General features: G+C 63.6%; 48 protein-coding genes, 1 tRNA gene, 2 pseudogenes and 1 riboswitch (1 of these 52 only partly in view). Of the genes and pseudogenes, 28 read left to right on the forward strand and 23 right to left on the reverse strand.

What is annotated here, in order from left to right:
• Positions 1-314 precede the first annotated feature (314 nt).
• From ACAD63_RS16940 to ACAD63_RS16950, 3 genes are all read right to left on the reverse strand, one after another.
• The gene (locus ACAD63_RS16940; RefSeq protein WP_434033011.1) at positions 315-827 is read right to left on the reverse strand and encodes a hypothetical protein; all 513 of its coding nucleotides are present in this window, start codon (positions 825-827) and stop codon (positions 315-317) included.
• A gap of 7 nt (positions 828-834) precedes the next feature.
• Entirely contained in the window at positions 835-1,872 is a 1,038-nt protein-coding gene (locus ACAD63_RS16945; protein ID WP_434033012.1) for a YaaC family protein, read from the reverse strand.
• A 100-nt stretch (positions 1,873-1,972) separates the two neighbouring features.
• Positions 1,973-2,479 carry a hypothetical protein gene (locus ACAD63_RS16950; RefSeq protein WP_434033013.1) on the reverse strand — a complete coding sequence of 169 codons (507 nt, stop codon included), beginning with the start codon at positions 2,477-2,479 and terminating at the stop codon, positions 1,973-1,975.
• 123 nt (positions 2,480-2,602) lie between these two features.
• Here ACAD63_RS16950 and ACAD63_RS16955 point away from each other — a divergent pair, with 123 nt between their 5' ends.
• From ACAD63_RS16955 to ACAD63_RS16970, 4 genes are all read left to right on the forward strand, one after another.
• The gene (locus ACAD63_RS16955) at positions 2,603-2,905 is read left to right on the forward strand and encodes a hypothetical protein (RefSeq protein ID WP_434033014.1); all 303 of its coding nucleotides are present in this window, start codon (positions 2,603-2,605) and stop codon (positions 2,903-2,905) included.
• Positions 2,906-3,084: 179 nt separating this feature from the next.
• On the forward strand, positions 3,085-3,282 hold the full coding sequence (locus ACAD63_RS16960) for a hypothetical protein (RefSeq protein ID WP_434033015.1): 198 nt from the start codon (positions 3,085-3,087) through the stop codon (positions 3,280-3,282).
• A gap of 194 nt (positions 3,283-3,476) precedes the next feature.
• On the forward strand, positions 3,477-3,722 hold the full coding sequence (locus ACAD63_RS16965) for a hypothetical protein (protein WP_434033016.1): 246 nt from the start codon (positions 3,477-3,479) through the stop codon (positions 3,720-3,722).
• Between the two features lie 712 nt (positions 3,723-4,434).
• Positions 4,435-4,803: an HNH endonuclease gene (locus ACAD63_RS16970; RefSeq protein WP_434033017.1), complete on the forward strand. Its 369-nt coding sequence runs from the start codon at positions 4,435-4,437 to the stop codon at positions 4,801-4,803.
• Positions 4,804-6,319: 1,516 nt separating this feature from the next.
• Here the strand turns inward: ACAD63_RS16970 and ACAD63_RS16975 are convergent.
• The 4 genes from ACAD63_RS16975 to ACAD63_RS16990 form a co-directional block, all read right to left on the reverse strand.
• Complete coding sequence (locus ACAD63_RS16975) at positions 6,320-6,505, reverse strand: type II toxin-antitoxin system CcdA family antitoxin (RefSeq protein WP_434033018.1); 186 nt, start codon at positions 6,503-6,505, stop codon at positions 6,320-6,322.
• Between the two features lie 65 nt (positions 6,506-6,570).
• Positions 6,571-6,906, reverse strand: coding sequence for a hypothetical protein (locus ACAD63_RS16980; RefSeq protein ID WP_434033019.1), 336 nt, complete (start codon positions 6,904-6,906; stop codon positions 6,571-6,573).
• Between the two features lie 472 nt (positions 6,907-7,378).
• Positions 7,379-7,528 carry a hypothetical protein gene (locus tag ACAD63_RS16985; RefSeq protein WP_434033020.1) on the reverse strand — a complete coding sequence of 50 codons (150 nt, stop codon included), beginning with the start codon at positions 7,526-7,528 and terminating at the stop codon, positions 7,379-7,381.
• Positions 7,529-7,805: 277 nt separating this feature from the next.
• Entirely contained in the window at positions 7,806-8,408 is a 603-nt protein-coding gene (locus tag ACAD63_RS16990) for a hypothetical protein (protein ID WP_434033021.1), read from the reverse strand.
• Positions 8,409-8,882: 474 nt separating this feature from the next.
• On the opposite strand from ACAD63_RS16990, the gene ACAD63_RS16995 reads away from it, so the two are divergent.
• The 3 genes and pseudogenes from ACAD63_RS16995 to ACAD63_RS17005 all read left to right on the forward strand — a co-directional run bounded on the left by ACAD63_RS16995 (position 8,883) and on the right by ACAD63_RS17005 (position 10,965).
• Entirely contained in the window at positions 8,883-9,116 is a 234-nt protein-coding gene (locus tag ACAD63_RS16995; RefSeq protein WP_434033022.1) for a helix-turn-helix domain-containing protein, read from the forward strand.
• 383 nt (positions 9,117-9,499) lie between these two features.
• Positions 9,500-9,679 (forward strand): H-NS family nucleoid-associated regulatory protein, encoded by a 180-nt coding sequence (locus tag ACAD63_RS17000; protein WP_434034005.1) that lies wholly within the window; start codon positions 9,500-9,502, stop codon positions 9,677-9,679.
• Positions 9,680-9,903: 224 nt separating this feature from the next.
• Positions 9,904-10,965, forward strand: a pseudogene (locus tag ACAD63_RS17005) (IS256 family transposase).
• 20 nt (positions 10,966-10,985) lie between these two features.
• On the opposite strand, the gene ACAD63_RS17010 reads toward ACAD63_RS17005, so the two are convergent.
• From ACAD63_RS17010 to ACAD63_RS17035, 6 genes are all read right to left on the reverse strand, one after another.
• Positions 10,986-12,602: an ATP-binding protein gene (locus ACAD63_RS17010; RefSeq protein WP_434033023.1), complete on the reverse strand. Its 1,617-nt coding sequence runs from the start codon at positions 12,600-12,602 to the stop codon at positions 10,986-10,988.
• A complete protein-coding gene (locus ACAD63_RS17015; RefSeq protein ID WP_434033024.1) occupies positions 12,603-12,992 on the reverse strand; it encodes an ATP-binding protein in 390 nt (129 codons plus the stop codon).
• A gap of 714 nt (positions 12,993-13,706) precedes the next feature.
• Positions 13,707-14,153: a group II truncated hemoglobin gene (locus ACAD63_RS17020; protein WP_434033025.1), complete on the reverse strand. Its 447-nt coding sequence runs from the start codon at positions 14,151-14,153 to the stop codon at positions 13,707-13,709.
• Between the two features lie 24 nt (positions 14,154-14,177).
• Entirely contained in the window at positions 14,178-16,799 is a 2,622-nt protein-coding gene (locus ACAD63_RS17025) for an ABC transporter permease (RefSeq protein ID WP_135704871.1), read from the reverse strand.
• Positions 16,800-16,924: 125 nt separating this feature from the next.
• The gene (locus tag ACAD63_RS17030) at positions 16,925-17,533 is read right to left on the reverse strand and encodes a DUF4126 domain-containing protein (RefSeq protein ID WP_133094138.1); all 609 of its coding nucleotides are present in this window, start codon (positions 17,531-17,533) and stop codon (positions 16,925-16,927) included.
• 125 nt (positions 17,534-17,658) lie between these two features.
• Positions 17,659-18,756 carry a substrate-binding domain-containing protein gene (locus tag ACAD63_RS17035; RefSeq protein ID WP_434033026.1) on the reverse strand — a complete coding sequence of 366 codons (1,098 nt, stop codon included), beginning with the start codon at positions 18,754-18,756 and terminating at the stop codon, positions 17,659-17,661.
• Positions 18,757-18,898: 142 nt separating this feature from the next.
• Between ACAD63_RS17035 and ACAD63_RS17040 the strand changes: the two genes are divergently transcribed.
• Entirely contained in the window at positions 18,899-19,744 is an 846-nt protein-coding gene (locus ACAD63_RS17040) for a substrate-binding domain-containing protein (protein ID WP_135704869.1), read from the forward strand.
• A gap of 20 nt (positions 19,745-19,764) precedes the next feature.
• Here ACAD63_RS17040 and ACAD63_RS17045 read toward each other — a convergent pair whose 3' ends face one another.
• Positions 19,765-20,712: a LysR substrate-binding domain-containing protein gene (locus tag ACAD63_RS17045; protein WP_063241445.1), complete on the reverse strand. Its 948-nt coding sequence runs from the start codon at positions 20,710-20,712 to the stop codon at positions 19,765-19,767.
• A 220-nt stretch (positions 20,713-20,932) separates the two neighbouring features.
• Between ACAD63_RS17045 and xdhA the strand changes: the two genes are divergently transcribed.
• The 7 genes from xdhA to ACAD63_RS17080 all read left to right on the forward strand — a co-directional run bounded on the left by xdhA (position 20,933) and on the right by ACAD63_RS17080 (position 30,741).
• Entirely contained in the window at positions 20,933-22,435 is a 1,503-nt protein-coding gene (gene xdhA, locus ACAD63_RS17050; protein ID WP_434033027.1) for a xanthine dehydrogenase small subunit, read from the forward strand.
• 19 nt (positions 22,436-22,454) lie between these two features.
• Positions 22,455-24,809 carry a xanthine dehydrogenase molybdopterin binding subunit gene (gene xdhB / locus ACAD63_RS17055; RefSeq protein ID WP_434033028.1) on the forward strand — a complete coding sequence of 785 codons (2,355 nt, stop codon included), beginning with the start codon at positions 22,455-22,457 and terminating at the stop codon, positions 24,807-24,809.
• A gap of 155 nt (positions 24,810-24,964) precedes the next feature.
• Positions 24,965-25,954, forward strand: a complete 990-nt coding sequence (gene xdhC / locus ACAD63_RS17060; protein ID WP_135704866.1) for a xanthine dehydrogenase accessory protein XdhC — start codon at positions 24,965-24,967, stop codon at positions 25,952-25,954.
• Positions 25,955-26,005: 51 nt separating this feature from the next.
• The gene (locus ACAD63_RS17065) at positions 26,006-27,061 is read left to right on the forward strand and encodes an adenosine deaminase (protein WP_135704865.1); all 1,056 of its coding nucleotides are present in this window, start codon (positions 26,006-26,008) and stop codon (positions 27,059-27,061) included.
• Positions 27,062-27,136: 75 nt separating this feature from the next.
• Entirely contained in the window at positions 27,137-28,456 is a 1,320-nt protein-coding gene (gene guaD / locus ACAD63_RS17070) for a guanine deaminase (RefSeq protein WP_434033029.1), read from the forward strand.
• Positions 28,457-28,691: 235 nt separating this feature from the next.
• Positions 28,692-29,852, forward strand: coding sequence for a fatty acid desaturase (locus tag ACAD63_RS17075; protein WP_232353231.1), 1,161 nt, complete (start codon positions 28,692-28,694; stop codon positions 29,850-29,852).
• 55 nt (positions 29,853-29,907) lie between these two features.
• Positions 29,908-30,032: riboswitch (yybP-ykoY riboswitch) on the forward strand.
• Between the two features lie 133 nt (positions 30,033-30,165).
• Positions 30,166-30,741: a TMEM165/GDT1 family protein gene (locus tag ACAD63_RS17080; RefSeq protein ID WP_133094130.1), complete on the forward strand. Its 576-nt coding sequence runs from the start codon at positions 30,166-30,168 to the stop codon at positions 30,739-30,741.
• Between the two features lie 270 nt (positions 30,742-31,011).
• Here the strand turns inward: ACAD63_RS17080 and ACAD63_RS17085 are convergent, their stop codons facing one another.
• The gene (locus tag ACAD63_RS17085) at positions 31,012-32,217 is read right to left on the reverse strand and encodes a urate hydroxylase PuuD (RefSeq protein WP_135704863.1); all 1,206 of its coding nucleotides are present in this window, start codon (positions 32,215-32,217) and stop codon (positions 31,012-31,014) included.
• A gap of 31 nt (positions 32,218-32,248) precedes the next feature.
• Positions 32,249-32,602: a hydroxyisourate hydrolase gene (gene uraH / locus ACAD63_RS17090; RefSeq protein ID WP_029044808.1), complete on the reverse strand. Its 354-nt coding sequence runs from the start codon at positions 32,600-32,602 to the stop codon at positions 32,249-32,251.
• Between the two features lie 310 nt (positions 32,603-32,912).
• On the opposite strand from uraH, the gene ACAD63_RS17095 reads away from it, so the two are divergent.
• From ACAD63_RS17095 to ACAD63_RS17120, 6 genes are all read left to right on the forward strand, one after another.
• Positions 32,913-33,680 (forward strand): GntR family transcriptional regulator, encoded by a 768-nt coding sequence (locus tag ACAD63_RS17095; protein ID WP_133094127.1) that lies wholly within the window; start codon positions 32,913-32,915, stop codon positions 33,678-33,680.
• 194 nt (positions 33,681-33,874) lie between these two features.
• Positions 33,875-35,281, forward strand: coding sequence for a nucleobase:cation symporter-2 family protein (locus ACAD63_RS17100; RefSeq protein ID WP_133094126.1), 1,407 nt, complete (start codon positions 33,875-33,877; stop codon positions 35,279-35,281).
• A gap of 111 nt (positions 35,282-35,392) precedes the next feature.
• Positions 35,393-36,337: an allantoinase PuuE gene (puuE, locus tag ACAD63_RS17105; protein WP_133094125.1), complete on the forward strand. Its 945-nt coding sequence runs from the start codon at positions 35,393-35,395 to the stop codon at positions 36,335-36,337.
• 12 nt (positions 36,338-36,349) lie between these two features.
• Positions 36,350-36,868 carry a 2-oxo-4-hydroxy-4-carboxy-5-ureidoimidazoline decarboxylase gene (gene uraD / locus ACAD63_RS17110; protein WP_135704861.1) on the forward strand — a complete coding sequence of 173 codons (519 nt, stop codon included), beginning with the start codon at positions 36,350-36,352 and terminating at the stop codon, positions 36,866-36,868.
• A 185-nt stretch (positions 36,869-37,053) separates the two neighbouring features.
• A complete protein-coding gene (locus ACAD63_RS17115; RefSeq protein WP_133094123.1) occupies positions 37,054-38,121 on the forward strand; it encodes a porin in 1,068 nt (355 codons plus the stop codon).
• Between the two features lie 239 nt (positions 38,122-38,360).
• Complete coding sequence (locus tag ACAD63_RS17120; RefSeq protein WP_135704860.1) at positions 38,361-38,606, forward strand: hypothetical protein; 246 nt, start codon at positions 38,361-38,363, stop codon at positions 38,604-38,606.
• Positions 38,607-38,725: 119 nt separating this feature from the next.
• Here ACAD63_RS17120 and ACAD63_RS17125 read toward each other — a convergent pair whose 3' ends face one another.
• Complete coding sequence (locus tag ACAD63_RS17125; RefSeq protein WP_133094121.1) at positions 38,726-41,047, reverse strand: NADP-dependent malic enzyme; 2,322 nt, start codon at positions 41,045-41,047, stop codon at positions 38,726-38,728.
• Positions 41,048-41,354: 307 nt separating this feature from the next.
• Entirely contained in the window at positions 41,355-42,023 is a 669-nt protein-coding gene (locus ACAD63_RS17130) for a DUF4136 domain-containing protein (RefSeq protein ID WP_243736834.1), read from the reverse strand.
• A gap of 253 nt (positions 42,024-42,276) precedes the next feature.
• Here ACAD63_RS17130 and pepN point away from each other — a divergent pair, with 253 nt between their 5' ends.
• The 3 genes from pepN to ACAD63_RS17145 all read left to right on the forward strand — a co-directional run bounded on the left by pepN (position 42,277) and on the right by ACAD63_RS17145 (position 46,362).
• Entirely contained in the window at positions 42,277-44,991 is a 2,715-nt protein-coding gene (gene pepN / locus ACAD63_RS17135; protein ID WP_135704859.1) for an aminopeptidase N, read from the forward strand.
• 96 nt (positions 44,992-45,087) lie between these two features.
• Positions 45,088-46,104 (forward strand): class 1 fructose-bisphosphatase, encoded by a 1,017-nt coding sequence (locus ACAD63_RS17140; RefSeq protein WP_133094119.1) that lies wholly within the window; start codon positions 45,088-45,090, stop codon positions 46,102-46,104.
• 182 nt (positions 46,105-46,286) lie between these two features.
• Positions 46,287-46,362: transfer RNA gene (locus ACAD63_RS17145), tRNA-Thr, on the forward strand.
• A gap of 463 nt (positions 46,363-46,825) precedes the next feature.
• Here ACAD63_RS17145 and ACAD63_RS17150 read toward each other — a convergent pair.
• The 4 genes and pseudogenes from ACAD63_RS17150 to ACAD63_RS17165 all read right to left on the reverse strand — a co-directional run.
• Positions 46,826-47,158 (reverse strand): annotated as a pseudogene (locus ACAD63_RS17150) (MgtC/SapB family protein); the annotation flags it as partial.
• Between the two features lie 12 nt (positions 47,159-47,170).
• Positions 47,171-48,550, reverse strand: a complete 1,380-nt coding sequence (locus ACAD63_RS17155) for a TolC family outer membrane protein (RefSeq protein WP_434033030.1) — start codon at positions 48,548-48,550, stop codon at positions 47,171-47,173.
• Positions 48,551-48,563: 13 nt separating this feature from the next.
• Positions 48,564-51,617, reverse strand: a complete 3,054-nt coding sequence (locus ACAD63_RS17160; RefSeq protein WP_195428169.1) for an efflux RND transporter permease subunit — start codon at positions 51,615-51,617, stop codon at positions 48,564-48,566.
• Positions 51,614-52,720: an efflux RND transporter periplasmic adaptor subunit gene (locus ACAD63_RS17165; protein ID WP_240745936.1), complete on the reverse strand. Its 1,107-nt coding sequence runs from the start codon at positions 52,718-52,720 to the stop codon at positions 51,614-51,616. The genes ACAD63_RS17160 and ACAD63_RS17165 overlap by 4 nt, the downstream gene beginning before the upstream one ends.
• A gap of 339 nt (positions 52,721-53,059) precedes the next feature.
• Between ACAD63_RS17165 and ACAD63_RS17170 the strand changes: the two genes are divergently transcribed.
• The gene (locus ACAD63_RS17170) at positions 53,060-53,773 is read left to right on the forward strand and encodes a TetR/AcrR family transcriptional regulator (RefSeq protein ID WP_434033031.1); all 714 of its coding nucleotides are present in this window, start codon (positions 53,060-53,062) and stop codon (positions 53,771-53,773) included.
• A gap of 9 nt (positions 53,774-53,782) precedes the next feature.
• On the opposite strand, the gene ACAD63_RS17175 is transcribed toward ACAD63_RS17170, so the two are convergent.
• Positions 53,783-54,430 (reverse strand): TetR/AcrR family transcriptional regulator, encoded by a 648-nt coding sequence (locus tag ACAD63_RS17175; protein WP_135704841.1) that lies wholly within the window; start codon positions 54,428-54,430, stop codon positions 53,783-53,785.
• Positions 54,431-54,766: 336 nt separating this feature from the next.
• On the opposite strand from ACAD63_RS17175, the gene ACAD63_RS17180 reads away from it, so the two are divergent.
• The 3 genes in view from ACAD63_RS17180 to ACAD63_RS17190 are tightly spaced (each overlapping or abutting the next) and all read left to right on the forward strand, a layout consistent with a single transcriptional unit that may run on beyond the window.
• Positions 54,767-55,414, forward strand: a complete 648-nt coding sequence (locus ACAD63_RS17180; protein WP_434034006.1) for a paraquat-inducible protein A — start codon at positions 54,767-54,769, stop codon at positions 55,412-55,414.
• Entirely contained in the window at positions 55,411-56,085 is a 675-nt protein-coding gene (locus ACAD63_RS17185; RefSeq protein ID WP_133094112.1) for a paraquat-inducible protein A, read from the forward strand. The genes ACAD63_RS17180 and ACAD63_RS17185 overlap by 4 nt, the downstream gene beginning before the upstream one ends.
• Positions 56,069-57,393, forward strand: partial view of an intermembrane transport protein PqiB gene (locus tag ACAD63_RS17190; protein ID WP_195428346.1) — the 5' portion only. 307 nt of this gene lie beyond the right edge of the window; 1,325 of the gene's 1,632 nt are visible here — the first part of the coding sequence; it begins with the start codon at positions 56,069-56,071; its stop codon lies off the right edge, out of view. The genes ACAD63_RS17185 and ACAD63_RS17190 overlap by 17 nt, the downstream gene beginning before the upstream one ends.

Genomic DNA, 57,393 nt, shown 5'->3' on the forward strand with positions numbered 1-57,393 from the left:
GCCGTCTTTGTTTCATTTGCAGCACTCCTCAGGCTCACAAAGCCTTTAGTGTGTTGCATCGACCGGTGGAATCTGCAGCCAGCTTCTGCCGCTCGCCTGAGTCATACAGTGGACACTCGAATGGTGCTGGTCCACATCGAAACCCACCATTTGCGGGACGCTCGCTTGTCGGCCGTAACGGGCATCGAGAGCCGGCCGAATGAACGACAGTTGTCTGATTGGAAACGGAATGTCGGCGTCGATACTCGCGTCTCATGCCATGATTAATGCCATTTTGCGCATTTTGCGCAGGCGGCGAGAGCGGCGCGCGCGGGTCAGCAATATAAGCGCACAGCCTCGACTGCGCCTTGGATTGCTTCAGAAAACGTCTTGTAGGAGACATTCTCGCGTATTGCAGGCAGCCCCAATGCCATGAGTGACACGATTCCCTTGCCAATCTGCAGATCATGGTACTCGTGGTCTGGATTTTGGTATTGCGCCCCCTTCACTCGGTTGAAACCGAGATCGCCGACCAGCATGATCACGGGAATTCCCGAACTCTCAGCGATCTGAAGCTCGATACCTAAGCCCGTTGACGGAAAGCTTGCATCGGCAACGACCAAATCGGCCTCTTCGACCATGCGACGATCCCAGTCGTAGCACAGACTTGCTTGATCCCCTTCAGGCTTGGATGCAAGTTGCGGATCGCTATCAACCAAGGCGTATCGCACCTTCTCGATGGCATCTATTGCCCGTAGTTGCTCGGCGAGCCCATGAAGATAGGTTGTGTATTGAGGAAAAACGTCTCGGGGAACATGAGTAAGCCCACATGCTATGTAAATTTGCATTTTGTACTTAGTTTGGCAAGCGGACGTTCGGAATCATGATTTGGTGACCCGTCATCTCACTTGCTATCTCGTCAAGGAACTGGGCCGGCGCCATCGCGACAAACTCGCTGAGTAGCCAGTTCTTTTGTCCGTCGAGATAAGACTGCAACTGAGATGGCTTATAGCGGCAGATCTCACTAAGCCGGTGCATCGCCGAGAGTGTCAGAGTGATCGGCATTCGGTTGATTTCATACGAACCGGCCGTCTTCAGATACCAGAGCGTGTGAGCGCCATTGATATAGTGAAACACTCTGCGAAGCGAAGCGTTCAGTTGACAAAGTGCATCCAGTTCAGAACTTGTAGGCGAGTTCGTCGTCGCCCAAACTATCGAAGCGACCGACTGAATAGCCGGTGTGCTCCCTGGGAGAGCTACTACTTCAGCAGGGAGACGCTTCCGATAAAACGTCCAATCAATGTTGTCGACGAACTCTGCCTGAAGCCGCACTTCACCTGATGAGGGATCACGGAGAAAGGCAGCGGTTTTCAAAGGTATAAAGCGCTCCCTTTTGTTTGCATAACTTAGGCAATAGGTTCTATGGATGCAGACCAAATTATAAAGTACGTCCTCCAAGCTGTGATGCGGGGATGGCTCGGCCTCACCAAAATAGGAAATCAGAGCGGGTACGATGCCCTGCTGCTTAATCGCAATACCCTCGTTGCTCAGCATGATTCTGCTATTCTGGCCGCGCATAAGGTGTGCACCGACGCCGTGGTATGGATTGAATGCGATGCCTTTAGCGGCGAGAAGTGCTTTTGCAGCATTCATGAAACAGTAATAGAGTACGAGCGGGGCGGATTCGATCGGCAATCCGCCGGCTGCACGATGAAAGTTTCTCGCTTGTCGCCAATAATGCAACGCTTCGTCTTTATGCTCCCGGCGAAGCCAAAGGTCGACATAGTCGAACGGGTCCAGAGTAAGGACCGTCTTCATGCTAAATTGCGGCTCCTTGACTGCTTTGGCTAAGGTGAGCGCCTTATTTCCGATAGCGATTCGTTCCATGGTCATGCGATCACTTTACATGCAGATGAGAAACTGGCCGCTCCAGCACGGCGATTTTGACCGCCAATGCTGCTCGGCAGGGGGTATAACTGTTTGGCGCCTGCGTTTACTTCCACGGTGCATGATACCGCACGCTTTCAGAATCGAGCCTTGCCCGCCAGTGCCCATCGATGGGCACGCCGAATCTGCTGGTGCAACTAGTGCAACTCGCCGCCGATTTGCTGCGCCATCTGACCTTCCCAAGGTCAGGTGCCGCACGGATGGCCTTCTCTGGCCAGGAAAGCCTTCCCTGCCCAACTCCTTCCGTAAATTTCGGTCCGTAAGTTGCAGCCGTAAGTCCCAGCCGTAAGTCCCAGCCGTAAGCCGCAGCCGTAAGCCGCAGCCGTAAGCCGCAGCCGTAAGCCGCAGCGATTAATAGTGGTAAGTCATAGCGACCGCCAAATTGTAATAGTTGACGGCCATTATTTATCTGTAAATATTGTGCGTCCGCATCGTTTCTAAAATTCCGTTGGCACTTCCCCCCCTGTGGATTCGTTACACCCCTCCAAAGAGCTTGAAATAATCCCCATTTTTGCTTAAATAGATCGATATCAATAACGATCGGATAATCCATCCGGGCGCGTGAGCGACTTTCTTTCACTTTTCTCATCATCGCGTTGAAATTTTTTTGCTATGTTTATTAGTAATAAACGCGACCAACCCATATCGGGTCGGCGCCAGATAGGAGGAATGGCAAATGTCATACACGCCTGTGGTCAGCAAGTACCATAAATTTCTTGCATCAGCCATGATGCCTTACAACGGGCAGACCCTGAAAAAACACGAAATAATGGCGGTGCTGCTTGCCAAGTATCCTGGCCTCTCCGAGAAGCAGCGCCAGTGGATATTCCCGTCAGATCATTGTGAAAATCATGTCTGTAAGGGAGCTTGTGACTGTGCGGGATCCCAGAACGCTATCTTTAGACAAGTCTCTCGTGGAACCTACATTGTCGTCGTTGGCGACACCCCGTGTATCGGCACCGATCTGGGTCATCCGTGATAGGGTAGTACCGCCAGATCTGACAGCCGATCGGCGTGCGGTGTTTGCGGGCCGGTTGAATGCGGGCGTCCCTGTTTCCCAGATTGCGCGGGACTTGAAGACCAGCAGACAGATCATAATGCGCGTTGGGGAAGCGGGGACAAGAATTTAGTGCAGGTCCGCTGCTGAGGAGATGAGCGATGGACATCTCACTTGACCATGGTACGTTCGTCAAGGTGCTAAACGCCCGTACCCCACGCACGGAGTTTCTCGTCGGCAAGACTGTGCAAGTTGTCGCCTATGGCAAGCGGACCGGCGTGTATGCCGTGTTCTTTGATGGCGAAATGTATGCGCCGTTCCGGCATGAAGACTTTGAGGTAGTGAGACATGGCGAGTGACGTTGCCTCGTGCCAGTGACGCGGTATCCGATTTCAGCCGGAAAAGAGGCGAACCCCGTTGTTGCTTTCCGGGACCGTTCTACCGCCCCAGTCTGGACGACAATCGTTACCGCTGGCCCTTCTTGGCCCGTACTCGCGAACGGTCCTAATGGACCATTACATGCTCAGGGAATACCATCTAGGCTAAGCACTTCTTGTTCAATGTCCTCGTGCATTTCCTGCTGGCAGGTGATACGTTCAACGCCGAAGCCTTCAAACACCTCCGCGGCGCATCCGAACTCATGCTCGAGCGTGATCGCAAAGGTGCAATATCCGATTGGGTCGAGGTCGCGCGTGCACGCGATCAGGCGGTACTGGATCCGCTGATATCGAGACCCATCCTCTCGCTGTCCGCAGTCCACCATCGTGCCGCGATCCAGGTGGAGACCGTGGCCTGCTAAGGTGCTGTACCGATCTGAGTTTTTATCTTGCTTTCGCGCCTTCTTTACTCCCTTGCAGAGTTTCTGTAGCACGTCTGCCAGACCTGGCGCCTTCGGCGGCTCAGTGAAGATGACAAAGTCATCGCCCTCCGACCCCGCCTAGGCTGGCTTGGAGAGTTCCAGAGGTAGTGGTCGTGACAGCGCCTCTTCGACACACTTTTGATCAACCATCGAATCGTTCGCTCTTCATTGTTGGAGGCCAGACTGCGGGGGCTCATCCGCTCGGCAAACTCTTACAGCGCCCCGCGCGCAGACCGGTCGCCAGCCTTTGCGGCCTGGCGCAAAAGTCGAAAACCTGTTTCCGGATCAGCGTCGGCGTGCCGGCGATGCAGATGGGCCCTTCGACGTCACAGGTCCGTCGCTGAAGCGCCCGATCGCGCAGAAGTGAGCCGCTGGGTAAACGGAGCCGCCTGTCACGCGTTGGGCGGCTGGCGGCCATTCTTTTCTTGGTGGCAGTGAGTCCGATCGGGCACGGAGCACTGTTGTGATTTTGCAAGGGCGAGCGCCCCTCCCCCTTGTGTATCTGGAAATTCTGAGGCTACACTCTCTTCCGTCAGTCTCCAATTCGGAGCTGATGTGGTGCCAGCATAAGCTACTTAGCTGGTCCCCGTGTATGCCCCCTACGGGCGAGCGGGTTTCGAAGTTTGAAATCTTCCTATATAGGAGCCGCTCAATGCCCAAGACTCTCGTGCGTCTGCGCACCCTCGCGTTTCAGCATCAGTCCGGTCGTTGCTACTACTGCTGCTGCCCCATGTGGCAGCGATCCCCGGAAGCATTCGCCTCGACCTTCCATCTCTCCAAGCGTCAGGCCCGCACCCTCCAATGCACGGCCGAGCATCTCCATGCGCGCGTTGATGGTGGCGGCGACTTCGAATGTAACATCGTGGCCGCCTGCCGGCTGTGCAACGCACGCCGGCACCAGCGTAAAGACGCGCGGGACCCGATCCATCACAAGGCACATGTTGCGCGACTGATGGGGCGCAAGCGCTGGCATGACCCATGGGTCTTCGAGAAGGTATTGCATGCCGGCGCGGGGCGATGAGCCCCTCGCCGCTCAGCGACCGCGCCGTCAATCCCAACGCAAATGCCAATGGGTCCGTCGGGTGGCCCGATGCCACGCTTCGGGAGTGAGCCGCGGATGCCGCGAGAGAATGAAAAGCGCCCGCCCTGAGGGCTGGCTGCGGAGATTCACAATCTCGAACCCGCATTGTGGCATATTACTTGATGGTGAGTAGCTTCAGGGCTCCCGAGGCAGAACGTGCTTCTTGATCTCTTCGATCGCATGCGGGGTCAGCCGGACTTCCTCGCCTTTGTCACCATTCTCCCGAGCGTTGAGGATTTGCATGATCAGGTCGCTTACCGACTTCCCCTAACCCCATCCACGTGGCATTACGAGGGCACCTAACCCCTCCGCTACAGTGTCCCCGGCGGTTGTCGCCCACGAAATTGACCCTGAACGACTGAAGGGCACCACAGAAGAGTCATAAGAAAATGGCATGATTCAATGGCTGAGATGGGTCGGTTCCAGCCTCCGACCATCTCGAAACAAGGGGCGTGGCGCTGTCCACCACCGTGCCTTCGCACATCTATGCGGTCCCGATAGCGCTGTTTGATGGCGCGCTACCGACCCGCATATGCCGGCTAAAGGGATCGCACTATCATGGGCGCACGACGCCGATGATCGACACCAAGCGGAGACCGAATTCGAAATCGTCCAAGCGCCCAGTGTCCACCACTACTACGAAACATGACAGAAACCGCGCAATGCGTCGCTGAGCTGGCACGGGAGGAATGCATCCATCGACCTTCGTCGATGAATGGGCTACAGCCGTGACTGGCCTACTGGCTGACGAGGTAGCGCCCGACGCAACGGATAATCTGCTTGCTGCCCATGCGCTGGCAAGCTGTCACCCATATGACATGGTGGTCCTGACCATCGCTCATCATAGGGAACTGAAACAGCACGTTTAGTCTCGTCCGTCGGGGCTGGTGAGTAGAGATTGGAGTGGTTCCTGAGCATGCCTCGCACGAGTGACGGGGCCTTGTGCGGCCTACTCTCTAGTAGCGTGGCTTTCGCCGCAACGAGCCTTGGAATTCAGGCGCTGGTGCGTCCGCAAAGACACGAAGCATTTGCCTTGCCCGGTCAAGCGCTGGCAGCAAATCGTCCCGACCTCGCAAACTTGCCATGTCTCGAGCTCTTTGCTCGTTCTCACCCATCTCGTTTGCGAGCGCGATGGCGCCCTCTGCATTCATGGCTCGGATTGCTCGGCGAGACCCATGTGCCGGCACGGATGGAATAAGGCGCCAGGGCAACGTTATCGCTTTCTCGACAGAGGTGGCCAAGACTGAGTCTGCGACCAGACCCGCGGGCAGCCGCCCGGCGTTCGCACGCGTTGCTGCAATCCAGGTCTCGATCACGTCGTTGCAAACGTCGACGACCGCATATTGAATGTAGTCCACGCGCACACGCAGGCGTCTTGCGTGTCGGCGCCGGGCACGTCGACGATTGCGCGCAGACGCGGGGTTCATCGCTGGGGCTTCCATCCATCATCCTCATTTCAAAACATCCGATGTTTTGCAAGAGGGAGACCGAGCAACTCGACCAACTCGTTGGGAGCCGCTATGAAATCCGCCTTCTCGGTCTCCCACCAACGACCTCGTCTGAGTCGGATACGTTTCGCGCATCCCGTGTTCAAACATCGGCGAAAAGTCCAGATTGAGCGCTCTGCGTTCTTCGTGATCATCGGCGGGCAACGTTACGTTGGCCAGCTTGCCATCACCGCTCTCGGAGCACATCCTTGTCGGAACATCAAGGCTTCGCCAGAAATGCTGCCATGGCTGACTCGTACTCCTTTGTCACGTCCCGCCATGACCGCACACCGTTAAAGGTAGCCCAGCGATCCCATGCATAGCGAGCATCGTCCGCCAAGCTGGCGCCGTCGCGCATCCGATAGCGCCGGCCACTTACGGTTCGGAACTCCATGGCGCTCGCATCGAAGGCCTCAATGGCACTGCTTACCTGCCCCGCTCCTGTCGACAGGTCGATTCCAACTAGGTGCCGTTCCCCCTTATCGGTCTCGACTACCGCCCAGCAAGCCAGATCGATCTCCGGCTTTAAAGCCACATCAGGTGTTTGCCAGAACATCAGCTCATCCTCTCATCTCAGGCCCGCCAGAAAGTCGCTCCAGTCCCAGGAATAGGCACATCCGGGCGGATTGGGTGCTTCGGCGACGATGGGTCGTGCGGAACCTCGAATGTTGTGGCGAAGTAGCTGCGCGTTGGCTCGGGAATCTCGTTCAGTCCGACATGGGAAGTCCGATCCGCCGAAAGTGAACTGGCACCTGTGGCTGAACCGGACGTGGAGGCAACGCTTCTTTCCCGGTGAGGGCGACCGCAATACTGCGTGCAACCAGATCCCATACGGTGGCAGACCAGCGGGGATAGTCCCAGAAGCGTCCCGCTCCAAGACGCCTCCAACAGATGCTCCTCCATATCGATCTGGTAGTCCGCCAGAGCGCCGGAGCGAATCCGACCGATCTCGGCGGTCGCCAGTGTGCGACGATCTTGCAGTCCGCCGCCGGGCATTAGTTCAACCGTTACGCGTAGCATGCCTTCGTTCATCCCTTTTTGAGTTTCGGAACATCGATTTCATTGGGCATCAGTTCACAGGATTTGCGCATTTGGGCCACGAGCCAATCGACCTCCGGTCCACCGAGTTGCCAGACAGCCTGCTTGTTGCGCACGCCACGTTCCACCCAGCCAAGCATTTCATTCCGGCTCCGGCTGCGTTGCTCAAGTGCTTGGCGGCGGCAGTACGCGACAAGCTGCTCGACCAGATCCGCACATCGCGTAGCGCTCGACGCGCTCTTCTTCGGTCAGTCCGACGACGAATCTGCCGTTGATCATGCGGGCAGCAAACTTGGCCTGTGTGTGCCGGCGAGGCTCGCTAAAAATGGGTTGCGCGGAAAATCGTCGGGGAGTTGCATCGTGGATGCTAGAAATAAGATTTAGCCCGTGGCGGAGACGGCAGTCGGCTTCGGCAACTCACGCGGCCTGCGCACACAGCTCGCCATCGCTTGCAGCGTGGGTCCCGAGCGTGTACAGGCGCCGAAGCCGTGTCATGCCGCGTGGTTGCTCCCGATGGCAGGGTTCCAAGCGACCGTCCCGACCCACGTAGGCGTAGTACACAGTAGGCTCCTGCTCACTCTCATAGCTCCAAAGCTCGCAGACCGGCTGCGCGCCCCGGCTCGCGGAAAGAATATCGACCGCAACTTGCTCTTCCGGCTGTTCAGGCTGCAGGCCCGCGAGTTTCTCGACCAGTTCGTCGATGGAATCAATGAGAGCCAACCCGCGCTGCGCCTCGGCATTGGCAAGCGGGAGGTATAGCAGAAAGACAGGATCGGAAATCCTGACAGCCTGCCATGAGGAGAAGAGGGCGTTGTCTGAGTCGGTGAACAAATTCAACTGCCATTCGTGCTTCGTTATTAGCATCGTGAAAAAAAGTGTTCTCGAGGGTTCTGCCAAGACAAGCCACAGCTCGCTGGCCGGCGAAAAATTGTTCCAGTCCCAAATAGGTCGTTCGAAAGATTCGCCCCCCTGCGCGAGGGCTGCGGATCCGCCAAGGTTGTGCGTTGATGAGGCACGCATGGGCTCCGGGATTTCTTGCAAGCGCACTGATGCGAACGAGTCATTCTCATGATTCGGCACATTGGGATCTACAGTCCAACCACCAAGCTGAGATTCGGCCTACTTGCAAGTGAGCCAGTACCCCGAAGCATGTATTCCCCCTTCCTTACACATCAATTTCACACAGCATGCGCAATTTCCGCCCTTCTCCCGCCGCATTTAGGCCCTGATGACCCCATCGGCCGCGTAAGGACCCTTTCTGGCAAGGTCTAGGCGGAGTTTCAAGCCCTCACCCAGTTGGCAGTTGCCGCGGCCGACGCGAACTGGCGCAATACCAGCGGTGCGCATCGGACCGCGAGAACCGTTCTTTACTCGCCAACGCCGGAGCAATAGTAGTTATTTTAGCGTAAACGCTAAATATTTAGCTAGAGAGTTCTGTACCAGGCACAGGACTATGGGTAGAAGGGAGGTACTCCAAGATCACTATCGGACAGGATGGACCTCCTTCATGCATTCGGACAGGCAGTCCGAATTGCTCGCGAACAAGCCGGACTCACTCAACAAGAGCTCAGTGAGAGGTCCGGCGTTCATTCCGTTTCATTAAGTAAGTTGGAGCGGGGAGCAGCAGAGGCCCGTCTGCTGACAATGGAAGCCCTTGCACAAGCGTTGTCACTAACGCTGTCAGAACTGTTGCGCCGAGCCGAGGGATTGCAAAGCACTCAAAAATAGCGAAAAGCCGTATCTATTCAACTAGCGGATCGCCTCGCTGCAGAAATCCATAAAGGTGAAGGGAAATATATGCAGTTTCGGTATCCGGCCTTAAAAGCTAGCCTGAAGCAGATGGAAGTTGAGATTGAAGCCGCAAGAGTTCGCGAGCGGGAGATCGCGATTGAGAAGATTCGGCGACTGCTTGCCAGTGCAGACTCCGCCCCGAAGATCTGGGACGGCTGCTGGGGATAGGGGCACGGTCGCTCACGCATCGCACTATGCCCCGCACGCGAAAGCACGTGGCGCTAGCGGCGGAGCGCCCCTCGCGTAAGCAGCACTCTAAACGGCTACGAACGAGCACGATGAATCAGCGAGCTATGCTTGGCAAGAAGCACGAGCTTTACATGGACCCGCACACAGGAAAGACTTGGTCGGGTCGTGGCAGGCGCCCAGGATGGCTTCGCGGCAATGAAAGCCGCTATCACGTGACAGGGTTCTGGGGAAACCCGTCCAGCTCGGCCCCGTTTTGCCACCCTCGCGCAAGTAGCCTATATTTGGGGAGCGGACGCAGGCGGACTGCCTAAAGAATGGTTACTTGGGTCTTTGCGCGAGGTCTGGAGCCAAATGGCCGGGCGGGCCTGTCAGAAATTTTGTGTTTAGGGCATAACATGTCGCCAAGGAGCATGTCATGCCACGTAGAAACAAGACGAGCCAGGCCGCCGATCGTGAGCTGCCGACCATTCCGGAGGATCTGATCGCCCATTTCGTAAAGGGCCCGATGACTGCCGAGGCGGTCCAGGACGCCTCGATGGCGTTCAAGAAGGCCCTGATCGAGCGGGCCTTGGGCGCCGAGCTCGGCCATCATCTGGGCTACCCGGCTGGCGCTGAGCGCCCAGCCGGCACGGCCAATCAGCGCAATGGCAAAAGCGCCAAGACGGTCTTGACCGAGGACGGGCCGCTGCGGGTAGACATCCCGCGCGATCGAGACGGCAGCTTCGATCCGATCCTGATTCCCAAGCACGAGCGGCGCTTCACCGGGTTCGACGACAAGATCATCGCCATGTACGCCCGCGGCATGACCGTGCGCGAGATCCAGGCGTTTCTGGCCGAACAGTACGGCACCGAGGTCTCGCCCGAGTTCATCAGCTCGGTCACCGATGCGGTCGTGGACGAAGTCACCACCTGGCAAGCCCGCCCGCTGGAGGCGATGTACCCGGTGGTCTTCTTCGACGCGCTGCGGGTCAAGATGCGCGAGGACGGCGTGGTACGCAACAAGGCCGTCTATCTGGCCTTGGGCGTACTGCCCGACGGCACGCGCGACATCCTGGGCCTGTGGATCGAGAGCACCGAAGGCGCCAAGTTCTGGATGAAGGTGTTCAACGACCTGAAGACCCGTGGCACGCAGGACATCCTGATCGCGGTCACTGATGGCCTCAAGGGCATGGAACAGGCGTTGAATGCGCAGTGTTCCCGAATACGACCCTGCAGACCTGCATCGTGCACCTGATCCGCAACAGCCTGGATTACGCCGGTTGGAAAGGAGCGCCGGGCCGTGGCGGCGGCGCTCAAGCCCGTGTACACGGCGCCCACTGTTGAGGCGGCGCTGGCCGAACTGGCGGCCTTCGAAGAGGGAGAATGGGGTAAGAAATATCCTCCGATCGCCGCTTCCTGGCGTCGCGCCTGGGACCAGGTGATCCCGTTCTTTACGTTCCCGCCGGCGATCCGCAAGATCATCTACACGACGGATGAAATTGACAAGCCCCCGCACGGATTGGAGTTGCATGTTTCCGTGAATCCAGCAACCGTAGTGCCGAACCTCGAGATCGAAGTGTTTGCCCGAGAACGGTCGCACTACCGACACGCACCCTGAACGAGGCCCCCCTCAAGCGCTCACTCACTTAGTCCAAGTTTTTCGAAGAGAATACGATTTCTCCGCTGTGCGTTTCGCAAGAGGCGGTCATACGAGATCACCTCAATGTAGGCTGGCAAATTGGGGTGCTGGAAATAATAGCCTTCGCCATCGAAGGTCTCATGTGCGAAGCCGCGCAGGCATCGTCGGAGTGAAGGCGTCAGATCCGCGATGAAATAGCCAACGAACCGCAGGTTCTTGCCATGGATCTGTCGGCCTGTGACAGACATTACGGTACCCTCCTGGAGTTCGTAGAAGCGATCGGTGATCTGACGCAGCGGATCCGAGTTGGAATAGTCATCTCGCTGCGGGCGTTTGAATTCGATTACCACTGCTGCTCCTGTCGCGTCCCCGGAATCTGGTCCCACGGTGATCGCTCGATCGTAGAAGCAGCCGATGATGTCCGGCTCCTTGTTTGACGCGCTGTTCAGCCCGGGAATCGACTTCATCTTTTTATCTGACGCCAGAATGGAATGAAAACTCAAGCCCTCGTCGATCAGCCATAGATTTTGCTGGTCCCTAAACACATCGACAGAGGTCCTGCCCATCGGAAACACCAAATTGTGCAGATCTTGCTCAAGGGCGTAGTTCGCGTCGTCGGCGAGCTTCTGGAGCGAGCGCTCCAGAAGATCAAGAATGACGCGCCGGTGAACGATGTACTTCGCAAGCTGGGATTTTCCTAATTCGTTCTCCGTCTCAGTGTATTCCTCCAGCCGCTGGCGATAATTGGCGTCTAGACCCTCTTCAAGGAGCTGTCGAATCCTGGACCCTTCAGCCCGATGCTCGGACTCGATCTCACGCAACTCCCGCCACAATTCGGCGTCAATGGCGCTCCGGCCACCACTAAACCGTACTCTCCGAAGTACCCGGTCTCGATACTTCGCGTGCGTAAGGATTCGATACTCGGGCATCTCACGGACCAGTTCCTGCAGTTGAGCCTCACGCCGCGCCACAGTCGTATCGACCGCTTCCCGGAAGCGGTCTCGCACAGCAAAGCCGATCTTTTCGAGCAACTCACCCTTGTTTACGAGTTGCTCGTCCTCCAGGTCACCGTCTTCGCTCTGGAAAATGACGCTCGTGCGCGTTAAATCGAGGTGCCGGTCCAAATAGTCGCCGCTTACCAGCACACGCAGACCGTACGGCTTCCCCTCCTCGTCAAGCAGACGATCGGGCATATCAGGCACAATCTTGCCGAGCTCCTCCTCGATGACCGATCGTCCATTTCCGCAAAAGATGACTCTGGGCACTGCGTTGGCTCGATAACTCCGCACATACGACAGCTCGAAGGCATGCCCGGAAAAGTTCAACGTGTCACGCGCCGTACGCATGCCAACGCTAGCGCTGTAAATTGCCGTCAGATCAATCGTGCGTCCGCCCGATTTGACTCGTATCTCTGGTATTTTCCCGAGCGCGAAGAGCGGCAGAAAATGCTCAATGATGCGTTCGCCGAAGAGATAGGGATCTGATGGGAGGTGCTTAACATAGCTTTCGCGCGCCCCGCGAAGTTGGACGACAGTCTGGACTTGCTCTCGCGATGGGCCACACGATTCGATCTGGACCTCGCGCGTCGCGTCGAACGAAAAGCAGATATGCTCCACTCATTCATCGTCCACAAAATAGGTGCTCTCTACGCGCGCATCGTTAAACACCTTGAGATAGGTGAAACGGCCAAAACCTTTCCCGCCGATGGAAATCTTGCGGTTGCTATAGACCTTCTGAAAGGACGCTAAGTTAGCATCATGGAAACCTGAGCCATTATCTGTAATGACGAGCCCATCCACTGGCCACGGTTCACCTTCAACTTCGCGCTCATCGATGAGGTCTCGACGCTGGCAGATTTCGATGTCGATGCGCCCTTTCCTGGGATCATCCCGATAACGCTCATCTATCGCATGAATGCTGTTGGAGACGGCTTCGAATATCGGAATCATTGCCCGTTTTGCGGGCAGACCCATTGCCCGAACGAGACCTTCTACATCGCTGTCCATTGCGGCCCCTTCTTGGAAGTTTTCTTACGCTGTTGAAGTACCGTTGCCCCAGAAAGATAACGACCTGAGGTGTGGCCGCAGAATTATGCCACCGCGCCATCACACTTGGCTCTGGGGGCCGCAAGTAAGCAGATGGAGAAGTTCTCGGGACGTATAGGTGAGGGAAGGTTCTCACGGTTGGTAAGAACTTAATTTGGTAGTAAGAACTTAATTTGCTAGTAAGAACTTAATTTTCTCGCGCCACAACCAACACAGATCGCCGCCAATACTCCATTGCACTCTTCATCCGGCGACGAATCATGTAATGCACACATGCATCAGCCAGCCTGATGGCTTGCCGCCTGACCCAGAGCGCACGACCATGCTATCGGAGCTAATTGACCGCAGCGCCCAGCGTGCCGGCGAACTGGGCTCGGAGCCGAGGCCTTGCGTGCCGACCCACCTTGATCTTCCGTAGGCAAGCTTGGCGAGAGGCTTTATTCCGCTGCGGATGCAAAACGCTGTGACGCCTGTCAGTTTCGGCCGCGGGCAGGGAACATTCCTTCACTTCCCCGCCATCTCGAACGTCCAACATCGCACGTAACGCTGTGGATAACTCTGTGGATATCCAGTTGGTATCCTGTGGGCAAGTTGGCGCTCTCGAGGTTTTTTCACGCCCCTATCTACGAACTAGATAGATACTCAAACCAAACAACAAAACCCCCAACGAGTCAGTCAGTCCAACTTCCTTACTAACGAACGTTGGTTGACCATCCAGTCGGCGGTCTGGAAGAACGCCTGCATCAGGCGCAGCTGCAGGTCCTCGGACAGGCCGATGTCCTGCATCGCCAGTGCCATGCAGCGCATCCACTGGTCGCGCTCGCTGATACCGATCTCGAACGGCATGTGGCGCGCGCGCAGGCGCGGATGGCCGAAGCGCTCGATAAAGTGGTTGGGGCCGCCCAGCCAGCCGCACAGGAACCAGAACAGCTTGTCGCGCGAGCCGTCGAGCGACGGCGGATGGATCGCGCGCAAGCCGGCAAACTGGGTTTCCAGGTCCATCAGGTCATAGAAGCGGTCGACCAGCTCGCGCACGCGCGCCTCGCCGCCGACCAGCTCGAAAGCCGTGACCTCGGGGGCGCCGTCGGCATTGCCGGATTGTTGATTGGATTCAGTACTCATCACAAACTCGAGGCGCGGCGCCGTTCAGGCGTCACGCAAGGTCGCCAGCGCCGGCTGGCGCAGCACTTCGCGCAGGCCCAGCCAGCCGCCGGCAAAAGCGCACAGCATGCCAGAAACCACGCCGACCGGCACGATCCACCCATTGAAGCGGTAGGGGAAGTCGAAAACGAACTGCGACAGCCCCCACCCCACCGCGATCGCTCCCAGGCTGGCCAGGAATCCTGCCAGGCCGCCCACCACGAGGAATTCCGCGTATTGGGTCTGCCGCACCAGCGCCGCCGACGCCCCCAGCGCCTTGAGCAGGCCGGCGTCGCGCATGCGCTCGTCGCGCGCGCCGGACAGCGCCGCGTACAGCACCGTGACCCCGGCGGCCAGCGTGAAGATAAACAGGAACTCCACCGCCGCGATCACCTGGTCCAGGATATCCTGGATCTGGCGCAGGATCATGTCGGTGTTGACCACCGTGATGTTCGGGAAGGCCGCGATCAGCCGGTTGCCCAGCGCCGCGCTGGCAGCGGGCAGGTGGAACGAGGTGATGTAGGTCTCGGGCATGCCCTGCATCGCCGACGGCGGCAGGATCACGAAGAAATTGACCCGCATCGAGCCCCAGTCGAGCTTGCGCAGCGAGGTCACGCGCGCCTGCACCGCCTGGCCGGCCACGTCGAAACGCAGCGTGTCGCCGAGGTGGATCCCGAGCGTCTTGGCGATGCCCTCCTCCACCGAGGCACCCGCGTCGGTGCCGGCGCTGCCGTCGGACCACCGCCCGGCGATCACGCGGTTGCCCTCCGGCAGCACATCGGTATAGGACAGGTTGAATTCGCGCTCGACCAGGTTGCGCGCGCGGCCTTCCTCGAAGCTGCCGGCCTGGATCGCACGCTCGCCGATATGGGTCAGGCGCCCGCGCACCATCGGATAAAGCAGGTCGTTGATGCCGGCGCCGGCCAGCATCTTGCGCAGCGGTTCGCGCTGGTCGGGCTGGATATTGATGATGAAGCGGTTGGGCGCGTCGGCCGGCGTGGCGCTGCGCCACGAATCGACCAGGTCGTTGCGGGTCATGCCGAGCAGCAGCAGCGCCATCAGCCCCACTGCCAGCGCCACGGTCTGCAGCACGGTGACGCCGCGGCGGCGCTCCAGCACCGCCAGCGCAAAACGCCAGCCCATCGACGCGGCACCACGCAGGCGCCCGCGCAGCAGGCGCGACAGCAGCGTGAGCAGCCCCAGCGCCAGCAAGCCGAACACCACGCCGGCGCCGACGAAGCCGCCCGCGGTGGTCAGCCCGAGCCGCAGGTCGCGCGCCGCCACCAGCAGCAGCGCGACGAAGGCACCCAGGCCGAGCGCGTACGCGACCCACGCGGATACCGGAGGCAGCCCGATATCGCGGCGCAGCACCCGCAGCGGCGCCACGCGCGTCAGCGCCAGCAGCGGCGGCAGCGCAAACCCCGCCAGCAGCACCAGTCCCGCCAGCACACCCACCAGCGCCGGCAATGCCGAAGGCTGCGGCAGCGACACCTTGAGCAGCCCGCCCAGCGACAGCAGCAGCCCGTAGTGCGCCAGGTAGCCGATCAGCACGCCGGCCAGCGCGCCGCCCGCGCCGATCAGCAGGAATTCCAGCCCGAACGCGCGCAGGATCTGTCCGCGCGACAGCCCCAGGCACTTGTAGACCGCGCAGGCATCGGTATGGCGCTGCATGTAGCGGCGCGCCGACATGGCGATTGCCACCGCCGCGATCATCGACGACAGCACCGCCACCAGCGACAGGAAGCGCTCGGCCCGGTCGAGCGTGGCGCGCATCTGCGGCTGGCCGGATTCGAGCGACTCGATGCGGGTGTTGCGCAGCTTGCGGCGGTCGATCTCCGCCTGCGCCCATTTCTGGTAAGCGGCACCGGCGGCGTCGGGGCCGGCCACCAGCAGCCGGTAGGTCACGCGGCTGCCCCAGCCGATCAGGCCGGTGCCTTCCAGGTCCGACAACGGCATCAGCACGCGCGGCGCAAAGTTCATGAAGCCCGTGCCGCGGTCCATCTCCTGCGTGATGATGCGGTCGATGCGGAAGGTGCGGCTGCCAAGCTGAAGTGCGTCGCCCACGTTCAATCCGAGCGCGCCCAGCAGCGCTTCGTCGACCCATACCGTGCCCGGCGCGGGAATCCCTTCGGCGGGCGCGTCCGGCGTGCCCGGCGCGTTGGCCACCCTGAGCCTGCCGCGCAGCGGATAGCCGTCGGTCACCGCCTTGAGCGCGGCCAGCTGGCTGGGCGCGTCGGCACCGGCGGCGCGCGCCTTGCCGCTGGCCGTGGCCATGCTCGGGAAGGTCACCGTCTGCGCCACCGCCAGCCCCTGCTGCCCGGCACGCTGCGCGAAGGCGGCGTCGAAAGGCTGGTCCGAGACCAGCAGCACGTCAGAGGCGATCATTTGCCGCGCATCGCGCTCCAGCCCCAGCCGCATGCGGTCGGCCATGAAGCCGACGCTGGACAGCGCCGCCACCGCCAGCACCAGCGCGAACAGCAGCAGGTAGAGCTCGCCGGCGAGCCAGTCGCGGCGTGCCATGCGCAACGCCTGGCGCCAGGCGGAAAACCTGCCCGCTTGCGCGGTGCCCGCCCCGGCGGCGGGACTGGCATTGGTGGTCGGGGCGTCGATGGCGGACTCGGAGGGCATCGGTTGTTTGGTGAATTCTTCGGTGAATTGTTCGGTGATGGCTTGGCGCCGGTGCGCCGCGGGTCAGTCGGAAAGCCAGGAAACAGGGATACGGTCCGGCGTGAACGGCAACGGAACGGCAAGCGCTACGGAGGTCCCGGCCGCCCCGGCCGCGCGCTGCCGCCGCGCAGCGTGGCATGCAGCCGGCGCACGCCGCGCCACAGCCTGGGCAGCAGCCAGATGGCGGCCACCAGGAACAGCACCAGCACCACCAGGAACACTACCGGCAGGAAGAACGCCAGCATCAGGCTGCCGGTCGCGGTCAGGTCCTCGGTGAATGAGGCCGCCCAGTTGGAAAACGGTTCCGGCGAAACGTTGATCAGCGCGCGCGTGCCGGCCTTGGCCGCATGCGCGGTGCCGGCCAGCGTGCCGCCGATCAGGCCGGCAGCCACCACCCACTGCGGGTCGAGCTGGCCGAACGCGGCGGCCGCCAGGATCGCGCCGGCCGGAATGCGCACGAAGGTATGGATGCCGTCCCAGACCGAGTCGAAGCCCGGCACCTTGTCGGCGATGAACTCGGCCACGGCCAGCACCGCGGCCACGCCGATCACCCACCAGGATTCCAGCGGCTGCAGCCCGGGGGGCAGTTCCAGCCAGCCCAGGCGTGCCAGAACGCCGGCGGCGAACACGGCGAGATAGAGGCGAAAACCGCTGGCCCAGGACATGCCCGCGGCCAGCGCGGCGGTTTCCAGCATGTTGCTCCTTGCAAGGCCGGGCGTGCGCGGGGCACGCCCTGGCAAGGAGTGTAATACGAGCGGAGCGGGCGGGCAGCGCGCCCGCCATCCAGCCCATCATCCGCTCCTGCCGCCCGGCCCGCCGCTCAGGTGCCCTCCTTGCCGTCCGGCCCGAACCAGGGCAGCGCTTCCTGCGGCGTAAGCACCCCGGCCGGCTCGGCCATGGCGTAGCCGGGCAGCGCCTCGATGCGTTTTGCGAACGCCGGATCGGCCAGCAAGGCCAGCAGCGCCGCCATCCAGCCGGCGGTCTGGTCGTTCTTGCGCAGCGCCAGGTAGTAAGCCTCGCGCGTCAGCGGCACGAAGGCCAGGCCGTGACTTTCGGCGTTCATGCGCAGCCCGAAGCCAACCTGGGCGCGGCCGCCATGCACCGCCTCAGCCACCTTCTCGTTGCTGAACTCGGTTTCGTCATAGCCGGCGACCTGGTCCTGGTACAGGCCCTGTGCCGCCAGCAACTGGTCGAACAGCATGCGCGTGCCCGAACTGCGCTGGCGGTTGACGAAACGCGCCTGGGTGCGCACCAGGTCGCGCAGGTCGCGGATCTCGCGCGCCAGCTCCGGCGCCACGATCAGCCCCTGCTCGCGCCACGCCAGGCGCAGCAGCCGCACCGAGGCCGGCCGCAGCCACTTGCGCAGGGTCACATGCGCCACAGATCCCGCCGTCTGCACCGGCGAGACGTAGAAGCCCGCCAGCTCCGACTGCCGCTCCTGCAGGCATACCAGCCCTTCCACGCTGCCGCAGAACACCGTGTCCAGCTGCAACGGCGCGACCGCCTGGCCGAGCGCGGCAGCCAGCACTTCCACGGCCGGGTCATGGCTGCCGGTGAAATGGACGCACGATTGCGGCTGCTGGGCATCGTCGAGCTCGGCGATGAAATCCGCCATGGCCTTCTGCACCACCGGTTCGACCGACTCGCGCAGGCGCAGCTCGGCGCGCAGCAGCCGCTCGCCAAAACGCGTCAGCGATGCGCCGCGGCCCCGCTCCATGTCGAGCATGGAGCGGCCCAGCATTTCCTCCCATGTGCGCATCACCCCCCAGGCATGGCGGTAGGACAGGCCGATCTCGCGCGCGGCCCGGTGCAGCGAGCCGGTCTCGCGCACAGCCTTGAGCAACTGGAACACCTTGTCGTTGGCGCGCGGGTTGTCGTCCGGCGCAATGACCGGAAACAGGTCAAAGCGGAACGTCATATGTTCCTCGCTTCATATTTACATCTGAAATTCCGCTCGATCACAATGAACACCCCTGTTTTATTGTCTTTCGCTGCATTCTCCCCGAGTCCTGTAGGGAAAGGCAATTATGTCCATCAAAACATAACTCAATGGGTTCCCCATGCAGCCGCGCCACACCTCCAGCCCGTTCCGCCACCTGCGCCGCGCCACCGCCGCCGCCTGCGTGGTCCTGATGTCGGCCGCGCACGCCGGCGAACTGAAGCTCGCCACCACCACCAGCACCGACAACTCCGGCTTGTTGAAGTACCTGCTGCCCCGCTTCGAGCAGAAGTCCGGCGTCAGCGTCAAGGTGATCGCCGTCGGCTCCGGCAAGGCGATGAAAATGGGCGAGATGGGCGACGTCGACGTGCTGCTGGTCCACGCCCGCAAGATGGAAGACGCCTTCGTCGCCGCCGGCTACGGCGTCAACCGGCGCGACGTGATGTACAACGACTTCATCGTGGTCGGCCCGGCCAACGACCCGGCCGGCCTGAAGGGCGGCAAGGACGTGCTCGCCGGCTTCCGCAAGCTGTCGGGCAGCGGCAGCAAGTTCATCTCGCGCGGCGACAACTCCGGCACCGACGTGATGGAGAAGGAGTACTGGAAAGAAATCGGCATCGAGCCCAAGGGCAAGCTGTGGTACGTCAGTGCCGGCCTGGGCATGGGCGAGGTACTGACCATGGCCGCGCAGATGCCGGGCTACACGCTGTCAGACCGCGCCACCTACGGCGCCTACCGCGCCAAGACCGGCCTGGCCATCGCCATCGAGGGCGACCCGAAGATGTTCAACCCGTACGGGATCATCGCGGTCAATCCGGCCAGGCACCCGGGCACCAACTATGGGGATGCGATGAAGCTGATGGAGTGGGTCACGTCGAAGGAAGGGCAGGACGCGATCGCCAGTTACAAGGTGGAAGGGGAACAGCTGTTCTTCCCGAACTACAAGGCGCAGACCGCGCAGAAATAAATCGCCCGGGGGCAGGGGGATCAACCCGCCTCCGCCTCCAGCCGCGGCAATTGCGGCAGGTCCGCCGCCACCTCCGCGATCATGCGCCGGATCCACATGATGTCCGGCGCCGCGTGGCAGCGCTCGTGCCACAGCTGGTAGAAGCGCATGCGCGGGAACGACACCGGCGACGGCACCATGCGGATCGGCAGATATTGCGCATAGTGCGCCGCGAACTGGCGGCCGGTGGTGAAGACCATGTCAGTCTTCATCAGCACATACGGCACCAGCCCGAAGTACGGCAGCGTCACCTGGATATTGCGCTTGTAGCCCTGCTCCGCGAGCGCCTGGTCGATCATGCTGCGCTGCATCGACGCATATGGCGCCGGGGCCAGGTGCGGCATCTCCAGGTAGTGCTTGAGCGTCAGTCCCTTGCGCGCCAGCGGGTGCTGCGCGCCCAGCATGCACACCACCTCATCGTCGAACAGTGGCGAGATATGCAGGTGTTCCGGCGGCGACAGCCAGTTGCCGACCACGATATCCAGCTGCCCCTGTTCCAGGTCGTCGAGGAAGTCCGACGACGACGTCATCGGATGCACGAACAGCTTGGCGCCCGGCGCCAGCCGGCGCACGCGCTCGACGATATTGGGCAGGAAGAAGGCGTCGAGGTAGTCCGGCGCCCCCAGGTGGAAGGTGCGCGTAGTGGTGGCCGGGTCGAACTGCTGCGGCGGGCGGGCAATGCGGTCCATCGCCGCGAGGCTTTGCTCGGCCAGCGCCAGCAGTTCGCGGCCGCGCTCGGTCGGCACCATGCCGTTCTTGCCCCGCACCAGGATGGCGTCGCCGGTGATCTCGCGCAGGCGCTTCAGGGTGTTGCTGATGGCGGGCTGCGACTGGCCCAGGCGCACGGCGGTGCGGGTCACGCTCTGCTCGGTCAGCAGGGTGTGGAGCACCCGCAGCAAATATGTATCGAGATGGTCGCGTCCGTGCATGGCGATGGGCAGCCCTCCGGCGGGGGTCGGATAGGTGGCGTGGGGGATGGGAACGGCGCATAGTGTATGACAAGCACCCCACAATCGGTCAAATCCGCATACCGCTCAGTGCGGCCGGGCACCGACCGGCGTGCCCGCTGATGGCGCATATCACCTGGGTCGAATATTGCATGAAACGTAGCGATGCTATGTTTCCGCCATCCCCAAGAGAGAGAAGACCATGGAGACGCAAACCATCCGCTTTTTCCACCGCGGCCAGGTCAAGGAAGTATCCGACGCCCCCATTACCCGCACCGTGCTGCAGTTCCTGCGTGAAGACGCCCGCTGCACCGGCACCAAGGAAGGCTGCGCCGAAGGCGACTGCGGCGCCTGCACCGTCGTCATTGGCGAACTGCAGGACGGCGGCGACGTCGAATTCAAGGCGGTCAATGCCTGCATCCAGTTCCTGCCCACGCTCGACGGCAAGGCCCTGATCACGGTCGAGGACCTGCGCCAGGCCGACGGCACCCTGCACCCGGTGCAGGAAGCCATGGTCGAGTGCCACGGCTCGCAGTGCGGCTTCTGCACCCCCGGCTTCGTGATGTCGCTGTGGGCGCTGTACCAGCAGCACACCCCCGGCGGCGAGGCGCCTTCGCGCCAGACCATCTGCGACGCGCTGACCGGCAACCTGTGCCGCTGCACCGGCTACCGGCCGATCATCGACGCCGGCGAGCGCATGATGGCCCTGCCCGCCCCGACCGACGGCAAGCTGGACCCGAAGCAGATCGCCGACACGCTGCGCAACCTCAAGCGCGGCGAGACCTTCCGCTACCGCGCGCAGGGCCAGGACTTCTTTGCCCCGCGCACCGCGGCCGAGTTCGGCGCGATCAAGGCGGCGCAACCCGATATCCGCATCCTCGCCGGCAGCACCGACGTCGGCCTGTGGGTGACCAAGCAGTTCCGCGAGCTGGGCAACCTGCTCTACGTGGGCCAGGTGGAAGACCTGAACCGGATCGAGGAACGCGACGGCATGGTCGAGATCGGCGCTGCCGTCACGCTGGAGAAGGCCTACGCCGCGCTGAATGCCGCGCACCCGGAACTGGAAGAGATGTGGAAGCGCTTCGCTTCGCTGCCGATCCGCAATGCCGGCACGCTGGGCGGCAATATCGCCAACGGCTCGCCGATCGGCGACTCGATGCCGGCGCTGATTGCGCTGGGTACGGAAGTGGTGCTGCAGCTTGGCGAAACCCGCCGCACGCTGCCGCTGGAAGACCTGTACCTGGCCTACCAGAAGACCGCCATGCAGCAAGGCGAATTCGTCGCCGCGCTGCGCGTGCCGGTGGCGGGGCCGCAGCACTTCCGCACCTACAAGCTGTCCAAACGTTTTGACGAGGATATCTCGGCCGTGTGTGCCGCATTCGGCATCACCGTGCAGGACGGCATCGTCCGCGAGGCGCGCATCGCCTTCGGCGGCATGGCGGCCACGCCCAAGCGCGCGGCCGCCACGGAAGCGGCCCTGATCGGCCGGTCGTGGAACGAAGCCACCGCCCGCGCCGGCATGGCCGCGCTGTCGCAGGACTACACCCCGCTGACCGACATGCGCGCGACCGCGTCGTACCGCAGCCGCGGCGCCGCCAACCTGCTGTACCGCTTCTGGCTGGAAACCACCAGCGAAGCGCTGCCCGCGGCAGCCGTCAATGTCCGTGCGCCCGGCGCCGGCACCATCGCAATCGTCACGGCCTGAGAGAAAAAGGAAAATCGGCATGAACAAGCAAACCGAACCCTTCCTGCTCGACGCCGGCATTGCCGCCGAGGCAGTGCCGCAGGTCGGCATCTCGCGTCCGCATGAATCCGCCCACCTGCACGTGGCCGGCACCGCCACCTATACGGACGATATCCCCGAGCTGGCCGGCACGCTGCACGCCGCGCTCGGCATGAGCAGCCGCGCGCACGCCCGCATCAAGTCGATCTCGCTCGACAAGGTGCGCGCCGCTCCCGGCGTGGTGTCCGTGCTGACGGTGGACGACATCCCCGGCACCAACGACTGCGGCCCGATCATCCACGACGACCCGATCCTGGCGCGCGACGTGGTGCAGTTCATCGGCCAGCCGGTCTTTATCGTGGTGGCGACCTCGCACGACGCCGCCCGCCGCGCCGCCCGCCTGGGCGTGATCGAGTATGAAGACCTGCCGCCGGTGCTATCGCCGGAAGCCGCGCACGAAGCCGGCAGCTATGTGCTGCCGCCGATGCACCTGAAGCGCGGCGAGGCGGTCAGCCATATCGCCGGCGCTGCCCACAAGGACGGCGGCAAGATCCACCTCGGCGGGCAGGAACAGTTCTACCTGGAAGGCCAGATTTCCTACGCCGCGCCGCGCGAGAACGACGGCATGCAGGTGTGGTGCTCGACCCAGCACCCGACCGAGATGCAGCACGCCGTGTGCCATATGCTGGGCTGGCAGGCGCACCAGGTGCTGGTCGAGTGCCGCCGCATGGGCGGCGGCTTCGGCGGCAAGGAATCGCAGTCGGCGCTGTTCGCCTGCTGCGCCGCGCTGGCCGCGTGGAAGCTGATGTGCCCGGTCAAGCTGCGTCCGGACCGCGACGACGACATGATGATCACCGGCAAGCGCCATGACTTCGTGTTCGACTACGAAGTGGGCCACGATGACGAAGGGCATATCGAGGGCGTCAAGGTCCAGATGGTGTCGCGCGCCGGTTTCTCGGCCGACCTGTCCGGCCCGGTGATGACCCGCGCCATCTGCCACTTCGACAATGCCTACTGGCTGCCGAACGTGCAGATCGACGGCTACTGCGGCAAGACCAATACCCAGAGCAATACCGCCTTCCGCGGCTTCGGCGGCCCGCAGGGCGCGTTTGCGATCGAGTACATCCTGGACAACGTGGCCCGCAACGTCGGCAAGGATTCGCTCGAAGTGCGCCGCGCCAACTTCTACGGCAAGACCGGGAACAACGTCACGCCGTACGGCCAGACCGTGGAAGACAACGTCATCCACGAGCTGATCGACGAACTGGTCGCGACCAGCGCATACCGCGCCCGCCGCGAGGCCACCCGCGCCTTCAACGCGCAGAGCCCGATCCTGAAGAAGGGCATCGCCATCACCCCGGTGAAGTTCGGCATCTCGTTCAACGTGGCCCACTTCAACCAGGCCGGCGCTCTGGTGCACGTCTACAACGACGGCTCGGTGCTGGTGAACCACGGCGGCACCGAAATGGGCCAGGGCCTGAACACCAAGGTGGCGATGGTGGTGGCGCATGAGCTGGGCATCCGCATGGAACGCGTGCGCGTGACCGCCACCGATACCAGCAAGGTGGCCAACACCTCGGCTACCGCGGCATCGACCGGCGCCGACCTGAACGGCAAGGCCGCGCAGGATGCCGCCCGCCAGATCCGCGAGCGCCTGGCCGCGTTTGCAGCACGCAAGGCCGGCGTCGAGCCGTCCGACGTGCGCTTCAACGATGACCTGGTCAGCGCCGGCGAGCTGCGCGTGTCCTTCGGCGAACTGGCGCGCGAGGCCTATGTGGCGCGCGTGCAGCTGTGGTCCGACGGCTTCTACACCACGCCCAAGCTGCACTGGGACCAGAGCAAGCTGCAGGGCCGCCCGTTCTACTACTACGCCTACGGCGCCGCCTGCTCCGAGGTACTGGTCGATACGCTGACCGGCGAATGGAAGCTGCTGCGTGCCGACGCGCTGCACGACGCCGGCCGCTCGCTGAACCCGGCGCTGGATATCGGCCAGGTCGAGGGCGCGTTCATCCAGGGCATGGGCTGGCTGACCACCGAGGAACTGTGGTGGAACAAGGACGGCAAGCTGATGACGCACGCCCCGTCCACGTACAAGATCCCGACGGTCAACGACTGCCCCGAGGAATTCAACGTGCGCCTGTTCCAGAACCAGAACGTCGAGGACAGCATCCACCGCTCCAAGGCGGTGGGCGAGCCGCCGCTGCTGCTGCCGTTCTCGGTGTTCTTCGCGATCCGCGACGCGATTGCGGCGGTGGGCGACTACCGCATCAACCCGCCGCTGAAGGCGCCCGCCACCAGCGAGGCGATCCTCGACGCCGTGGAAGCGGTACGCGAAGCGGCAACGCAAGCGGCCTGAGCGCAGGCAACGAAGCGATCGCAAGGAAGCGCGCGCCCGCGGGTGCCCCGGACTTTCCCCCCGTGCCTGCCGTGACAGGCACGGGGCCGGCGGACGAAGCAGGCGCGCGCCCACCCTGCCCCAGGCAAGACCCAGTTTTCCGATAAGGCCCCCACATGCAGGACGCACCGCTCAAACCCTTCCGCTTCGCCGACGCCGCCCGCATGGTGCGCACCGGCGTGCCGGTGGCGATGGTGACCATCGTCGAGGTCAAGGGCTCGGCCCCGCGCGAGCCCGGCATCCGCATGCTGGTCAGCCCGGACGACCTGGTCGGGACCATCGGCGGCGGCCACCTGGAATGGCGCGGCATGGATATCGCGCGCGAGATGCTGGTGCGGCACGAGCAGCGCCGCATCGAGCGCATCCCGCTGGGCCCGGCGCTGGGCCAGTGCTGCGGCGGCGTGGTGCAACTGGCGTTCGAGGTGCTGGGCGAGGCCGACCTGGCATGGCTCGATGCGGTCGAACGCAATTTCGCCGCGCACCGCGCGCTGCAGCGCCACGTGCCGGCCAGCGGCGCGGTGACCTTTGCCGACAGCCGCGCCGTCCTCCCCGCCGTCGACCTGCGGCCGGACGGCAGCTGGACCGACACGGTGGTGCCCGACGCCATGCACGTGGTGCTGTTCGGCGCCGGCCATGTCGGCCACGCGCTGGTCAAGGTGCTGGCGACGCTGCCGTGCCGCGTGCACTGGGTGGACGAGCGCGACACGCTGTTCCCCGGCGGCCTGCCCGACAACGTCGAGGCCGAGGCCAGCGACACACCCGAGGCCGTGGTGACGCAGGCGCCGGCGGGCAGCTATTTCCTGGTGATGACGCACAGCCACGCGCTCGACCAGACCCTGTGCGAAGAAATCCTGAAGCGCACCGATTTCGCCTACTTCGGCCTGATCGGTTCCAAGACCAAGCGCGCCCGCTTTGAACACCGCATGGCCGAGCATGGCATCGACCCGGCCAGGTTTGCGGAAATGACATGCCCCATGGGGGTTCCCGGGATTACCGACAAAGCTCCGGCTATGATTGCGGTTGCTATCGTCGCCCAGCTGCTCCAGGTTCGCGAACAGCGCCTAGCCGCGCTGCGTGCGGGCCTGGCGGAGGCGGTGCATCCCTGAGAACCCGTGCCGCCGGCCCTGGCTGGCGGGCATAGAGAACACGAGGCCCCCATGACCATCGATGCCGCACTGGCGGACAAAATCCGCCGTACCCCCAAGGCCGAACTGCATGTGCATATCGAAGGCACGCTCGAGCCGGAACTGATCTTCCGGCTGGCCCAGCGCAACCAGGTGGCGCTGCCCTACCCCAGCGTGGAGGCGCTGCGCGCCGCCTACGCCTTTACCGACCTGCAGTCGTTCCTCGACATCTACTACGCCGGCGCCAGCGTCCTGCTGACCGAGGAAGATTTCTTCGACATGACCATGGACTACGTCAAGCGCGCCGTCGCCGACAACGTCCGCCACGCCGAGATCTTCTTCGACCCCCAAACCCATACCGCGCGCGGGGTGCCGATCGGCGTGGTGATCGACGGCATTGCCGACGCCCTGGCCCAGGCGCGTACGGAATATGACTTCTCCAGCAGCCTGATCCTGTGCTTCCTGCGCCACCTGTCGGAGGAAGACGCCTTTGCCACGCTGGAAGCCGCGCTGCCCTACCGGGACCGCTTCGTCGGCGTGGGGCTGGATTCCTCCGAGAAAGGCAACCCACCGGAAAAGTTCGAACGCGTGTTCGCCCGAGCGAAAGAGCTGGGCCTGCACCGGGTCGCGCACGCCGGCGAGGAAGGCCCGGCGCAATACGTCTCCGATGCGCTCGACATCCTCAAGGTCGAGCGCATCGACCACGGCGTGCATGCCATCGACGATGCCGCGCTGATCCAGCGCCTGGCGCGCGAGCGCGTCGCGCTGACGGTATGCCCGCTGTCCAACGTCAAACTCAAGGTCTACCCCGACCTGAGCGACCATCCGCTCAAGCGCATGCTGGATGCGGGCGTGGCCATCACGCTCCATTCGGACGATCCGGCCTACTTTGGCGGCTACATGAACGCCAACTGGGAAGCCACCTTCGACGCGCTGCCGCTGGATGCCGCCGACGCGCACAAGCTGGCGCGCAACAGCTTTGAAGCGGCCTTCCTGCCCGAGGTGCAGAAGGCCGAGTTCCTGGCCGAAGTCGACCACTTCTGGTCGGCCACGCCCAAGTCCCCGCCCGCGACGGCCCCTGCGGCCTGACCGGCGCATGCCAATAGACCGGCCCGCCGCGTGACGTAACGTCGGCACGCGCGGGCCGGCCACAAGAGACAAACGATGACGACCACCCCCACGACCGAGTCCACCACCCGTGCCATCCGCGGCCGCGTGCTGCATTTCCTGCGCGACCCGCAGTTCCATGAGGATGCGTACCAGTATTGGGACGACGGGGTGCTGATCGTCACCGACGGCCGCATTGCCGCCGCCGGCGAGTATGCAAAGCTGGCAGACCGCATCCCGGCCGGCGCCGAGATCGTCGACCACCGTGGCAAGCTGATCGTGCCGGGCTTTATCGACACCCACGTGCACTACCCGCAGACCGACATGATCGCGTCGCCGTCGCCGGGCCTGCTGCACTGGCTCGACACCTACACCTTCCCCGAAGAGCGCCGCTTCGCCGATCCCGACTACGCCCGCGGCGTGGCCGGTTTCTTCACCGAAGAACTGCTGCGCAACGGCACCACCAGCGCGGTGGTCTGGAGCACGGTGCACAAGGCCTCGGCCGACGCGCTCTTCACCGAGAGCGAGGCGCGCAACCTGCGCCTGGTCACCGGCAAGGTGATGATGGACCGCAACTGCCCCGAATTCCTGCGCGATACGGCCGAGACTGGCGCGCAGGATTCGGCCGACCTGCTGTCGCGCTGGCATAACAAGGGCCGCCTGTCGTACGCGATCACGCCGCGCTTCGCGCCGACCTCGACCGAAGCACAGCTGGCCACCTGCGGCGAACTGGCGCGCGCCTACCCCGACGCCTTTATCCAGACCCACGTGGCCGAGAACCGCGACGAGGTCAAATGGGTAGCCGAGCTGTTCCCGGACGCGCGCAGCTACCTGGACGTCTACGACCGCTACGGCCTGCTGCGCCCCGGCGCGATGTACGGCCACGCCATCTACCTGGACCAGGACGACCGCCGCCGGCTGGCCGACAGCGGCGCCGCGGTGGCGCACTGCCCCACCTCCAACCTGTTCCTGGGCAGCGGTTTCTATGACTTCCACCAGTCCGACGCCAACCGCCTGAACGTGACGCTGGCCACCGACGTCGGCGGCGGCACCTCGTTCTCGATGTTCCGCACCATGAACGCCGCGCACAAGGTCGCGCGCATGGGCGGCTACTACCTGACCGCGCTGCGCATGTTCTACCTGGCCACGCGCGCCGCCGCCGAGGCGCTGGGCTGGACCGGCCGCGTCGGCAGCTTCAGCGAGGGCTGCGAGGCCGACTTCGTCGTGCTCGATCCCAAGGCCACGCCGCTGATCGCCCGCCGCAGCAACCGCTCGGAGACGCTGGAAGAAGAACTGTTCGCCTTTGCCATGCTGGGCGACGACCGCGTGATCGACAGCGTCTACATCATGGGCGAGCCGGTGCGCGCCGCCGCCTGATCCGTCACATCCGGCACTCCTGTCCGGTACCCAATTCCGGCACCACGGCGCCCGCCCTTCGCGGCGGGCGCGCTTTTACCGCTTAGCGCGTCCTTCCGGATTGACGCCCGTCAAGATCCCCACCGGCAAAGCCTTCTAACCTTGCGGTTTCGCCATGGCCGGCATGCGCCGGCCTCATTGGCAGCATTGGCTGCGTTGGCCAACGCCATCCGACCGCAAAACCAGAAGGTTCCGCATGACCGCAATCCCATCCACGCCCTCAGCGCATCCCGAGCATGCCCCGCATGCCCGGCAGTCCGCCAAGCCCGGCCGGCTGCCGCTGCCGGAGCCGATCGCCCCGGACGCGCCATTCCCGTCGCGCAAGGTCATCCGCGGCTGGCTGATCCCGCTGGGCGAGCGCAGCACGCCGCGCGCGCTGGCGCTGTTCGCCTTCGACTACCTGCTGTTCGCCGCCGTGCTGGCCGGCGTGGTGCTGGCCTCGCACTGGGCCGCCAAGCTGGGGCTGGGCGTGCTGGCCGGGCTGGTGATCGCGCGCCTGTTCATCATCGGCCACGATGCCTGCCACCAGAGCCTGACGCCGCGCCGCGGCCTGAACAAATGGCTGGGCCGGCTGACTTTCCTGCCGTCGCTGACGCCGTACAGCCTGTGGGAAGTCGGCCATAACGTGGTCCACCACGGCTATACCAACCTGAAAGGCTTCGACTTCGTCTGGGCGCCCTACTCGCTGGAAGAATTCAACGCGCTGCCGCGCTGGCGGCGCGCGCTGGAGCGCATCTACCGCACCGGCTTCGGCCCGGGCCTGTACTACCTGGTCGAGATCTGGTGGAGCAAGCTGTTCTTCCCCAGCAAGCGCCAGATGGCCACCCGCCGCCCGGTCTTCGTGCGCGATTGCCTGCTGGTGGCGGCCTTCGGCGTGGCCTGGATCGGCGCGCTGGTGGCACTGGCCTTTGCCACGGGCCAGTCGGCCTGGATGCTGGTCGGCGCCGGTTTCGTGCTGCCTTTCCTGGTGTGGAACGTGACCGTGGGCTTCGTGCTGTACGTGCACCACACCCATGCCAGCGTGGCCTGGTACGACACCAAGGCCATGTGGGCCAAAGCGCAGCCGTTTGTCTCGACCACAGTGCACCTGCGCTTCCGCCATGGTATCGGCTCCGCGCTGCATCACATCATGGAGCACACCGCGCACCACGTCGACATGAGCGTGCCGCTGTATCGCCTCAAGCGCGCGCAGGCGCTGCTGGAGCACGCGCTGCCGGGCCGCATCATCATCGAGAACTTCTCCTGGCGCTGGTATTTCGACACGGCGCGCCGCTGCAAGCTGTATGACTTCAAGGCGCTGTGCTGGACCGATTTCCGCGGCCGCCAGACCAGCGAGAACGCGCCGGTGCCGGCCTGATCGCCATACCGACCGCGGCGGCGGTGGACGGTCCACCGCCGCCGCGGTTATAATTGCCGCTTCCATTGGGGAGTAGCCGCCCTGCTCTCACCGCGCCGCGCAATGCGGATTCCGGGGGACAGGGGCGTACGTCAACAGACTTGACCGCTTGCGGTTATGGCGTGCGCAGCTCCGGACCCCGCCTGGCCAGACTGGCCCAGGCAGCGTCCACGCCTGGCGAGACCGATGACCATACCTTTCTGGCCGGGCCGGGAAAGGTGTGCGTCATTGGCATCTCGCGATGCATTGCGGCCCGGTTATCCCACATAACAACATGGAAGCCTTCCTCGTCTCCACAGGCATCGTCGCCCTTGCTGAAATGGGCGACAAGACGCAACTGCTGTCGCTGGTCCTGGCCGCGCGCTATCGCAAGCCCCTCCCCATCATCCTTGGCATCCTGATTGCCACGCTCGTCAACCACGGCTTTGCCGGCGCGCTTGGCGGATGGATCACGCATGTGGTCGGAGAAAACCTGCTGCGCTGGATCCTGGGCCTGGGCTTTATCGCGATGGGCGCATGGATGCTGATTCCCGACAAGCTCGACGATGCCGAGCAGGCCAAGCCGGTGAAGGGCGCGCTTGGCATCCTGGCTACCACCATCGTTGCGTTCTTCTTCGCCGAGATGGGTGACAAGACGCAGATCGCCACCGTTGCCCTGGCGGCGCGCTTCAGCGATGCGGTGGTGGCCGTGGTCGCCGGCACGACCTTCGGCATGATGATCGCCAATGCGCCTGCTGTTCTGCTGGGGGACAAGTTTGCCAACAAGATGCCGATTGGGCTGGTGCATAAGATTGCGGCCGCGATCTTCGTGGTGCTGGGCGTGCTGGCGCTGATGAATATTGGAGGTTGATTTCGGGGGTGGGTCGCTGTTGGTGACAGCAACGCATCAACAGCCGATAGCATGTCGCCAACTGCACCAGCAGTGCACACACCCAACCCCATGATCACATCGCGGCGAAAGCAAAAAAAACGGGACACAAAGGCCCCGTTCAAACCCTCGCCGGTCCGGTACTAACGACTGCCGACAACTCAGCCCTCCAGACCGTCGATCACCGATGCTCGGATTTCGCGGGCCGGCTCGGCAAGAGCCAGCCCCAATGCTTTTCAACTCAAACCACGATCAATTCGTAGTCTTCGCCCCGCCTTCGAACCACTGCCCCAGCAGCGCACGTTCGTCGTCGGTAATCTGCGTCACGTTGCCCAGCGGCATCGCCTTCTGCTGCACGGCCTGCTGGTAGATCAGCTGGGCGTGGGCCTTGATGTCTTCTGGCGTCTCCAGCTTGATCCCCTTGGCCGCCGTCGGCATCATCTTCGGCTGCTCGGCGTGGCATTGCACGCAGCGTGCGTTCATCACTTCCTGCACCTTGGCAAAGCTGACGGTCGCTGCGGCTGCCTCGCCACCCTTGGCCACGGCGGGGCGCGGCTGCGGCGCGATCATCACGGCCACAACGCCCAGCGCGGCAACGCCGGCAGCAGGCCACAGCACGTTGATCTTGCCCTTGTGCTTCAAGATGAAGAACTGGCGGATCAGCACGCCCGACAGCATGATCAGGATCAGCACCACCCAGTTGTACTTGTGGGCGTAGGTCATGCTGTAGTGGTTTGACAGCATCGCGAACAGCACCGGCAGCGTGAAGTAGGTGTTGTGCACGCTGCGCTGCTTGCCACGCTTGCCGTGGATCGGGTCCACCGGCTGGCCGGCCTTCAGTGCTGCCACCACCTTGCGCTGGCCCGGGATGATCCATGCCAGCACGTTCGCGCTCATGATCGTCGCGATCATCGCGCCGGTCAGCAGGAACGCCGCGCGGCCCGAGAAGACGTGGCATGCGACGTAAGCGGCCGCCGCGATGTAGATCGCCACCAGGATGCCGACCAGTCGGTCATTCTTGTTGAACAGGCGGCAGATGCTGTCATAGACGATCCAGCCGATCAGCAGGTACGACACCGCGAAGCCGACCGCCGCGCCAGGCGACATGTCGAACACATTCTTGTCGATCAGGAACGTGCTGGCGTTGAACAGGTACAGCACCACCAGCAGCGCGAAGCCGCTCATCCAGGTCGAGTACGACTCCCAGTAGAACCAGTGCAGGTTCTCCGGCAGCTGCTTGGGCGCGGTCAGGTACTTCTGCGGGTTGTAGAAGCCGCCGCCGTGCACGGCCCACAGTTCGCCGTCGACGCCTTTTTCCTTCAGGTCGGGCGCGGTGGGCTTGGTCAGGCTGTTGTCCAGCCACACGAAATAGAACGAAGAGCCGATCCATGCAATGGCGGTGATGACGTGCACCCACCGCAGCAGCATATTGGCCCAGTCGAGGATATAGCCTTCCATGTCTTGTCTCCTGTTTCCCTATGCCACCGCGTCAGCTGCCGCGGTAGGTCGAGTACGACCAGGGCGAAACCAGGAGCGGCACGTGGTAGTGCGCGTTGACGTCGGCAATGCCGAAGCGCAGGGGCACCACGTCCAGGAAAGCCGGCTCGGGCAGCTTCGTGCCCTGTGCGCGGAAATAGTCGCCCGCGGCGAATTCCAGTTCGTACACGCCGGCGGCAAGGTCGGCGCCTTCCAGCAGCGGCTGGTCGCAGCGGCCGTCGTGGTTGGTGACCACGGTCTTCAGGGTTTCGCGGCGATTGTCGACAATTTTATGGAGAGTAATCGACATCCCTTGTCCGGGCGTGCCGGCAGCGGTGTCAAGAACATGGGTGGTCAAGCGTCCCATCGTATTTGTCCTTTTGCGATTGGGTTGTGAGGGGCGCCGCTGCCTTCACTAGCACCATTTGTGGGATGGTGCCCGCTCGGTACGTCTGGTAACGCATCCCGGCGCTGGGTTGGTGCGTGGCGACAATGCGCCTGCCCGACCCGGTTGACAACTCCGGGATTACCCTGAGTTGTCGAAAACCTGAGTTGGTTTTGTTGACAATATTGCCGTCCCAACCAAATAATTGTCAACAATTTTCGGATCACCGGACCCTGATACAGGGCATTACGGGGGTCCGGACCGACCTGATTGCATGACCGCTGGTGCCAAGATGTCCAAGAGCCTGAAGCTGATTGCCGGTGTCACCGGCGTTTCCGATGCCGACCCAGCCGGGTCCCTGCCCACCAGGCCGGACAAGCCCGCGCGCAAGGGCTCGGTCGAAGAGCGCATGTACCACGAGATCTACGACGCGATCATGGAGCACCGGCTGCCGCCGCGCACCAAGCTCACCGAGCATTCGCTTTGCGAGATCTATGCCACCGCGCGCCACACCGTGCGCAAGGTGCTGTCGCACCTGGCCGCCGACGGCATGGTCGACCTCGAGCCCAACCGCGGCGCCTTTATCGCCAGCCCCTCCACCGACGAAGCGCACGACATGTTCGAGCTGCGCCAGATGCTGGAGCGCGCGGTGCTGGAAAAGCTCGCCGGCATGCCCGACGTGAAGGCCGTGATCGCGCCGCTGCGCAAGATGGTCGCCAGCGAGCGCCAGGCCTTCCTGACGCACGACCGCCCCAAATGGATCCGCCTGTCCGCCGAATTCCACACGGCGCTGGCGGAGCTGTCGGGCAACGCCCTGCTGGTCAATATGATGCGCCGGCTGGTGTCGCGCACCACGCTGATGATCGCCAGCGTGGAAGCCCCGGGCAACAACGCCTGCTCGTTCGACGAACACGAGGAAATCCTCGATGCACTGGAACAGGGCGATGCCGCGCTGGCCCAGTCGCGCATGGCGCACCACCTCGGCGCCTGCGCCGACCGCGTGCAGCCGGACGAGCCGGGCAGCTTCGATCTTCGCAGCGTGCTAGGCCGCTCCACCTAGCACGGTGTTCCCGCCACGCCCCCGCAAGAAGCAGGCCGAACGCCCGCCGTCCGCACCGCGCCCAGGCAGTGCAAACGAGAGCGCAGCAGCGGCAGGCCGACAACAACGATAGCAAGGCCGGCAACACGCATTGCCGGCACAGAACTGGCACGGGCGTGGCGTTCCCATCAAACCAAAGGAGAGGAGACGCACCAATGAATTCCGCAAGCACCACGGTCCCGACGGACCTCACCAACGAGCGTTTGCCTTCAGGGCGCCTGCTCGCGCTTGGTTTGCAGCACGTTCTGGTGATGTACGCCGGCACGGTTGCCGTACCGCTGATCGTCGGCGGCGCGCTCAAGCTGCCCAAGGACCAGCTGGCCTTCCTGATCAACGCGGACCTCTTCGCCGCGGGCCTGGCCACGCTGATCCAGGCCATCGGCTTCTGGAAATTCGGCATCCGCCTGCCGGTGATGATGGGCGTGACCTTTGCCTCGGTGGCGCCGATGATCGCCATCGGCACCGATCCCAACGTCGGCCTGCTCGGCATCTACGGCGCGGTGATCGCCTCCGGGATCTTCGGCATCCTGATTTCGCCGATGATGGGGCGCATGCTCGGATTATTCCCGCCGGTGGTGACCGGCACGGTGATCACGCTGATCGGCGTGTCGCTGATGCGCGTCGGCATCAACTGGGCGGCCGGCGGCCAGCCCACCACGCGCGCGGTGATCGACGGCGTGGCCAAGGAAGTGCCCAACCTCGCCTACGGCGACCTGACCAACCTCGGCATCGCCGGGCTGACGCTGGTGACCATCCTGCTGCTGACCAAGTACGGCCGCGGCCTGGTCGCCAACTGCGCGGTGCTGCTGGGCATCATCATCGGCACGCTGGTGGCAATGGGCATGGGCAAGGTGTCGTTCGAAGGCCTGGATGAAGCCAGCTTTGTCGCCGTCATCACGCCGCTGCATTTCGGCATCCCGACCTTCGAGGTGACCGCGATCCTGTCGATGTGCATTGTCATGCTGATCACGCTGGTGGAATCGACCGGCATGTTCCTGGCGCTGTCGGACATCACCGGCAAGAAGCTGAGCAACGACGACCTGACCCGCGGCCTGCGCGCCGATGGCCTGGGCACCGTGATCGGCGGCATCTTCAACACCTTCCCGTACACCTCGTTCTCGCAGAACGTGGGCCTGGTCACCGTGACCGGCGTGCGCTCGCGCTACGTGGCGGCTGCCGGCGGCATCATCCTGATCGCCTTCGGCCTGTTTCCCAAGATGGCCCACGTGGTGGCCTCGGTGCCGCAGTTCGTGCTGGGCGGCGCCGGCATCGTGATGTTCGGCATGGTCGCCGCCACCGGCATCCGCATCCTGGGCTCGTGCGATTTCAACCGCAACCGCCACAACCTGTTCATCGTCGCCATCTCGATCGGCTTCGGCATGATCCCGACGCTGGCACCGACGTTCTTCCAGTACCTGCCCAAGTGGACCGGCCCCTTCACCCATAGCGGCATCGTGCTCGGCACGATCGTGGCCGTGGCGCTGAACCTGTTCTACAACGGCATCCAGTCGCGCGAGGAAGCGATGCGCAACGCCGCCGCCAATTCGCACGGCACCGAGTAGCTGTTATCTCGAAGTACGCCGCCGGGCCAGTGACTGGCACGCTCATTGCACAATCGACGGCGCTTGCGGGCGCCGCGGCCCGGACGGTTCCCCCTGAAGCAAGCAACGACCATGACAACAGAGAACTATCCACGCGATCTCATCGGTTACGGCGCCCGGCCGCCGCACGCCCGCTGGCCGGGCGGCGCGCGCATCGCCGTGCAGTTCGTGCTCAACTACGAAGAAGGCGGCGAGAACTGCGTGCTGCACGGCGACGCCGCCTCCGAGCAGTTCCTCTCCGAGATCGTCGGCGCCGCGGCCTACCCCGACCGCCACATGAGCATGGAGGGCATCTATGAATACGGCTCGCGCGCGGGCGTCTGGCGCATCCTGCGCGAGTTCGAGAAGCGGGGCCTGCCGCTGACCATCTTCGGCGTGTCGATGGCGCTGCAGCGCCATGCCGAACTGACGCGCGCCTTCGTCGAGCTGGGCCACGAGATCGCCTGCCACGGCTGGCGCTGGATCCACTACCAGAACATCGACGAGGCCACCGAGCGCGAGCACATGCGCATCGGCATGCAGATCATCAAGGAGCTGACCGGCGAGCTGCCGCTGGGCTGGTACACCGGCCGCGACAGCCCCAACACGCGCCGGCTTGTAGTCGAGCACGGCGGCTTGCTGTACGACTCCGACTACTACGGCGACGACCTGCCCTTCTGGACCGAGGTGGAAGTCACCGGCGGCGAGAGGAAGCCGCACCTGGTGGTGCCGTACACGCTGGACTCGAACGACATGCGCTTTGCCACGCCGCAAGGTTTCAACACCGGCGAGCAGTTCTTCCAGTACCTGAAGGATTCGTTCGACGTCCTCTACGAGGAAGGCGATCCCGCAGGACAGGACAGCCCCAAGATGCTGTCGATCGGCATGCACTGCCGGCTGCTCGGCCGCCCCGGCCGCTTCCGCGCGCTGCAGCGCTTCCTCGACTATGTGCAGGGCCATGACAAGGTGTGGATCTGCCGCCGTGTCGACATCGCCCGCCACTGGGCCGAGACCCACCCCTACACGCCCGCCAAGTAACCCGGATCCAGCATGAGCCACACCTACACCCTCGCCCAACTCAACACCATGCCTGTCGCGGAATTCGTGCAGGTGCTGGGCGGCATCTATGAACATTCGCCGTGGTTCGCCGAGGCCGCCGCCGCGCAACGCCCCTTTGCCGATGCCGCCGCGCTGGCGCAGGCGCTGCGCAGCGCCGTGGATGAAGCCGGCGAGGCCGCGCAGCTGAAGCTGGTGCGCGCCCACCCCGAGCTTGCCGGCAAGGCCGCGGTGCGCGGCGAGCTGACTGCCGAGTCCACGCGCGAGCAAAGCGGCGCCGGCCTGAACCTGTGCACGCCGGAAGAGTTCGATCGCCTGCAGGCGCTCAACGCCGCATACAACCAGAAGTTCGGCTTTCCGTTCATCCTCGCCGTGCGTGGCTACGACCGCCACGGGATCATCGCGGAGTTCGCGCGCCGCGTAGAAAACTCGCCGAAAGACGAGTTGCAAACTTGCATCAACCAGATCCATCGCATTGCGCAGTTCCGTCTTGACGACTTAGTATCCGCCTGAGAAAAAAAGCGTCACCTGTATAACAAAAAACGCTGTACCCGATGCCGCCGGTCCCCAAGCAACACCACACCACACCGAGCCAAAGCCAGGCGGCACGAATAAAAGCACAAAGACATTAAAAGAACCCGACAGGGACCCAGTACACAACGTTCCAAGCAGGATCCAGAAACCACGGAGGTCTAAACATGCAGAAGCAGTACAAGCCGGCAATGAAGCTGGCAGCGGTAGCGGCTACCCTTCTTTCCGGCACGGCCATGGCCCAGTCCAGCGTGACGCTGTACGGCCAGGCCGACATGTTCGTCGGTGCGGTCAAGAGCCCGGGTGTGGGCGAGCGCGCATGGGTCGCCAATTCGGGCGGGATGCAGACGTCTTACTGGGGTATCAAGGGCACCGAGGACCTGGGTGGCGGCACCAAGGCCATCTTCGACCTGAACGGCTTCTTCCGTACCGACAGCGGCAACAGCGGGCGCTTCAACGGCGACTCGATGTTCAGCCGCAACGCCTTTGTCGGCCTGCAGAACGACAAGGCCGGCACCATCAAGCTGGGCCGCAACACCACGCCGTACTTCGTGTCGACCATCCTGTTCAACCCGCTGATCGACTCGTACGTGTTCTCGCCGACGATCTTCCACACCTACTTCGGCGCGACCAGCGGCGCGGTGGTGGATCCGGGCGTCATCGGCGACTCGGGCTGGAACAACTCAGTGCTGTACTCAACGCCGAATTTCGGCGGCCTGACCGCCAACTTCATCTATGCCTTCGGCGAGCAAGCCGGCGCCGCCGGCAAGAACAAGTGGGGCGGCAACCTGATGTACTTCAGCGGCCCGTTCGCGGCCACCGTTGCCTACCAGCAGGTGCGCTTCGACAACGTGCCGACCGACCTGTCCAATGCCGGCCTGTCGCGCCAGGACGCCGCCCAGATCGGCCTGTCCTACGACTTCAACGTGGTCAAGCTCTTCGCGCAGGGCCAGTACATCAAGACCCGCGCCACCACCGCGCCGTCGGGCGACACCAAGCACATCGACGGCCAGTTTGGTGCCTCCGTACCCATCGGCGCCGGCAGCCTGCTGGCCTCCTACGCATACGGCAAGGTCGACAACTCGCTGGGCGACTTCAAGCGCAACACCTTCGCGGTCGCCTACGACTACAACCTGTCGAAGCGTACCGACGTGTACGCCGCCTATTACTACGACAAGATCACCGGCATCGAGCACGGCGATACCTTCGGCGTGGGCGTGCGACACAAGTTCTGATGGCGTAATCGCCGCACCGGCAGTCCTGATGCCCGCCCTTCCGGCGGGCTTTTTATTGCACCTGCACCAATCACTTCCGGCAGGAAAGCCTCACGGAATGCTGCGCTGCGCCATTAGATGCCAAGCCTGTACTCGGATCGGAAACCTTCGCTCCATAGGGGGATTCAATTGGAAGCGCCCTCTTGCGCTACCTAGATTGGTGTTCCAGGCCTCAAAACTCGATCCTAGAGAGGTGACTCATGCGGCGAAATGCGAAGACGCGATCCGAACTGATGGCCATCCTGAACCAGTGCCTCGACAACAACCCCGAGTGCGGCGAATGCGAGCTGCACGCGGTGCGAATGCACCAGCCTGACCATACCGGATGCAACTGGAGCGCCGAGGTCGATTTTCGACAGGAATACGTCGAAAACCTCGACAGCCAGCTGGCCGCGGCCAAGTCCATCATCGTGGTCATGCGCGAGCATTACAACGTGCTGCAGTAGCCACCGCACCGAATGCCTGCCGCACGTGTCGTGCGGCAAGGCAGCATAAACAAAAAGCCGGGTCAGATGGCCCGGCTTTTTCATCCTGGCGCAACGCCAGCAGCTACCTTCTCAGCGCATCAGCGGATAGCATTGCACTCCGCCACCGCCACCGCCGTCATGTTGACGATGCGGCGCGTGGTCGCCTGCGGGTTCAGGATGTGCACCGGCTTGGCCGCGCCCAGCAGGATCGGGCCCACGGTCACGCCCTGCCCGCCCGTGATCTTGAGCAGGTTGAACGCGATATTGGCGGCGTCCAGCGTCGGCATCACCAGCAGGTTGGCGCTGCCGGCCAGCTGGGTCGACGGCAGGAAGTGGCGGCGCACGTCTTCGTCCAGGGCGGCATCGCCTTGCATCTCGCCTTCCACTTCCAGGTGCGGTGCCGCCTTGGCCAGGATCGCGGCAGCCTCGCGCATCTTGCGCGCCGACGGGCGGGTCGAAGAACCGAACATCGAGTGCGACATCAGCGCGGCCTTGGGATGCAGCCCGAAGCGCCTGATCTCCTCGGCGGCCAGCTGCGCGATCGCGGCCAGTTCCTCGGCGGTGGGATCGTCATTGACGAAGGTGTCGGTGATGAACAGCGTATGCTTTTCAAGCATCAGCGCGTTCATCGCGGCGAACACCCTGGCACCCGGCGCCAGGCCGATCACGTCGCGCACATGCTCCAGGTGCGCCTCGAAGCGGCCGACGGTGCCGCACAGCAGCGCGTCGGCGTCGCCCATGTGCATCAGCATGGTGCCGATCAGCGTGTTGGAGCGGCGCAGCGCCACCTTGGCCATGTCCGGCGTGACGCCGTCGCGGCCGCGCAGCGCGTGGTAGGCCTCGTGGTAGGCGCGGTAGCGCGGGTCTTCTTCCGGGTTGACCAGATCGAAGTCCACGCCCGGCTTCAGGCGCAGGCCGGCCTTCTCGATGCGCATCTGGATCACGTGCGGACGGCCGATCAGGGTCGGGCGTGCCAGCCCTTCGTCGACCACGCCCTGCACCGCGCGCAGCACGCGCTCCTCCTCGCCCTCGGCATAGGCGACGCGCTTGGGCGCGGCCTTGGCGGCCGAGAACACCGGCTTCATGATCAGGCCGGTGTGGTAGACGTAGGTCGACAGCTGCTGGCGATAGGCTTCCAGATCCTGGATCGGACGCGTGGCCACGCCGGACTCTTCAGCGGCCTTGGCCACCGCCGGCGCGATCTTCTCGATCAGGCGCTGGTCGAACGGCGTCGGGATGATGTAGTCGGGGCCGAACTTCAGCTCGCGGCCACCGTAGGCGGCGGCCACGGCCTCGTTCAGCTCGGCTTCGGCCAGATCGGCGATCGCCTTCACGCAGGCCAGCTTCATCGCTTCCGTGATCTTGGTCGCGCCGCAATCGAGCGCGCCGCGGAAGATATACGGGAAGCACAGCACGTTGTTGACCTGGTTCGGATAGTCCGAACGGCCGGTCGCGATGATGCAGTCCGGGCGCGCGGCCTTGGCCACTTCCGGGCGGATTTCCGGCTCGGGGTTGGCCAGCGCCAGGATGATGGGCTTGTCGGCCATGGTCTTGACCATGTCGCCGGTCAGCACGCCGGCGGTCGAGCAGCCCAGGAAGACGTCCGCGCCCTTGACGATGTCAGCCAGCGTGCGCGCCGAGGTGTCCTGCGCGTAGCGGGCCTTGTTGGCTTCCATGTTGGCGTCGCGGCCAACGTAGATCACGCCCTTGGAGTCCACCACGGAGATGTTCTCGCGCTTCACGCCAAGGCTGACCATGGTGTCCAGGCAGGCGATCGCCGCGGCGCCGGCGCCCGACACCGCCATCTTCACGGTGCCGACGTCCTTGCCCACCACCTTCAGGCCATTGAGCAGCGCCGCCGTCGAAATGATGGCCGTGCCGTGCTGGTCATCATGGAAGACGGGGATGTTCATGCGCTCGCGCAGCTTCTGCTCGATATAGAAGCATTCCGGCGCCTTGATGTCTTCCAGGTTCACGCCGCCAAGCGTGGGTTCCAGCGCGGCGACGATCTCGACGATCTTGTCCGGGTCGCGTGCATCCAGCTCGATGTCGAACACGTCGATGCCGGCGAACTTCTTGAACAGGCAGCCCTTGCCCTCCATCACCGGCTTGCCCGCCAGCGGGCCGATGTCGCCCAGGCCCAGCACGGCGGTGCCGTTGGTCACCACGGCCACCAGGTTGGCACGCGAGGTGTATTCGGCGGCGGTAGCGGGATCCTTGGCGATTTCCTCGCAGGCGTACGCGACGCCCGGCGAGTAGGCCAGCGACAGGTCGCGCTGGTTGGACAGCGCCTTGGTCGCCGTTACCTGGATCTTTCCCTTGGTGGGACTGCGGTGGTATTCCAGTGCAGCGAGGCGCAGTTGCGCTTCAGGACTGTTCGGGGCATGTTGCGGTGCATCACCGCTGTTCTGGCTGCTCATTGGCTCGTCCGGAAAATGGCCCGGCCGGAAGCGCCCTTCTCCCGCCATGATTCGTATCGGCCGCAATCGGGAGAAGGACCGGAAGCGAAAAAACATCTGGCAGCGAAACTGACGATCCCGACCACGAAGGCTCGGAAAAATCGAGCAGTCATTCTAGCCCACGGCTTCGTGCAAAGTGCCACCAAAGCCAGTCCGGAAGCCGTTTTTTGGTCGGAATGTTCCAGTTAAACAGCTTTTACCAATGGGTATGCAATGAACGTGCAGAAGCATGCCTCTGCACGCAATTGCACGCAGCTCGGTTTTTGCGCTATTTCTGCGGCTTTTCGACTTCCAGCGTGACCCGCCGCGGCCGCCCGCTGTCCCCCGGAAAGTCCGCGAAGGCGCTGCGGATCAGGTATGGCATCGTCGCCGGCAGGCTGCCGTTCTCGGTCTGGTTCTGCGCCGTGACCTGGTAGACCCGCTTGCCGCTGGCAGCGTCCCTGAAATAGACGCGCAGGTTAGAGAACAGCACCGGCACGTCGCGCACCACCGTCTGCGGCGGCCAGTAGCCCGGTCCCCACGGGCCCCACGGCCCCCATGGACCCCACGGGCGGTAATAGCCGGGCCCCCAGTACGGCCCCCAATAGGGCCCCCAATAGGGCCCCCACGGGCCATACCAGGGATCGGGATAGACCGTCTCGGCCACGCGCACGATGCCGGGCGCGGCGTCGTAATCCATGCTGATGCGGTAGCGCGCCTGCTTCTCCGGCACCTGTTCGTAGCCGGCGTCGTACAGCGCCTCGGCCAGCCATTGCTCGTAGGTCTGGCGGTCCAGTTGGCCCGCCTGCTCCGGCGTGCGCTCGAAGCTGTAGGTGCGCGGCGCATCGTTCTGCCAGCCGGGCTGCCGGAAAGCGGTGACATCGGTCACCACGGTACTGGCGCAGCCCGACAGCAGCAGCGCCAGTAGCGCCAGCGCCCAGAGGCCCGGGATTCCCATGGACCAGGCATTTTTTCTTTTTTCATCGCCGACACCGCCTGAGCGCCGCCACATAGCTACCTCGCTTTCCACTCTCAAAATCGTCCTGCGTGTCGCTGAGACCACGCGGCGCCGGCGGAATTCCCGCTTGCCCGGGCGCGGCTGCTGACAATGAACCCCCACCCCCTTGGCTACAATGAGGACTTCGGCGCCATGCTTCGCCCGCACGCGCATGGCACCCTCCCCAACGGTCTTCCGAAGACAGGATCCCTCCATGCTGCGCACCGACACGCCCGTTACCGTCTATCGCAAGGACTATACCGCGCCCCCGTTCGCCATCGACCATGCCGACCTGGTGCTCGATCTCGATCCCCAGCGCACCGTCGTCACCAGCACGCTGCGTTTCGCGCGCCAGCCCGGCGGGGCCGCCGACGCGCCGCTGGTGCTGTGCGGCGACGAACTCGAACTGGTCGGCGTCAGCCTGGACGGCAAGCCGGTGGCCAACGCCACCCAGGACGCCGGCACGCTGACCATCCCGGGGCTGCCCGCGCAAGGCTCGCTCGAGATCACGACCGCGTGCCAGCCCGCGGCCAATACCACGCTGTCGGGCCTGTACGTGTCCAACGGCAACTTCTTCACCCAGTGCGAGGCCGAGGGCTTCCGCCGCATCACCTACTTCCTCGACCGCCCGGACGTGATGGCGACCTTCCGCGTCACGCTGCGCGCCCGTCGCGACGCCTACCCGGTGCTGCTGTCCAACGGCAACCTGGTCAGCAAGCAGGACCTGCCCGACGGCCGCCACGAAGCCGTGTGGGAAGACCCGTTCCGCAAGCCGTCGTACCTGTTCGCGCTGGTGGCCGGCAAGCTGGAATGCATCGAGGAGCGGATCCAGTCCGCCTCCGGCAAGGACAAGCTGCTGCAGGTCTGGGTCGAGGCGCGCGACCTGGACAAGACCCGCCACGCGATGGACTCGCTGGTGCATTCGATCCGCTGGGATGAACAGCGCTTCGGGCTGGAACTCGATCTCGACCGCTTCATGATCGTCGCCGTCGGCGACTTCAACATGGGCGCGATGGAGAACAAGGGCCTGAACATCTTCAACACCAAGTACGTGCTGGCCAATGCGGAAACCGCCACCGACACGGACTTCGCCAATATCGAGGCGGTGGTCGGCCACGAATACTTCCACAACTGGACCGGCAACCGCGTGACCTGCCGCGACTGGTTCCAGCTGTCGCTGAAGGAAGGCCTGACCGTGTTCCGCGACCAGGAATTCTCCGCCGACATGATGGGCTCGGAATCGGGCCGCGCGGTCAAGCGCATCGAGGACGTGCGCGTGCTGCGCCAGGTGCAGTTCCCCGAGGACGCCGGTCCGATGGCACACCCGGTTCGCCCCGACAGCTACGAAGAGATCAACAACTTCTACACCGTCACGGTGTACGAGAAAGGCGCCGAGGTTGTGCGCATGTACCAGACCTTGCTGGGCCGCGACGGCTTCCGCAAGGGCATGGACCTGTACTTCCAGCGCCACGACGGCCAGGCCGTCACCTGCGACGACTTCCGTGCGGCGATGGCCGATGCCAATGGCCGTGACCTGGCGCAGTTCGGCCTGTGGTACAGCCAGGCCGGCACGCCGGTGGTGACCGCGCGCACCGCGTGGAACGCCGACGACGGCAGCCTGGCGCTGACGCTGACGCAGCGCTGCCCCAAGGTCGGCATCGAGACCCGCGCCGGCACGCCCGAGAAGCAGCCCTTCCACATCCCGTTCGCGCTCGGCCTGCTCGGCGCCGACGGCAAGGACCTGCCGCTGCAGCTCGAGGGCGAAGGCGCGCCCGGCGCGACCACGCGCGTGCTCGACTTCACGCAGGCCGAGCAGACCTTCCGCTTCATCAACCTCCCGCGCGGGACCGAAGCGCCGCTGCCCTCGCTGCTGCGCAATTTCTCCGCACCGGTGATCGTCGATGCCGAGTACACCGACGCGCAGCTGACCTTCCTGCTGGCGCACGACAGCGACGCCTTCAACCGCTGGGAAGCCGGCCAGCGCCTGGCCACGCGCGCGCTGCTGCAGCTGGTCGCCGACGTGCAGGCCGGCCGCGAGCTCAGGCTCGACCCGGCGCTGGTGCAGGCCATGCGCGCGGTGCTGACCGACGACACGCTCAACCCCGCCTTCCGCGAGCAGGCGCTGGTGCTGCCCGCCGAGGCCTACCTGGCCGAGCGCATGGGCGTGGCCGATCCGGCCGCCATCCACCGCGCCCGCCAGTTCATGCGCGAAGGCCTGGCCCGCGCGCTCAAGGCCGACTGGCTGGCCGCCTACGAGGCCAACGCCACGCCCGGCCCCTACTCGCCGGATGCTGCCTCCGCCGCCAGGCGCGCGCTGCGCAACCTGGCGCTCGGCTATTTGGCCGACAGCGGCGACGCCGACATGCACGCGCTGGCCGACCAGCAGTACCAGGCCGCCGACAACATGACCGACCGCTTCGCCGCGCTGTCGGCGCTGGTCAACAGCTTCGCGCCCGGGCGCGAGCATGCCCTCACCGATTTCTACGAGCGCTTCGAGGACGACCCGCTGGTGATCGACAAATGGTTCTCGCTGCAGGGCATGCAGCGCGGCAGCGTGGGGAAACAGCCGGGCGGTCCGCACGCCGGCAAGCGCACCATCGACACCGTGCTCAGGCTGATGGAGCATCCGGCGTTCAACCTGCGCAACCCCAACCGCGCGCGCTCGCTGATTTTCAGCTTCTGCTCCGGCAACCCGGCGCAGTTCCATGCCGAGGACGGCTCGGGCTACCGCTTCTGGGCCGACCAGGTACTGGCGCTCGACGCCATCAACCCGCAGGTGGCCGCACGGCTGGCGCGGGTGATGGACCGCTGGCAGAAATACGAGCTGACGCTGCGCGACCGCATGCGCGCCGAACTGGAGCGCGTCGCCGCCAGCACCACGCTGTCGCGCGACGTCCGGGAGATCGTCGGCAAGGCGCTGGCCGCCTGAACCACGGAGTATGTCAGGGAGGCCCCGCAACGCCCCCTTTGCCCGGCCAGGGCCGGCCGGGCATGTAGAATTGCGGCCATCCAAGGAGAACCAACCATGACTCGCATCAGCCTCACCCGCTACCTGGTCGAGGAGCAGCGCAAGCACAACACGATCCAGCCCGAACTGCGGCTGCTGATCGAAGTGGTCGCGCGCGCCTGCAAGGCCATTTCCAACGCCGTCAACAAGGGCGCGCTCGCCGGCGTGCTCGGCTCGGCCGGCACCGGCAACGTGCAGGGCGAAACCCAGCAGAAGCTGGACGTGATCGCCAATGAAGTGCTGCTCGACGCCAACGAGTGGGGCGGCCACCTCGCCGCGATGGCGTCGGAGGAAATGGAATCGTTCTACGAGATTCCCAACCGCTATCCGAAGGGCGAATACCTGCTGCTGTTCGATCCGCTCGACGGCTCGTCCAACATCGACGTCAACGTGTCGATCGGCACCATCTTCTCGGTGCTGCACATGCCCAAGCCCGGCCAGACCGTGACCGAGGCCGACTTCCTGCAGCCGGGCACCCACCAGGTCGCCGCCGGCTACGCCGTGTACGGTCCGCAGACCACGCTGGTGCTGACCGTCGGCAACGGCGTGCACGTGTTCACGCTGGACCGCGAGGCCGGCAGCTTCGTGCTGACGCAGTCCAACCTGATGATTCCGGAAGACACCAAGGAATTCGCCATCAACATGTCGAACATGCGCCACTGGGCCCCGCCAGTGCGCAAGTACATCGACGAATGCCTGGCCGGCGACGAAGGCCCGCGCGGCAAGAATTTCAACATGCGCTGGATCGCCTCGATGGTCGCCGACGTGCACCGCATCCTGACCCGCGGTGGCGTGTTCATGTATCCGTGGGACAAGCGCGAGCCGGAAAAGGCCGGCAAGCTGCGCCTGATGTATGAAGCCAACCCGATGGCGATGCTGGTCGAGCAGGCTGGCGGTGCCGCCACCAACGGCCAGATCCGCCTCATGGACGTGCAGCCGGAAAAGCTGCACCAGCGCGTGTCGGTGATCCTGGGCTCGAAGAACGAAGTGGAACGCGTCACCCGCTACCATCACGAAGCCGAAGGCAAGGCCTGAGCCTCGCCACCCGGCAACAAGACGGGGCGCCAGCTGGCGCCCCGTTTTTCATCCGCCTCCCGCAAGCGGAGCAGGCGCCGCCTGGACGGTAGACGGCGGATGACACAGGCGACACAAAGGGCTTCCCAAGCCGTAAAAACACTGCTAGTATTGCGGGCTGTTCCAGTTCACCGGAACTTGTTGCCGAAGTAGCTCAGTCGGTAGAGCAGCTCATTCGTAATGAGAAGGTCGGGGGTTCGATTCCTCTCTTCGGCACCAATCAAATCAAGCACTTAGCCCAGCCCGCCCGGTTGGGCTTTGTTGTTTCTGGGCAGCGTGTAGCCAGCAGGCTGCGGTTATTCTGCGCTGCCTGAAGCCGATGCCGAGGGCGTGGCATCGGCAAGAACGTGCGTGGCCACCCAAAGCCAGCCACTTGTCGTCGACCGACGCCTCCACGAGCCGGCTCTGGCCGCTTACGTCAGGTCTCTTCCAACAGTACTTTGGCATCTTGCCAGTCAACGGTATCGAACCCTTCGGTGAAGGTGTCATGAATACCGGCCAGGATGGTGCAGTTCGGCCGCGAAGATCAGGCTCATGGCAAGGGCGAACGGATCAGAGGCCTTGCTGGCCAGCGCCAGCGCTTTCTCGCTGCGCACGCACGCCTGGTCCGGAAAACCAAGAAACCAGAGCGTCCAGCTTAACGTGCTCCGCATATGGAGGGCGAGGTTAGGCGCATGACGCAGAGGCCCCGGATGGTCATGCCGTCCTTCATGATGCCCCCCGCGCAAAGGAAGCCGACGCCGGTGACGACCCCCTGCACAATACGTGTCGGGTCTGCCTGGGCGTGCGCTGCAGCACCGCCGTACCACAGCGCCGGGTAGCCGACGAACACCGTCAATGCCGTCGACGCCATGCACACGAGGCCGTAAGTGCGCATGCCAGCGGCCCGGCCGTTGTACGAGCGCTCGTAGCCAACCAGCATTCCCAGCAGCAACGCGCCCGCCAGGTTCAATCCGATGAACGCGTTGGCGGCGAGAAAGCTACCGCTCCAATAGTGCTGCAGATCTCCGATCATGGGGTTTCGCGATCAGGATGCGAGCCAGGCATTCAGCGAGCGCAAGGTTTCCTCGCTCAGCTCGCCGGCCGCGGCGGCAAGACGCAGACGGCCCAGGAGGTAGTCCAGGCGTGCCTGGACCACGTCAAGCTCGGCGGCGAACACGCGCTGCTGCGCGTCCAGCACGTCGGGTTCCGTACGGGTTCCCACGTCACGGCCAAGCGTCGTCGCCGCGAGCGCGCTACGCGCCGAAGTCAGCGACTGCTCGAGTGCGGCGACGCGCGACACGCCCGTTTTCACCGAGAGGAATCCATCCTGCACCTTCAGGCGCACGTCGCGCCGGGCGGCGGCAAGCTCCTGCTCCGCCTGGCTCTTCCTCGCAACGGACTCCCGCTCGCGCGAATCCAGACCGCCGCCCGCGTACAGCGGAATGTTGAGCTGCAAGCCGACCGTCGCGGTGCGGGTGTTGCTGGGTGCAACCCAGGGAGCCAGGTTGCCGCTCTGCCCTTGTGCGCCATAACGTGCCACCAGCGCAACGGTCGGGCGGCTGCTGACGCGGTACTTGTCGATCTCCATGCCGGCAATGTCGAGCTCCGACTGCCTGGTCTTCACCAGGTAGCTCTGCTCTTCCCCCCTTGCCTGCCACGCCGTGAGATTGTCCGGTTCCGGCGGCCGCGGCGCGAAACCGGGCGCCAGCGCGCTGAGGTGATCGGGCGGCATGCCGACGGTTTCCTGGAATCGCGTGCGTCGTTGCTCCAGCGCGGACTGCGCCGTAACTTCGCGACTCTCCACCCCATCCAGGCGCGCCTGGGCTTCATGAAGATCGGTGATCTTGCCCTGGCCGACGTCGAAGCGGGCCTTGGCGCGGTCGCGTTGCTGCCGCAAGGCCGCCTTCTCGGCTTGCACCACACGCAGCGTTTCCTCGCCCAACACCACGCCGAAGTATGCCTCTGCCACCCGCAGGGCCAGGTCTTGGCGAGACTGGTCGAACTGCGTCTGCGCCAGGTTTGACTGCTCGCGGAACTGCTTCCTCGTTGCTACCGCGGTCCTGTCGTACAGCGGCTGAACCAGCACCACGCCGGCCTGCCGCGACGTTCCCGAGCTATCGCTGGCTACCAGCGGCGCGCCGTCGACCGGCTGGTTGCCAGACAAACGATTGTTGATCCTGTCCAGTGCCGCCTGGAGGTTTACGCGGGGACGCAGCAAGGCGTCGCCCTGCACTGCCTTTTCCCTCCCCGCCGTGAGCGCATCGTTTGCAGCGAGGCTCGTCGGATCATGCGCCAATGCTTGCTGATAGGCCGTCACGAGATCGATAGCGCCCGACTCTCCGGCGTTTAGGAACAGCATGCAGCCCAAAGCCACTTGCGCGGCCCGCAGGGCCATACTCAATCTTTTCATCGAAATCACTCTCATCGTCACATTGCGATCAGACGGTCGCAGGACGCTTTGCGCGGTACCAGGTCGCATACAGGGCGGGAAGGAAGACGAGGGTCAGCACCGTGGCAACGGCGAGCCCACCCATGATTGCCCACGCCATGGGACCCCAGAACACGGAATGGGTAAGCGGCACCATCGCCAGGATCGCCGCCAGGGCAGTCAGCACGATCGGGCGTAGCCGTCGGACCGCCGCCTCCACGATGGCCGTCCACAATGGGACACCCGCGGCCACGTCCTGGTCGATCTGCACGACCAGAATCACCGAGTTGCGGATGATCATTCCGGCGAGGGCGATAACGCCTAGCATGGCGACAAAACCAAATGGAATCCGGAACGCGGCCATGATGATGCTGACACCGATCAGTCCGAGCGGCGCTGTCAGCAAGACCATCGCCATCTTTCTCATATCCTGCAATTGAATCATCAGCAGCAGGAGCACCACGATGATCGTCACAGGCATCACCGCGAAAACAGAAGCCTGAGCCTTCGCACTCGATTCGTAAGCGCCACCGATCTCGATGCCGTAGCCGAGCGGAAGTTCTTTTTCCAGTGCGTCGATCTTCGGCTGCAGTGCACGCGTGACGTCGGGTGCCTGCGCCCCCGCGATATCGGCACGAACCGTCAGCGTCGGCACGCGATTACGCCGCCACAGCTCGCTGTCCTCGCTGTCAAGCGTGAGTCGGGCCACCTGCGAGACCGGCACGAACTTGCCGTCGCGCACGTAGATCTTTGCGTCCTTCAGGTTGTTCAGGTCCGTGCGTTCCGCCGCGACGAGGCGCGACACCACATCGATACCCTGGTCTTCCTCGCGGTACTGCGTGATTGGCGTGCCCGACAGCGAAGCCTCAAGGGCCTCCTTGATCTGGCCTGAGCTGACACCCAGTGCACGCGCCTTGTCCTGGTCGACGTCGACCTGCAAGCGCTTGACGCGTTCGCCCCAGTCCTGATTGACCTGGCGCACGTGCGGCTCTTCGCGCATGATTGCGGCCAGTTTCTGCCCGATTGCGCGTACTTTGGCGTTGTCCTGCCCGTACACTCGGAACTGCACCGGGTAACCGACCGGCGGACCGTTTTCCAGTCGATTGACGCGGCCGCGCACATTGGGGAATTTTTCGTCGAACAGCTTCTCGAGCTTCTCCTTCACCCGCTCCCGTGCCTCGCCGCCCTTCGTCATCACCAGCATCTCGCCCAGATTCAGATTGGGCGTCTGCACGTCGAGGGGCAGGTAGAATCGCGGCGCACCGTTGCCAACAAAGCTGGTCACCGCCGCAATGTCCGGATCGCCCTTGAGCAGGCCTTCCAGCTTCTGGACCTCGCGTTGACTCGCCTCGAACGTCGAAGCCTTCGGCATCCACAGGTCCACGATGAGTTCGGGACGGTCAGACGCCGGAAAGAACTGCTGGGGTATTGCCTTGAACAGCAGCAGTGAGCCGATGAACGCAGCAACCGTGATGCCGAGCACCCACACGCGCTGCTTCAGGCAGAAGTCGATGAACCGGCGGAATCTGACATAGAAGCCGCGCTGGTAGACCGCGTCCTCGTCATGCGAGGCGTGCGCATGCTCCTTCAGGAGCTTGAAGCCGATGTAAGGCGTAAAGAGGACTGCCACGACCCATGACAGCACCAGCGAAATACCCACCACCTGGAACAGGGAGTACACATATTCGCCCGTGCCCGACTTCGCAAAGCCGACCGGGAGAAAACCCGCCGCGGTAATCAGCGTTCCGGTGAGCATCGGGAAAGCCGTGGCAGTGTAGGCGTAGGTGGCGGCGCGGAACCTGTCCCAGCCCTGCTCCAGCTTCAGCGCCATCATTTCGACGGCAATGATGGCGTCGTCCACCAACAAACCTAGCGCGATGATCAGCGCACCGAGCGAGATGCGCTGCAACTCGATGCCCATCACGTACATCGCCAGGAAGGTCATGGCCAGCACCAGCGGGATGCTGAGCGCGACGACCAACCCGGTGCGCAAGCCCAGCGACAGGAAGCTGACGACGAGCACAATGATCACGGCCTCGGCCAGGCTCTTCTTGAACTCGAATACGGAATGTTCGACGATACGCGGCTGGTCGCTGACCGCGTGGATCTGCACGCCCACCGGCAGGTTGGACTCGATGCGCTGGATCGTTTCGTCCAGCTTTGCGCCAAGCCGAATCACGTCGCCGCCCTTGCGCATGCTCACAGCCAGGCCGATCGCCTCATTGCCGTTGAAGCGCATCCTCGAGGTGGCGGGCTCCACAAAGCCGCGGCGGACGTCGGCGATATCGCCAAGGCGGAAGGTACGCTGGCCGGCACGGATGCCGATGGCGCGAATTTTTTCGACTGAGTCGAACTCGCCACTGACAGCCAGCCGTACTTGTTCCGCCGACGTTTGAACCGTTCCGCCGGATGTCACGGCATTGGTTTGTGCGAGCGTCGATGCGATCAGTGCCGGGTCGATACCCAGCGAGGCGAGCTTGGCGGTGGAGACTTCCACATAGATCTTTTGTTCCTGCTTGCCTACCAGGTCGACCTTGTTGACGTCGTCGACACGAAGGAACTCATTACGCGCGGCGTCCGCGATCCGTCTCAGGTCGTCATAGTCGAAGCCATCGCCCGTGATGGCATAGAGGTTACCGAACGTGTCGCCGAACTCGTCATTGAAGAGCGGGCCCTGCGTGCCCTGGGGCAGGGTATGCCGGATGTCGCCCATCTTCTTGCGGACCTGGTACCACACATCGGGTACGGCCTCCGGTGGTACATTCTCGCGCAGGTTGACCTTGACCTGCGTTTCGCCCGGCTTCACATAGGTGGACGTATAGTCAATCTCGGCGACCTCTTGCAGCTTGCGCTCGATCTTGTCGGTGACCTGGTCGGCCATCTGCTGCGCGGAGCTTCCCGGCCAGTACGCCTGCACAACCATGGTCTTGATCGTGAACTCGGGGTCTTCCTTCTGGCCCAGGCTGCCGTATGCCAGCGCACCGGCCACTGACAACAGCAACAGCAGAAACGCCACCATCTGCTGGTGCTTCAGTGCCCATTCGGACAGGTTGATCCCTTTCACTTCACACCTCCCGCCCTGGCGACAGTTACCGCCTCGGCCACCTTCACCTGCTGGCCCGCCTGCAGCATGTGCACGCCGGCACTCACCACGGTCTCTCCGCCCGCCAGGCCCTCAACCACGAGGACGCTGTCGTTCTGCGCCGCACCCAGCCTGACTTCACGCGCGATCACCCGCGACGTCTTCGGGTCGACCACCCATACCTGGCGGCCACGTTCATGATCAACGATGGCGGTCAGCGGCACGCGGACTACGCCGTTGCCGTCCACGTCGGGTGCGATCACCGACGCTGTCATGCCTAACCGCAGCTCCGGATCCGCCTCCTGAATGGAGATGCGCGCCGAGTACGTCCGGGTGACGCTGTCCGCGTCCGGCGCAAGCTCGCGGAGCTTGCCCGTCCAGGACTTGTCCGGTTGCGCCCATACCGTAATCGTCAGCATCGGCGCCTTGCGCAACTCGTCGACGCGCGACTCCGGAATGCTGATCGAAACCTCGCGTTCGCCGTCAGCCGCGACGGTGGCGATCGTCTGCCCGGCTGAAACCACCTGGCCAGCTTCCGCGTTGATTGCGCTTACCACGCCATCGCGGTCGGCTACGAGCGTGGTAAATCCGCGCATGTTGGCATTCAGCTGCTGACGCGCCTGTGCCGAACGCAGTTGTGCTTCCGCCTGGTTAAGCGCCAGCCGCTGCTGGTCCAGCTCGGCTTGCGAAGCAAAGTTCTGGGCCAGCAGTTGCTCGGTACGCTTAACGTCCACCCGCGCCTGGGCTACCCGGCTTCTTGCCGCATCAGCCTCCGCGCCCGCCGCGGCTACCTGCAACGTTTCTTGCGTGGGATCGAGCTGGAACAACGGCTGGCCGCGCTTGACATGGCTGCCGACTTCCACCATGCGCGCGACGATCTTGCCGCTGGTGCGGAATCCCAGCTGACTTTCGTAACGCGCACGAATCTCGCCTGAATAGGTCGCACCGACCGACCCGGCGGTGCGCCCGGCGACCACTGTCCGCACTGGCCTCACGTCCTTGCGTTCGGGTTCCGGACCCGGTGTGCACGCGGCCAGATGTGCCGCGATGATGGTAAGAGCTGCCGCTCGAAGGTTCCTGTTCAATTTCTGCGCTCCACTAAGGTCCGTCGCTCGCCTGCGATTCATCAGCGATCCACGCCACGGACTCGTGCTGGCTTCATTGACGGCAGGCCTGTTCGGGCTTTCGCCCTTCCTGAAAGCCCGAAGTCTACTTCATAATGATTTATTTGTCATGATGACATACAATGTATTTTTGTGTGTGTGAGGACGGGTCGCCTTTGAGGTCCCGGAGCGCAGGAGACGAAGACAGCCCGTGCGCAAAACGACAATGGCGATACGCGAAGTGATGCGACGGAGGCTGCAGATGCAGGAAGACCGGCGCGCGGGTCGCCGACGCATTAACCATGAGGAGAGAACAGATCAATGACCCCGATGCAGACCCGATTCGCAACGGAAGCAGAACCGTGGAAGACTGGCGACCACCGTCAGCGCGTCGCGGCAAAGCGGCGGCAGCGTATGCGCTCGCTATTGCTGAACAGTGCGATGCGCCTGATGCTGGAGAACAGGGTCTCGACGCCGTCCATCGACGACATCATCTCGGCAGCAGGGGTTTCACGCGGAACGTTCTACAAGTACTTTCCGTCGTCCGACGCGATCGTGCGGGAGATTGTCGGGAAGATGGCCGAGCAGTGGGTGCAGGCGGCCGACCCCATTGTGCGCGACCATGACGACCCGGCCGAGCACATCGCCAGGGGAATACGGCTGGCGTCGATCCTGACGGTACACCAGCCGGAGGTGGCTGGCATCCTTGGCCGGCTCGGATGGACGGCCTACCAGGCGCCGAATATGCTGGAGTTTGTCCGCAGGGACATAGAGGAAGGCGTTCGGCTCAATCGCTTCAAGCGCATGCCGATCGCCCTGGGCTTCAATATCGTTGCCGGAGCCGCAATGAGCGCAATGCAGAGCATGCTTGAGACCGAATGTCGCGAAGATTTTTCGGAGCTCGCCGCTGCCGTGGCATTGCGCGCCCTGGGCGTGGAGGAATCAGCGGCCGATGCGATATCCAGGTCGCCGCTGCATGCGAGTGAAGCGCTATTCGATGGCTTGCTCGCGAAAACGATCAGCGATATGCCATAGCGCTGGCTGCTAGTTGGAGGGCTCGGCCTTGGCGGCGAGCTTCTCCTGGGCCTTTTCGAGCAAGGATTCCGGCGGAGCCACCAGCTTTGGCAAAGGCGGGGAGGTCAACCGTACCGCACTCGCTGCAGGCACGCCGAGCGACTGCAACACCGCCCGGACAATCCGTTCCGGATAATCCTTGGCTGTTCTTCCCTTGGCCATGCGGTGAACGGCGATCAACCCGGCGCCGGCCACCATGTCCAACGCCACATCGGCCGCAACCTCGTCAAACGTGCCTCTCTTCAGGCCTTCCTTGATATCCGAGGGCAGGTATTCGTAGACGGCAGCACCCTTGCTGCCGACCAAAAGCAGGCCCGTACCGGAAAGAAACTGCGCCACGACAGGATAGGAGCGCGCAAGGTGCAGGTATAAGCGTATCCCCGTTGCAACCCGCAACGCCGGGTCTTCGATATCGCCGACCACGCTCTCAATCATTTGCACCATGTCGTGACTGAGCGCGTCACCGACAGCCGCCAGCAGATCCTCGTTAGTACGGAAATGGTTGTAGAAGGAACCTTGCGAGACGCCAGCAGACGCGATGACTTCCGGGATCACGCTGGCCCCCACACCCCTTTGCCCAAAAACGATCATCGCGCTTTCAATGAGACGTTTGCGCATCCGTTCACGACGTTCTGCGGCAACGCGAGGGCGATGGTCTTTGGGATCAGGAGCGGCAGGCATCTTCAGTTAGAGGACCTTATGTGACGAGGCGATTATATCAATACGCCGCTTCAACGCCGCCAGCATGGCGTACGCCATGCTGGCGGCAGCGGGCGCCGGCGCTCTTCTTATAACATACAATGTGTCATGATGACATCTAAGTCATTATGTGGAAGAATACGGAACTCATCAAAGATCCCGATGCGCACACGCGCTACTTGCCTCACGCAACGAGGCCCAATCATTTTCCCGAGGACATCAGTGCATCAGGACCACGCGTCGCTGCCAGTGGCCATGCAGGATCCGGACAAGCTGGTGGCATGCGAACATTGCGACGCACTCCATACACGAGCGGCGCTGAAACAGGACGAACGTGCCACGTGCCTGCGCTGCGGCGGCGCGCTATATCGCGACAGTTCGCGAGCCTATCGCCGCTTGCTGCCGCTCGTGGTGACTGCCTTGATCCTGCTTCTGGTTTCGAACGCGTACCCGATTGTCGCCATGGACCTCAAGGGCTCGCGCATGGAGACCACGCTATGGAGCGCGGTACAGGCACTCTACGCGGACGATATGGCGCCGGTGGCGATGCTCGTGTTCGCCACGACCATCCTGTTTCCGCTCGCCGAGCTGCTGATGATGTGCTACCTGCTCGTGTCGATGGCGCAGAACCGCACGCCACCCGGGTTCGAGCGCATCTTGCGCGGCATTTGCCGGACGCGGCCGTGGGGCATGATCGAAGTCTTCATGATCGGCGTGCTGGTTACGCTGGTGAAGCTGTCGACCATAGCGCAAGTGATGCCTGGTGTCGCGCTCTGGTCGTTCGGCGCCCTGGTGATTGTACTGGCCGTCATCCTGTCGTTCGACCCGCGTGAACTCTGGCACCACCTCGATGTGCACGATGCAGATGACGTACCGGCCCGCTCGCGGGATACCGCGCCATGACCGAGCCGCTTTCGCCCCTCCCCACCGCCACCTCGCGCGGACTGCTGTCGTGCCACACGTGCGACCGGCTCAGTCCGATGACGCTCGAGGCGGAACCGTGTCCGCGCTGCGGCACCGTACTGCATCATCGCAAGCCGGCCAGCCTGGCGCGCGCCTGGGCCTTCCTGCTGGCTGCCTACCTGCTGTATATCCCGGCCAATCTGTTGCCGATCATGGTGACGCAGTCAATTTTCGGCACGCAGCGCGACACCATCATGTCCGGCGTGATCTATCTGTGGTTGTCCGGCTCATACATGCTGGCAATCGTGGTGCTGATCGCCAGCATCGTCGTCCCGTTGCTGAAGATGATGATCCTCACCTTGTTGCTGCTATCGGTGCGCCGCGGATCGACCTGGCGCCTCCGCGAGCAGAGCAGCCTCTACACCCTGGTCGAAGTCATCGGCCGGTGGTCCATGCTCGACATCTTCGTGGTGGCACTGCTGGCATCGCTGGTGCGCGCCGGGGCGCTGGCCACCATTGCGCCCGGTGCCGGAGCCCTGGCCTTTGCCTCGGTTGTCGTACTGACCATGCTCGCGTCACTGAGCTTTGATCCCCGTCTGCTGTGGGATGCGCTCGAGACCTCTCCTTCCTCCACCGAATTTCAGCACTCCGAAAATGCCCGAACACACTAACCATCCTCCCCCAAACGGTATTCCACCGCCAGGACGCAAGCCCCGCGCGCGCTGGCTACCTTCCCTCGTCTGGGTAGTCCCGATCGTTGCCGCGGTGGTCGGACTCTCGCTGCTGGTCAGCACGCTTGCGTCACGCGGGCCCGAGATCACCGTCACATTCCGCACCGCGGAGGGCCTGACGCCAGGCAAGACCGCCGTGCGCTACAAGGACGTCGATATCGGACTGGTCAAGACAGCACGTCTGGCAGCGGACCGTTCGCATGTGATCGCGACGATTGCTCTCACCAAGGACGCCAGGAACTTCGCCGTGGCCGACACACGGTTCTGGGTGGTACGGCCCCGCTTTGCCGTGAGCGGCGTGTCAGGACTGGAGACGCTGCTATCGGGCGCATATATCGGCGTGGATGCCGGCAAGTCGGCCGAGACGAAGCACAGCTTCACCGGGCTCGAAAATCCGCCGGTCATCACCACCGACGCTACCGGCAGGCAGTTCGTGCTGCGTGCGCAGGACCTGGGCTCGCTCGACATCGGCTCACCGGTCTACTATCGTCGCGTGCGGGTCGGCCACGTGGTGGCGTACCAGCTCGAACCGAATGGCCGCGATATATCGCTGCGCGTATTCGTCAACAAGCCCTATGACAAGCTCGTTTCCGCCGACACACGCTTCTGGCACGCCAGCGGTGTCGACCTCAAGCTCGACGCGAACGGCCTGAAGTTGTCCACGCAGTCGCTGGCCACCGTGATGCTTGGCGGGGTGGCCTTCCAGGCCCCGGACCACTCCACCGCGCATGCCCCGGCCGCCGAGAACACCGAGTACCTGCTGGCGGCGGACCAGTCCGAAGCCATGAAGGAACCGGACGAGCTCGCTCCCGCGCTGGCAGTGCTCAACTTCGATCAGTCCGTGCGCGGCCTGTCGCCCGGTGCGCCGGTCGATTTCCGCGGCGTGACCGTCGGGCAGGTGCGCTCGATCGGTATCGAATACCAGCGTGACAAGAAGGCCTTCCGCATGCCCGTGGTCGTGGAGCTCTATCCGTCTCGCATGGGTCTGCGCGAGAAGGACGTGGCTGACGACGCGCGCAAGCGCGCCATTGTGCATAGCATGGTACAGCGCGGCATGCGTGCGCAGATGCGCACCGGCAATCTGCTGACCGGCCAGATGTATGTGGCACTCGATTTCTTTCCGAAAGCGTCCTCGCCGGTTAACCTGGACCTGAACGCGTCGGTGCCTGAGCTCCCCACCACACCGGGCACCTTCGACGAGTTGCAGGCCAAGCTTGGCGACATCATCACCAAGATCGGCAAGGTGCC

The sequence above is a fragment of the Cupriavidus sp. a3 genome, assembly GCF_051015765.1.
Lineage (GTDB): Bacteria > Pseudomonadota > Gammaproteobacteria > Burkholderiales > Burkholderiaceae > Cupriavidus > Cupriavidus oxalaticus_A.

Excerpts from the sequence above, each read along its gene's own strand:
- ACAD63_RS16940 (WP_434033011.1), bottom strand. The coding sequence starts at position 827 with ATGCAAATTTACATAGCATGTGGGCTTACTCATGTTCCCCGAGACGTT.
- ACAD63_RS16945 (WP_434033012.1), bottom strand. The coding sequence starts at position 1,872 with ATGACCATGGAACGAATCGCTATCGGAAATAAGGCGCTCACCTTAGCC.
- ACAD63_RS16950 (WP_434033013.1), bottom strand. The coding sequence starts at position 2,479 with ATGGATTATCCGATCGTTATTGATATCGATCTATTTAAGCAAAAATGG.
- ACAD63_RS16955 (WP_434033014.1), top strand. The coding sequence starts at position 2,603 with ATGTCATACACGCCTGTGGTCAGCAAGTACCATAAATTTCTTGCATCA.
- ACAD63_RS16960 (WP_434033015.1), top strand. The coding sequence starts at position 3,085 with ATGGACATCTCACTTGACCATGGTACGTTCGTCAAGGTGCTAAACGCC.
- ACAD63_RS16970 (WP_434033017.1), top strand. The coding sequence starts at position 4,435 with ATGCCCAAGACTCTCGTGCGTCTGCGCACCCTCGCGTTTCAGCATCAG.
- ACAD63_RS16975 (WP_434033018.1), bottom strand. The coding sequence starts at position 6,505 with ATGATCACGAAGAACGCAGAGCGCTCAATCTGGACTTTTCGCCGATGT.
- ACAD63_RS16980 (WP_434033019.1), bottom strand. The coding sequence starts at position 6,906 with ATGTTCTGGCAAACACCTGATGTGGCTTTAAAGCCGGAGATCGATCTG.
- ACAD63_RS16985 (WP_434033020.1), bottom strand. The coding sequence starts at position 7,528 with ATGCTTGGCTGGGTGGAACGTGGCGTGCGCAACAAGCAGGCTGTCTGG.
- ACAD63_RS16990 (WP_434033021.1), bottom strand. The coding sequence starts at position 8,408 with ATGCGTGCCTCATCAACGCACAACCTTGGCGGATCCGCAGCCCTCGCG.
- ACAD63_RS16995 (WP_434033022.1), top strand. The coding sequence starts at position 8,883 with ATGGACCTCCTTCATGCATTCGGACAGGCAGTCCGAATTGCTCGCGAA.
- ACAD63_RS17000 (WP_434034005.1), top strand. The coding sequence starts at position 9,500 with ATGGACCCGCACACAGGAAAGACTTGGTCGGGTCGTGGCAGGCGCCCA.
- ACAD63_RS17015 (WP_434033024.1), bottom strand. The coding sequence starts at position 12,992 with ATGGACAGCGATGTAGAAGGTCTCGTTCGGGCAATGGGTCTGCCCGCA.
- ACAD63_RS17020 (WP_434033025.1), bottom strand. The coding sequence starts at position 14,153 with ATGAGTACTGAATCCAATCAACAATCCGGCAATGCCGACGGCGCCCCC.
- ACAD63_RS17025 (WP_135704871.1), bottom strand. The coding sequence starts at position 16,799 with ATGCCCTCCGAGTCCGCCATCGACGCCCCGACCACCAATGCCAGTCCC.
- ACAD63_RS17030 (WP_133094138.1), bottom strand. The coding sequence starts at position 17,533 with ATGCTGGAAACCGCCGCGCTGGCCGCGGGCATGTCCTGGGCCAGCGGT.
- ACAD63_RS17035 (WP_434033026.1), bottom strand. The coding sequence starts at position 18,756 with ATGACGTTCCGCTTTGACCTGTTTCCGGTCATTGCGCCGGACGACAAC.
- ACAD63_RS17040 (WP_135704869.1), top strand. The coding sequence starts at position 18,899 with ATGCAGCCGCGCCACACCTCCAGCCCGTTCCGCCACCTGCGCCGCGCC.
- ACAD63_RS17045 (WP_063241445.1), bottom strand. The coding sequence starts at position 20,712 with ATGCACGGACGCGACCATCTCGATACATATTTGCTGCGGGTGCTCCAC.
- xdhA (WP_434033027.1), top strand. The coding sequence starts at position 20,933 with ATGGAGACGCAAACCATCCGCTTTTTCCACCGCGGCCAGGTCAAGGAA.
- xdhB (WP_434033028.1), top strand. The coding sequence starts at position 22,455 with ATGAACAAGCAAACCGAACCCTTCCTGCTCGACGCCGGCATTGCCGCC.
- xdhC (WP_135704866.1), top strand. The coding sequence starts at position 24,965 with ATGCAGGACGCACCGCTCAAACCCTTCCGCTTCGCCGACGCCGCCCGC.
- ACAD63_RS17065 (WP_135704865.1), top strand. The coding sequence starts at position 26,006 with ATGACCATCGATGCCGCACTGGCGGACAAAATCCGCCGTACCCCCAAG.
- guaD (WP_434033029.1), top strand. The coding sequence starts at position 27,137 with ATGACGACCACCCCCACGACCGAGTCCACCACCCGTGCCATCCGCGGC.
- ACAD63_RS17075 (WP_232353231.1), top strand. The coding sequence starts at position 28,692 with ATGACCGCAATCCCATCCACGCCCTCAGCGCATCCCGAGCATGCCCCG.
- ACAD63_RS17080 (WP_133094130.1), top strand. The coding sequence starts at position 30,166 with ATGGAAGCCTTCCTCGTCTCCACAGGCATCGTCGCCCTTGCTGAAATG.
- ACAD63_RS17085 (WP_135704863.1), bottom strand. The coding sequence starts at position 32,217 with ATGGAAGGCTATATCCTCGACTGGGCCAATATGCTGCTGCGGTGGGTG.
- uraH (WP_029044808.1), bottom strand. The coding sequence starts at position 32,602 with ATGGGACGCTTGACCACCCATGTTCTTGACACCGCTGCCGGCACGCCC.
- ACAD63_RS17095 (WP_133094127.1), top strand. The coding sequence starts at position 32,913 with ATGTCCAAGAGCCTGAAGCTGATTGCCGGTGTCACCGGCGTTTCCGAT.
- ACAD63_RS17100 (WP_133094126.1), top strand. The coding sequence starts at position 33,875 with ATGAATTCCGCAAGCACCACGGTCCCGACGGACCTCACCAACGAGCGT.
- puuE (WP_133094125.1), top strand. The coding sequence starts at position 35,393 with ATGACAACAGAGAACTATCCACGCGATCTCATCGGTTACGGCGCCCGG.
- uraD (WP_135704861.1), top strand. The coding sequence starts at position 36,350 with ATGAGCCACACCTACACCCTCGCCCAACTCAACACCATGCCTGTCGCG.
- ACAD63_RS17115 (WP_133094123.1), top strand. The coding sequence starts at position 37,054 with ATGCAGAAGCAGTACAAGCCGGCAATGAAGCTGGCAGCGGTAGCGGCT.
- ACAD63_RS17120 (WP_135704860.1), top strand. The coding sequence starts at position 38,361 with ATGCGGCGAAATGCGAAGACGCGATCCGAACTGATGGCCATCCTGAAC.
- ACAD63_RS17125 (WP_133094121.1), bottom strand. The coding sequence starts at position 41,047 with ATGAGCAGCCAGAACAGCGGTGATGCACCGCAACATGCCCCGAACAGT.
- ACAD63_RS17130 (WP_243736834.1), bottom strand. The coding sequence starts at position 42,023 with ATGGGAATCCCGGGCCTCTGGGCGCTGGCGCTACTGGCGCTGCTGCTG.
- pepN (WP_135704859.1), top strand. The coding sequence starts at position 42,277 with ATGCTGCGCACCGACACGCCCGTTACCGTCTATCGCAAGGACTATACC.
- ACAD63_RS17140 (WP_133094119.1), top strand. The coding sequence starts at position 45,088 with ATGACTCGCATCAGCCTCACCCGCTACCTGGTCGAGGAGCAGCGCAAG.
- ACAD63_RS17155 (WP_434033030.1), bottom strand. The coding sequence starts at position 48,550 with ATGAGAGTGATTTCGATGAAAAGATTGAGTATGGCCCTGCGGGCCGCG.
- ACAD63_RS17170 (WP_434033031.1), top strand. The coding sequence starts at position 53,060 with ATGACCCCGATGCAGACCCGATTCGCAACGGAAGCAGAACCGTGGAAG.
- ACAD63_RS17175 (WP_135704841.1), bottom strand. The coding sequence starts at position 54,430 with ATGCGCAAACGTCTCATTGAAAGCGCGATGATCGTTTTTGGGCAAAGG.
- ACAD63_RS17180 (WP_434034006.1), top strand. The coding sequence starts at position 54,767 with ATGCAGGATCCGGACAAGCTGGTGGCATGCGAACATTGCGACGCACTC.
- ACAD63_RS17185 (WP_133094112.1), top strand. The coding sequence starts at position 55,411 with ATGACCGAGCCGCTTTCGCCCCTCCCCACCGCCACCTCGCGCGGACTG.